The 57,671-nt window shown below is 46.1% G+C and carries 54 protein-coding genes, 6 tRNA genes and 1 pseudogene (2 of these 61 running past the window's edge); 6 read left to right on the forward strand and 55 right to left on the reverse strand.

What is annotated here, in order from left to right; translation table 11 throughout:
• From ACESON_RS01010 to ACESON_RS01045, 8 genes are all read right to left on the reverse strand, one after another.
• Window positions 1-192 (reverse strand): IS3 family transposase gene (locus ACESON_RS01010; RefSeq protein WP_373108050.1); it reaches 1,229 nt to the left of the window's first position. Within the gene, window positions 1-192 belong to an annotated coding region that runs on past the window's edge; the region does not span the whole gene.
• Window positions 193-286: 94 nt separating this feature from the next.
• Window positions 287-1,000, reverse strand: a complete 714-nt coding sequence (locus tag ACESON_RS01015; RefSeq protein WP_373108053.1) for an ABC transporter ATP-binding protein — start codon at window positions 998-1,000, stop codon at window positions 287-289.
• A complete protein-coding gene (locus ACESON_RS01020; RefSeq protein ID WP_373108055.1) occupies window positions 997-1,749 on the reverse strand; it encodes an ABC transporter ATP-binding protein in 753 nt (250 codons plus the stop codon). The genes ACESON_RS01015 and ACESON_RS01020 overlap by 4 nt, the downstream gene beginning before the upstream one ends.
• Window positions 1,746-2,714, reverse strand: coding sequence for a branched-chain amino acid ABC transporter permease (locus ACESON_RS01025; RefSeq protein WP_373108057.1), 969 nt, complete (start codon window positions 2,712-2,714; stop codon window positions 1,746-1,748). The genes ACESON_RS01020 and ACESON_RS01025 overlap by 4 nt, the downstream gene beginning before the upstream one ends.
• Window positions 2,714-3,580 carry a branched-chain amino acid ABC transporter permease gene (locus ACESON_RS01030; RefSeq protein ID WP_373108059.1) on the reverse strand — a complete coding sequence of 289 codons (867 nt, stop codon included), beginning with the start codon at window positions 3,578-3,580 and terminating at the stop codon, window positions 2,714-2,716. The genes ACESON_RS01025 and ACESON_RS01030 overlap by 1 nt, the downstream gene beginning before the upstream one ends.
• Before the next feature lie 67 nt (window positions 3,581-3,647).
• The gene (locus ACESON_RS01035) at window positions 3,648-5,015 is read right to left on the reverse strand and encodes an ABC transporter substrate-binding protein (protein ID WP_373108060.1); all 1,368 of its coding nucleotides are present in this window, start codon (window positions 5,013-5,015) and stop codon (window positions 3,648-3,650) included.
• A 53-nt stretch (window positions 5,016-5,068) separates the two neighbouring features.
• Window positions 5,069-6,109, reverse strand: a complete 1,041-nt coding sequence (locus tag ACESON_RS01040; protein WP_373108062.1) for an oxaloacetate decarboxylase — start codon at window positions 6,107-6,109, stop codon at window positions 5,069-5,071.
• Window positions 6,110-6,121: 12 nt separating this feature from the next.
• A complete protein-coding gene (locus tag ACESON_RS01045; RefSeq protein WP_373108064.1) occupies window positions 6,122-7,105 on the reverse strand; it encodes an isocitrate lyase/phosphoenolpyruvate mutase family protein in 984 nt (327 codons plus the stop codon).
• A gap of 313 nt (window positions 7,106-7,418) precedes the next feature.
• On the opposite strand from ACESON_RS01045, the gene ACESON_RS01050 reads away from it, so the two are divergent.
• Window positions 7,419-7,769, forward strand: a complete 351-nt coding sequence (locus tag ACESON_RS01050) for a cupin domain-containing protein (RefSeq protein ID WP_373108067.1) — start codon at window positions 7,419-7,421, stop codon at window positions 7,767-7,769.
• A gap of 67 nt (window positions 7,770-7,836) precedes the next feature.
• Here the strand turns inward: ACESON_RS01050 and ACESON_RS01055 are convergent, their stop codons facing one another.
• The 6 genes and pseudogenes from ACESON_RS01055 to ACESON_RS01080 all read right to left on the reverse strand — a co-directional run bounded on the left by ACESON_RS01055 (window position 7,837) and on the right by ACESON_RS01080 (window position 12,333).
• On the reverse strand, window positions 7,837-8,862 hold the full coding sequence (locus ACESON_RS01055; protein WP_373108068.1) for a LacI family DNA-binding transcriptional regulator: 1,026 nt from the start codon (window positions 8,860-8,862) through the stop codon (window positions 7,837-7,839).
• Between the two features lie 259 nt (window positions 8,863-9,121).
• Window positions 9,122-9,194, reverse strand: a tRNA-Gln gene (locus ACESON_RS01060).
• A gap of 240 nt (window positions 9,195-9,434) precedes the next feature.
• Entirely contained in the window at window positions 9,435-9,980 is a 546-nt protein-coding gene (locus tag ACESON_RS01065) for a hypothetical protein (RefSeq protein ID WP_373108070.1), read from the reverse strand.
• The gene (locus ACESON_RS01070) at window positions 9,970-10,734 is read right to left on the reverse strand and encodes a Na+/H+ antiporter NhaC family protein (protein WP_373108293.1); all 765 of its coding nucleotides are present in this window, start codon (window positions 10,732-10,734) and stop codon (window positions 9,970-9,972) included. The genes ACESON_RS01065 and ACESON_RS01070 overlap by 11 nt, the downstream gene beginning before the upstream one ends.
• Window positions 10,720-11,315: pseudogene (locus ACESON_RS01075) on the reverse strand (ABC transporter permease); the annotation flags it as partial. The gene ACESON_RS01070 and the pseudogene ACESON_RS01075, both read right to left, overlap by 15 nt.
• Window positions 11,263-12,333: an ABC transporter substrate-binding protein gene (locus tag ACESON_RS01080; protein WP_373108073.1), complete on the reverse strand. Its 1,071-nt coding sequence runs from the start codon at window positions 12,331-12,333 to the stop codon at window positions 11,263-11,265. The gene ACESON_RS01080 and the pseudogene ACESON_RS01075, both read right to left, overlap by 53 nt.
• A gap of 727 nt (window positions 12,334-13,060) precedes the next feature.
• On the opposite strand from ACESON_RS01080, the gene ACESON_RS01085 reads away from it, so the two are divergent.
• A complete protein-coding gene (locus ACESON_RS01085) occupies window positions 13,061-14,335 on the forward strand; it encodes a PucR family transcriptional regulator (RefSeq protein WP_373108075.1) in 1,275 nt (424 codons plus the stop codon).
• A 173-nt stretch (window positions 14,336-14,508) separates the two neighbouring features.
• On the opposite strand, the gene ACESON_RS01090 is transcribed toward ACESON_RS01085, so the two are convergent.
• From ACESON_RS01090 to ACESON_RS01160, 15 genes are all read right to left on the reverse strand, one after another.
• Window positions 14,509-14,587 (reverse strand) — tRNA-Leu (locus ACESON_RS01090).
• 44 nt (window positions 14,588-14,631) lie between these two features.
• A tRNA-His gene (locus ACESON_RS01095) sits at window positions 14,632-14,705 on the reverse strand.
• Window positions 14,706-14,741: 36 nt separating this feature from the next.
• Window positions 14,742-14,815: transfer RNA gene (locus ACESON_RS01100), tRNA-Arg, on the reverse strand.
• A gap of 20 nt (window positions 14,816-14,835) precedes the next feature.
• Window positions 14,836-14,906, reverse strand: a tRNA-Gly gene (locus tag ACESON_RS01105).
• A 36-nt stretch (window positions 14,907-14,942) separates the two neighbouring features.
• Window positions 14,943-15,017, reverse strand: a tRNA-Pro gene (locus ACESON_RS01110).
• Window positions 15,018-15,288: 271 nt separating this feature from the next.
• Window positions 15,289-15,777 carry a YfcE family phosphodiesterase gene (locus ACESON_RS01115; protein ID WP_177958483.1) on the reverse strand — a complete coding sequence of 163 codons (489 nt, stop codon included), beginning with the start codon at window positions 15,775-15,777 and terminating at the stop codon, window positions 15,289-15,291.
• Window positions 15,777-16,385: an RdgB/HAM1 family non-canonical purine NTP pyrophosphatase gene (rdgB, locus tag ACESON_RS01120; protein WP_177958482.1), complete on the reverse strand. Its 609-nt coding sequence runs from the start codon at window positions 16,383-16,385 to the stop codon at window positions 15,777-15,779. The genes ACESON_RS01115 and rdgB overlap by 1 nt, the downstream gene beginning before the upstream one ends.
• A gap of 177 nt (window positions 16,386-16,562) precedes the next feature.
• Window positions 16,563-18,161 carry a lectin like domain-containing protein gene (locus tag ACESON_RS01125; RefSeq protein WP_373108078.1) on the reverse strand — a complete coding sequence of 533 codons (1,599 nt, stop codon included), beginning with the start codon at window positions 18,159-18,161 and terminating at the stop codon, window positions 16,563-16,565.
• Window positions 18,139-19,314 carry a THUMP domain-containing protein gene (locus ACESON_RS01130; protein ID WP_177958481.1) on the reverse strand — a complete coding sequence of 392 codons (1,176 nt, stop codon included), beginning with the start codon at window positions 19,312-19,314 and terminating at the stop codon, window positions 18,139-18,141. Before ACESON_RS01130 ends, ACESON_RS01125 begins: the two co-directional genes overlap by 23 nt.
• A 3-nt stretch (window positions 19,315-19,317) precedes the next feature.
• Complete coding sequence (yfcE, locus tag ACESON_RS01135; protein WP_177958480.1) at window positions 19,318-19,884, reverse strand: phosphodiesterase; 567 nt, start codon at window positions 19,882-19,884, stop codon at window positions 19,318-19,320.
• Window positions 19,885-20,163: 279 nt separating this feature from the next.
• Window positions 20,164-20,535: a rhodanese-like domain-containing protein gene (locus ACESON_RS01140; RefSeq protein WP_373108081.1), complete on the reverse strand. Its 372-nt coding sequence runs from the start codon at window positions 20,533-20,535 to the stop codon at window positions 20,164-20,166.
• A 146-nt stretch (window positions 20,536-20,681) separates the two neighbouring features.
• Window positions 20,682-20,903, reverse strand: a complete 222-nt coding sequence (locus tag ACESON_RS01145) for a hypothetical protein (protein WP_177958478.1) — start codon at window positions 20,901-20,903, stop codon at window positions 20,682-20,684.
• 405 nt (window positions 20,904-21,308) lie between these two features.
• A complete protein-coding gene (locus tag ACESON_RS01150) occupies window positions 21,309-21,923 on the reverse strand; it encodes an NlpC/P60 family protein (protein ID WP_177958477.1) in 615 nt (204 codons plus the stop codon).
• Window positions 21,924-22,227: 304 nt separating this feature from the next.
• Entirely contained in the window at window positions 22,228-22,761 is a 534-nt protein-coding gene (locus ACESON_RS01155; RefSeq protein ID WP_373108083.1) for a DUF1700 domain-containing protein, read from the reverse strand.
• 16 nt (window positions 22,762-22,777) lie between these two features.
• Window positions 22,778-24,715 carry a fructose-1,6-bisphosphatase gene (locus ACESON_RS01160; RefSeq protein WP_373108086.1) on the reverse strand — a complete coding sequence of 646 codons (1,938 nt, stop codon included), beginning with the start codon at window positions 24,713-24,715 and terminating at the stop codon, window positions 22,778-22,780.
• Between the two features lie 95 nt (window positions 24,716-24,810).
• Between ACESON_RS01160 and ACESON_RS01165 the strand changes: the two genes are divergently transcribed.
• Both ACESON_RS01165 and ACESON_RS01170 read left to right on the forward strand, forming a co-directional pair.
• Entirely contained in the window at window positions 24,811-25,614 is an 804-nt protein-coding gene (locus ACESON_RS01165; protein ID WP_177959832.1) for an MBL fold metallo-hydrolase, read from the forward strand.
• Between the two features lie 100 nt (window positions 25,615-25,714).
• Window positions 25,715-26,851 carry a M23 family metallopeptidase gene (locus tag ACESON_RS01170; RefSeq protein ID WP_373108088.1) on the forward strand — a complete coding sequence of 379 codons (1,137 nt, stop codon included), beginning with the start codon at window positions 25,715-25,717 and terminating at the stop codon, window positions 26,849-26,851.
• On the opposite strand, the gene ACESON_RS01175 is transcribed toward ACESON_RS01170, so the two are convergent.
• The 4 genes from ACESON_RS01175 to recA form a co-directional block, all read right to left on the reverse strand.
• Window positions 26,838-27,809, reverse strand: coding sequence for a hypothetical protein (locus ACESON_RS01175; RefSeq protein WP_373108090.1), 972 nt, complete (start codon window positions 27,807-27,809; stop codon window positions 26,838-26,840). The two genes, ACESON_RS01170 and ACESON_RS01175, sit on opposite strands and share 14 nt — an antisense overlap.
• Before the next feature lie 284 nt (window positions 27,810-28,093).
• Window positions 28,094-29,638 carry a ribonuclease Y gene (rny, locus tag ACESON_RS01180; protein ID WP_177959829.1) on the reverse strand — a complete coding sequence of 515 codons (1,545 nt, stop codon included), beginning with the start codon at window positions 29,636-29,638 and terminating at the stop codon, window positions 28,094-28,096.
• Window positions 29,639-29,763: 125 nt separating this feature from the next.
• Entirely contained in the window at window positions 29,764-30,222 is a 459-nt protein-coding gene (locus tag ACESON_RS01185) for a regulatory protein RecX (RefSeq protein WP_373108093.1), read from the reverse strand.
• 2 nt (window positions 30,223-30,224) lie between these two features.
• On the reverse strand, window positions 30,225-31,334 hold the full coding sequence (gene recA / locus ACESON_RS01190; protein ID WP_177959827.1) for a recombinase RecA: 1,110 nt from the start codon (window positions 31,332-31,334) through the stop codon (window positions 30,225-30,227).
• A gap of 613 nt (window positions 31,335-31,947) precedes the next feature.
• Here recA and ACESON_RS01195 point away from each other — a divergent pair.
• Window positions 31,948-32,832: a S8 family peptidase gene (locus tag ACESON_RS01195; protein ID WP_373108095.1), complete on the forward strand. Its 885-nt coding sequence runs from the start codon at window positions 31,948-31,950 to the stop codon at window positions 32,830-32,832.
• Window positions 32,833-32,894: 62 nt separating this feature from the next.
• Here ACESON_RS01195 and ACESON_RS01200 read toward each other — a convergent pair whose 3' ends face one another.
• From ACESON_RS01200 to ACESON_RS01270, 15 genes are all read right to left on the reverse strand, one after another.
• Window positions 32,895-34,136: a DUF1015 domain-containing protein gene (locus tag ACESON_RS01200; RefSeq protein WP_373108098.1), complete on the reverse strand. Its 1,242-nt coding sequence runs from the start codon at window positions 34,134-34,136 to the stop codon at window positions 32,895-32,897.
• A 136-nt stretch (window positions 34,137-34,272) separates the two neighbouring features.
• Entirely contained in the window at window positions 34,273-35,433 is a 1,161-nt protein-coding gene (locus ACESON_RS01205; protein WP_373108100.1) for a phosphoglycerate dehydrogenase, read from the reverse strand.
• On the reverse strand, window positions 35,430-36,515 hold the full coding sequence (gene serC, locus ACESON_RS01210; RefSeq protein ID WP_177959823.1) for a 3-phosphoserine/phosphohydroxythreonine transaminase: 1,086 nt from the start codon (window positions 36,513-36,515) through the stop codon (window positions 35,430-35,432). Before serC ends, ACESON_RS01205 begins: the two co-directional genes overlap by 4 nt.
• A 151-nt stretch (window positions 36,516-36,666) precedes the next feature.
• Window positions 36,667-38,373: a biosynthetic-type acetolactate synthase large subunit gene (ilvB, locus tag ACESON_RS01215; protein ID WP_373108102.1), complete on the reverse strand. Its 1,707-nt coding sequence runs from the start codon at window positions 38,371-38,373 to the stop codon at window positions 36,667-36,669.
• Between the two features lie 42 nt (window positions 38,374-38,415).
• Entirely contained in the window at window positions 38,416-40,077 is a 1,662-nt protein-coding gene (gene ilvD, locus ACESON_RS01220) for a dihydroxy-acid dehydratase (RefSeq protein WP_177959448.1), read from the reverse strand.
• An 84-nt stretch (window positions 40,078-40,161) separates the two neighbouring features.
• Window positions 40,162-41,247, reverse strand: a complete 1,086-nt coding sequence (leuB, locus tag ACESON_RS01225; RefSeq protein WP_373108105.1) for a 3-isopropylmalate dehydrogenase — start codon at window positions 41,245-41,247, stop codon at window positions 40,162-40,164.
• Window positions 41,248-41,667: 420 nt separating this feature from the next.
• Window positions 41,668-42,051, reverse strand: a complete 384-nt coding sequence (locus ACESON_RS01230; RefSeq protein ID WP_177959450.1) for a hypothetical protein — start codon at window positions 42,049-42,051, stop codon at window positions 41,668-41,670.
• A gap of 17 nt (window positions 42,052-42,068) precedes the next feature.
• Complete coding sequence (locus ACESON_RS01235) at window positions 42,069-42,662, reverse strand: hypothetical protein (protein ID WP_177959451.1); 594 nt, start codon at window positions 42,660-42,662, stop codon at window positions 42,069-42,071.
• A 275-nt stretch (window positions 42,663-42,937) separates the two neighbouring features.
• Window positions 42,938-43,261 carry a DUF1292 domain-containing protein gene (locus ACESON_RS01240; RefSeq protein ID WP_177959460.1) on the reverse strand — a complete coding sequence of 108 codons (324 nt, stop codon included), beginning with the start codon at window positions 43,259-43,261 and terminating at the stop codon, window positions 42,938-42,940.
• A gap of 240 nt (window positions 43,262-43,501) precedes the next feature.
• Complete coding sequence (locus tag ACESON_RS01245; protein ID WP_177959452.1) at window positions 43,502-43,834, reverse strand: helix-turn-helix domain-containing protein; 333 nt, start codon at window positions 43,832-43,834, stop codon at window positions 43,502-43,504.
• Between the two features lie 252 nt (window positions 43,835-44,086).
• Window positions 44,087-44,620, reverse strand: a complete 534-nt coding sequence (locus ACESON_RS01250) for a cob(I)yrinic acid a,c-diamide adenosyltransferase (protein WP_177959453.1) — start codon at window positions 44,618-44,620, stop codon at window positions 44,087-44,089.
• On the reverse strand, window positions 44,617-46,518 hold the full coding sequence (locus ACESON_RS01255) for an ATP-dependent helicase (protein WP_373108107.1): 1,902 nt from the start codon (window positions 46,516-46,518) through the stop codon (window positions 44,617-44,619). The genes ACESON_RS01250 and ACESON_RS01255 overlap by 4 nt, the downstream gene beginning before the upstream one ends.
• Before the next feature lie 18 nt (window positions 46,519-46,536).
• Window positions 46,537-47,988 carry a glutamate--tRNA ligase gene (gene gltX, locus ACESON_RS01260; protein ID WP_177959455.1) on the reverse strand — a complete coding sequence of 484 codons (1,452 nt, stop codon included), beginning with the start codon at window positions 47,986-47,988 and terminating at the stop codon, window positions 46,537-46,539.
• Between the two features lie 101 nt (window positions 47,989-48,089).
• A complete protein-coding gene (locus tag ACESON_RS01265) occupies window positions 48,090-49,418 on the reverse strand; it encodes a M18 family aminopeptidase (protein WP_177959456.1) in 1,329 nt (442 codons plus the stop codon).
• A 46-nt stretch (window positions 49,419-49,464) separates the two neighbouring features.
• Complete coding sequence (locus tag ACESON_RS01270; RefSeq protein WP_373108109.1) at window positions 49,465-50,082, reverse strand: HAD family hydrolase; 618 nt, start codon at window positions 50,080-50,082, stop codon at window positions 49,465-49,467.
• A 193-nt stretch (window positions 50,083-50,275) separates the two neighbouring features.
• On the opposite strand from ACESON_RS01270, the gene ACESON_RS01275 reads away from it, so the two are divergent.
• Window positions 50,276-50,875 carry a TetR/AcrR family transcriptional regulator C-terminal domain-containing protein gene (locus ACESON_RS01275; protein WP_177959458.1) on the forward strand — a complete coding sequence of 200 codons (600 nt, stop codon included), beginning with the start codon at window positions 50,276-50,278 and terminating at the stop codon, window positions 50,873-50,875.
• A gap of 22 nt (window positions 50,876-50,897) precedes the next feature.
• Here the strand turns inward: ACESON_RS01275 and ACESON_RS01280 are convergent, their stop codons facing one another.
• From ACESON_RS01280 to ACESON_RS01310, 7 genes are all read right to left on the reverse strand, one after another.
• A complete protein-coding gene (locus ACESON_RS01280) occupies window positions 50,898-51,932 on the reverse strand; it encodes an acyltransferase family protein (protein ID WP_373108110.1) in 1,035 nt (344 codons plus the stop codon).
• A 294-nt stretch (window positions 51,933-52,226) separates the two neighbouring features.
• Window positions 52,227-53,078, reverse strand: a complete 852-nt coding sequence (gene larE, locus ACESON_RS01285; protein ID WP_373108112.1) for an ATP-dependent sacrificial sulfur transferase LarE — start codon at window positions 53,076-53,078, stop codon at window positions 52,227-52,229.
• Window positions 53,079-53,231: 153 nt separating this feature from the next.
• On the reverse strand, window positions 53,232-54,569 hold the full coding sequence (gene larC / locus ACESON_RS01290; RefSeq protein ID WP_373108114.1) for a nickel pincer cofactor biosynthesis protein LarC: 1,338 nt from the start codon (window positions 54,567-54,569) through the stop codon (window positions 53,232-53,234).
• A 2-nt stretch (window positions 54,570-54,571) separates the two neighbouring features.
• Window positions 54,572-55,315: a nickel pincer cofactor biosynthesis protein LarB gene (gene larB / locus ACESON_RS01295; protein ID WP_177959463.1), complete on the reverse strand. Its 744-nt coding sequence runs from the start codon at window positions 55,313-55,315 to the stop codon at window positions 54,572-54,574.
• Complete coding sequence (locus ACESON_RS01300; protein ID WP_177959464.1) at window positions 55,316-55,927, reverse strand: ATP-binding cassette domain-containing protein; 612 nt, start codon at window positions 55,925-55,927, stop codon at window positions 55,316-55,318.
• 103 nt (window positions 55,928-56,030) lie between these two features.
• Window positions 56,031-56,990 carry an ABC transporter ATP-binding protein gene (locus tag ACESON_RS01305; protein WP_373108118.1) on the reverse strand — a complete coding sequence of 320 codons (960 nt, stop codon included), beginning with the start codon at window positions 56,988-56,990 and terminating at the stop codon, window positions 56,031-56,033.
• 27 nt (window positions 56,991-57,017) lie between these two features.
• A protein-coding gene (locus tag ACESON_RS01310; RefSeq protein WP_373108120.1) for an ABC transporter permease crosses the window boundary here: on the reverse strand, window positions 57,018-57,671 show its 3' portion. Its footprint extends 195 nt past the window's final position; 654 of the gene's 849 nt are visible here — the last part of the coding sequence; the start codon falls outside the window, past its right edge; its stop codon occupies window positions 57,018-57,020.

A 57,671-nucleotide genomic window follows, 5' to 3' on the forward strand; every position in this document is an offset into this window, starting at 1 on the left:
GAAAGAATATATATCATTTTTTCGAGAACGCAATAATCCTTCATCTCCCAAAGTTTGATAATTGTGAACCCATTGCTCAATATTTCTTTTAGCAGGGACTCCATACGTTTTAGAAAGATATTTGTACCCGCCTTCTCCGTTTAAATATGACAAAACAACTTTCTTTTTAAATTCAAAAGAATATTTAGCCATAAAAATACCGACCTCCAATCGTTAGATTTTTAGGTCTAACTTTTGGGGGTCGGTACAGTTTCAATCCAACTCGTCTTTTTTATTATTGTCTTTATTATAATCCCAGATATTGTTTCCTAGTTTCCGGAGTCAATTCCTTGGTTGCCTGATGATGAACAATTACACCTCGCTCCAGAATATAGCAGTCTCCGCTGACTTTCATAGCAAATTTTACATTCTGCTCTGCAATTAAAATAGTTACGCCTTCCGCAATCAAGTTTTGCACCATAACCGCCAGCTGATCTACAATAATGGGTGCAAGTCCCTCTGTAATTTCATCCAGAAGCATCATTCTGGGATTCTGCATCAACCCCCTCGCTACTGCCAGCATCTGTTTTTCACCGCCTGATAGCTTATCTCCTTTGGAATCCTTTCTTTCCCAAAGGCGGGGGAAAAATTCATAAACTGATTCCAGATTCCATTTATTATTTCCATCTACCCCCACTCTGGCCGCTACTTTCAGATTTTCCTCCGTTGTCAGGGTTGGGAAAATGTGACGCCCCTGAGGCACATAAGCAATTCCTAACCTGGCGATAGAGTGGCTTTTCATCCCCACTAGCTCTTTTCCTTCAAAGGTAATGCTCCCCTCTGTGCGGCAATGCTCCTTCGGATTCAGCATTCCCATAATCGTCTTCATAGTAGTAGATTTTCCTACACCATTTCTTCCCAGAAGACAAACAGAAGTTCCCTCAGCCACAGAAAGACTGACACCATTTAAAATGTGGCTCTTGTCATAGTAGCTATGAACATCTTTCAATTCCAGAATCATGCTTCGCCACCTCCCAGATATGCTTCCTGTACATATTGATTATTTTTGATCTCCTCTGGCGTTCCGCTGGCAATCAGCTCCCCATCCCGCAATACAGAAATCACATCTGCATAATTAAATACAATATCCATATCATGCTCAATAAAAATAATCGTCATGTTTCTCTGTCGCGCCAAATCCCTGATTAGCTGCATCAAGGTATATGCTTCCTCACGGGCTACACCTGCTGCCGGCTCATCCAGAATCAAAAGTCTCGGATCCATCGCAAGAGCAATCGCTATGTCCAGCCGCCTTTGATCACCATAGGACAGATAGGCTGCCACTTCGTTCATTTTATCATCCAACCCCACCATTGCCAGATAAGATTTCACTTCCTCTTTTAGATAGCGATCCGGCACCGGAAACAGGCTAAATGTCTTTTTATTCATTTCAATACGTGCAATCTGAACATTTTCATAAACAGTCAAATTATTAAATAACTTTGAAATTTGAAAACATTTTGTCATACCGCGATGCACAATTTTATTAGGAGCCATCCCAGTAATATCTTCACCCCGAAAATATACCTTTCCACTGCTGGGCGTTGTCCGGTTGGTAATCAGATCCATCAATGTACTTTTTCCAGCTCCATTGGGTCCTATAATCGCCCGAACCTCTCCCTCCTCCATTTCAAATGATACATTTCTGGTGGCATGAAGCGCTCCGAAATAACGATTTAAATTTTCCACTTTTAAGATCGGTTCACTCATTTTCGTTTTGCCCCCTTCTCTACCGGGTCATCCAGATTCTTTTCTACCTTATCCCGCAGCAAACCGCCCTGCAGGAACAATACGCACAAAACAATGATTGCTCCCAGTACGAACTGATAGTAATTGGTCAGAATAGATAGCTGAGTGGAGATAAATGTTACAATTACCGCTCCCAAGATAGGACCGAAAAAGCTGTACATTCCTCCAATCAGACACATTACCAGGCCTTCCGTGGAGGTATTGGTAGAAAACATAACCGGAAATGCTCCCATATTTCTCATTGCATATAAAATTCCGGCAATAGTAACAAAAAAGCTGGAAACCATGCAAGCGCAAAGTCTGACACGCATGGTATTCATGCCTACAAAGGTCAATCTTTCGATGTTATCTCGGCTTCCCTTCAACACCGTTGCAAATGGGCTGTGGAAAAAAAGATAAATCAGAATAATACAAACCACGCATACAAAAAAGCTCAGGTAGAAATTACCACTGGCACTTCCTGCAAAGGGAAGACGCACATTTCCTGTGAGACCTGTATCAGAACCTACATACGGAATTTTATATACCATGGTAAATAGCAGGGTGTTAATACCCATGCTTACAAACGCAAAGGTCAGATCATCATTTGCACGTAGGCACAATACATTAATAAACAAAGAAATTGCCATAGAAATTGCAATCGCTCCCACAATTGCAAGAGTTCTGTCCAGACCGCCTCTCACGCACAGGATTACATATACATACGATCCCATACCAAAATATGTGGCCATACCAAGTGGTCTTAAACCGCCAAAGCCCAGAATGATATTAAGAGCCGAAGCAAACAGCATCATAATTACCGTACGACTCATAAAATCCAAAACCGCATCTGATGCAAACAGAGAATAAACAAACATTGCAACTACAATGACTCCGCCAGTAATAGCATCCTTTTTCACTTTTGAAAGAGACCTCCACATTTTCATTACCGTCCCTCCCTCTTTGTAAAGATTCCCCGCGGATTAATAAACATACAAATCACCATTAATGCCGCCGGAAGTACATTATAATACTGAGGCAAATACACTGCACCAAATGCGTTTACCAAACCAACTAACAGTGCAGCAGGGAGACATCCGTCCATATTCCTCAACCCGCCAATGCAAAGAATCGGCATAACATTACCAAATACAGACAGTCCCTCCTTAGGACTCATACCAGTAATCGGCGCATTTAAAACACCCCCCAGTCCTGCAATACCAATTCCTATCATAAACAGTACGCTGAACATCTTGTTTACATTTACACCCAGGTTTGCAACCATTGGCCGATCACTAATAATCGCCCGTGTCAGCATCCCCAGCTTGGTCTTATTAATCATGAGCCAAAATGCAAATGCAGTAACTCCGGAAATGACAATTTCAAAAATATAATAAACCGGGAAGGTAATACCGAAGATCTGAATTCCTCCACTAAGGAACGGCGGAAGAGAAAGGAGCCTAATACTGTAACCCCAAATCATAACAATAATGTCACACAACATATAGGCAACACCATAAGTCAGAAGCATAATATAAAGCATATCTTTTCCAAAAAGCGGACGGGTTGCTTTCTCAACAAAATATCCGATTACTGCTACAATCAGAGGAACAATCAAAAGCGACGGAACAAAACCAATTTTTGCAGCAATTGTATAGGTCAGATATGTTCCCAGAACATAAAATGCTCCCTGACCAAAATTTACCATACTCATACCACTGATAATCAGTGATACTCCGGCAATCATCAAATAGGAAACCATGCCATTGCTGATTCCGGATATCAGGGTCTGAAAGAAGAATGATATTGTCATAGAAACCTCCTCTAAGTACAGGAAAAGCGGCAGGCATTACTACAGCCTGCCGCTTACTGGCAGTCATTTACTGAACACTCAGATCTTTAAATGTATATCCCATTTCCTCTGCATATTTCTGGACATCCTCCTTAGACGGAAGCATCTCATTGCCTTCATATACAGCATAAATATCGCCTACCGGGATATTCCATTTTCCACTAGTATCCTCTACTGCAGTTACATAATAGTATGCATGAGCCATTACATGGTCAAAATCACGGAAATAGAGGTCATCACCATACAAGGTGCTGAAATGCACATTACTCAGAGCAGTGGTCATTGCCTCCGGACTCAGGTCATCCGCCGTTGTCTTAGCTGCTTCAATGATTGCTTTAATGCCTACATACCATGTATATCCCATATCAGACGGCCCGATTTCCTTATTGTAGTATTCTTTTCCTATATCAGAATAAGCCTGTACAAATTCTGCATTCCCCTCAATTTCATCCAGCCAGAATGGCCACAGTTGCACACCATGCACCTTGCCGTAAGGATAATTTCCCGCTTCAGCCAAGGCTGATGTGTTGGTAGAATCACAGGTATACCAGCCAAGATAATCACAGTTATTCCAAAGTCCAAACTGAGCGCCCTGGTTGATCAGGGATACAAAATTTGGTCCTGCTACTGCACCAATGATAACATCTGGATTTTTTCCTACTACAGAAGAAATAATAGTAGAAAACTCGGTAGAGTTACTTGATACCTGATTAGAACCCATATTGGTAAATCCATCGCCAAGTTCTCTATAGAAGAAGTCTCGGCTGTCTCCGGAAGCACCGCCATCATTTCCAATAAAAAATGCACTCGTATAGCCCTGATCAGCTGCATACTTTGCATTCATCTTCGCAATGGGCCATGCCACAAATCCACAGGAGAACATATATCTGGAAGCATTTTCCACCGTAACCCGCGTATTCATTGTACAAGGAGTAACCACAGGAAACTTATTTTCCTCTGCCCAGGTCGCGCCGGTAGGTGCTTCTCCATCGGATTTCGGCCCCAGAATTGCAATACAGCCCTCGTTTACCAGTTCAGTAGCCTTCTGCGCTACATTTGCAGAATCACTTGCCGTATCTCTGTAAACCAACTCAACCATCTTTCCATCCACACCGCCTGCATCATTGGCTTCATTTACCGCCAGAATGGCACCTGCCTCTGCCCAGGTAACTGTTGCTGCGGCAGCGGAAGACCGATCCGTTAAAACTCCGATTTTAATGGTATCTCCAGATGTAGCATCATTCTTACCAGATGCAGCTGTAGTTTCAGTTCCTGCTGTGGTTCCTGCTGCCGGTGTTGTTCCTGTATTAGCTGTTTCAGAATCCACAGTACCAGTACAAGCAGTCAACGACACCGCCATAACCGTCGCCAAAGTAACGCTTAACAGTTTCTTCATAAAAAATTCCTCCTCCATTTTTTATATCACGCTTGTTTGCGCATTCCATTCATTTATTTTCTGTCCGGATCATGTACATCATCTTTCCGTACAAAATAATCTGCATTTCGCTGTGCTACAGAATCCTGTGCCTCCCGAACAAAGGCATTTTCTGCTTCCACCCAGCTTCCATCTGTCAACCCGAACATACTCATGGTAGTAAAGGTCTTGTAACCCGTCTCATCAAAATGATAATCCACATAGTCATTGGTCTGTTCCATCATAACATGGCGACCTACGTCCAACATGGCAAGCATTGCTGCATGGGCACTAAAATGAATTCCTACTAATTTATAGACCCCCAGTTCATTTAAATCCTTCATAGAAACCTCTTCCGGGTCATGGGCTTTTCCGCATAAATCCGGATACCACATAGGAAAGTCTTTGTATTTCCCGCCTTTTGCATTCAAGGCATCTCTTAATTTTCGACACATTTCCAGCTTCAGATTTCTATCCGGAATTTTATGCATCCACAAGATACAAAGCATATCCGCTCCAGCATCGATATACGCCGCACAACGTTCCACAGTCTCATCAAACTCGCCTACCAGATCACTATCGCAACGGGCAATCAGGAAGCCATGACGACCGTTTGCATCCAACCCGGCCCTTGCAGCCTGAAACCGCAGGCACGCATCTGGAATAGACAATTGCCCCTTCCTGGCCAGCTCAGAAGTATCCGTAACCAGCACTCCTGCAGCCCCCGCCTGCACGATTCTCATACATCCATACTGTGTATTCAATGCTCTGCCCAGACCAAAACCGTCATCTGCATCTATAATCAGCGGCATCGGTGTCATTCTGGTAATCTGCTCTGTTACCCTCACAAAATCATCAATGGACAAAAGTTGCAGATCCGGAATTCCAGTTACTGCGCATGCCAGATCTCCACTGGAAACCATGATAACTTCAAATCCATTCATCTCTGCTGCCTTTGCAGACATACAGTCATGAAGTTCTGGCACAATCAGAGCCCTGTCTCCTCTTACCAGTTCCCGCAACCGGTCCTCTGCTGGGCGTTTTTCCTCTTTTGTTAAAATATAAGGCAAGCTCATATCATTTCCCCCTTACAGACGTTCTTTGATATCCGGGCGAACGAATCCTTCCGGATAATCCTCCACCTGATGGCCTACAATCGTATATTCCTTATTTCCATGAGTAAAGCTATTTTCCAGGGCAAGATATGCCTGAGGATCAAACATTCCGGAACAGGAGAAACTTTCGATACCGGATGCGGGAGCATTTTCAAAGGAATATGCCACGCTCTGTTTTTTAAAGTTCACAAGGCCATGCTCCAACATACCCTCCATGGCTGCCTTCATAGTATAATGACTGCTGCACATTTTAAATCCTAAGGGAGTCAGTTCCTCCATAGTTACTGCCGGATGATAATGACCATCTTCCCCCTTATAAGCACGGACATCCGCAAAAATCTTCGGCCCTGTTACAATCTTAGCCATTTCTGTGGCCTGTTCAATATTGCCAACCAGAACCATCATAGCAATAACATACTGTCCCATTTCTTTACCAATATCAATCGCTTCCTGAAGACGCTCACAGCCCTCCTTCATCTGTTCCGGATCCGCAGGATCTGCATTACTCCGTGCAATCAATAAGCAATCAGTTCCTTTCAATCCTTCCAATGCAGCTCTAACCTTTGCCATATATTTATCACGAGGAAGAATTTTTGTACTTTCTTCCATATCAGCAGAATCCTCCAGCTGAATAGCTGCAGCTCCTGCTGAAGATAAAATCTTAGCTGCACGATACACAGACAACGGACCGCCAAAACCATCTTCAATATCTGCAATCAACGGGATAGAAGAGGTCTGAGCCACGCGGCTTACCACTCGCTCTAGATCTGACAAATTTGTAAAGCCATAGTCAATGACCCCGTTTAACGAAATAGAAACCTCTCCACCAGAAAGAAGGCTTACCGGAAATCCGCACATTTCCACTGCATGATTTGATGCACAATCATACACACATGGAACTAAGAAACACTCTTTACTCTCATCCAAAATCTGACGCAATGTCTTTTTACTGGCCATAGCCGAATCCCTCCTAAGTATATCTGCAACTTTCATTTCATTTTTTTCGTTTTTGTTGCACCATTAGAATAGCACTTTCGCCATCATATTTCAATATAATAAAATAAGAAATATACATTTTCGTCATTTTTGCCATCATTTTCACTTGTTTTTTGTATTATTTATCCATTTATTTTCTCTTTTCTCCATGTTAAAATAATTTAGCATACACGAAATCGGTTTCATTTTTTTAAAAACATCACACAAAAACACAAACCAAACAAATGCAATTGTACCGTTCAACTTTTATCTTATATCTAATGGAGGAATCGCTATGATACGAAAGAACAACGAAAAAGAAACCGTCCGTAAACCAGCCCCCTTCAACGGCGTTGGCGAGATTACCGTCCGCAGTCTTTTAAATGGACCAGAAGAAATGAGCCAGAAGGGCAGAGTTTTTGGTCATACCACAGTCTATCCCAACTCCGAAATCGGCTATCACATCCACACCGGAGACAGCGAAACCTATTATATTTTAAGCGGAACCGGGCGCTATAACGACAACGGAACTCTCGTTACCGTTTCTGCCGGCGATGTCACATACTGCGCTCCCGGCGAAGGTCACGGTCTTGCATGCATTGGAGACGAACCCATTGAAATGATTGCATTAATCCTGTACGAATAGCTCTGATCAGCAAAGGGGTTGCCGCACAAGCGACAGCCCCTTTGCATTTCATTCTCTTCTGTTTCTACTATATAGTTTCCCGGTTAACCAATTCCATCTCCAATGTGATTTTATGGGTTTGAGAACGCCCCTCCATTACATCCATCAAAATACGGACAGACATCATAGACGAAACAGTTACCATAGTATCCAGTGAAGTCAATCTCGGGCGACAAACTTCACATAATTCGGTATTTCCCTCTCCAATCAGCGAAATATCTTCCGGAATCCTTTTTCCGTGCTTCTGCAGCGCATACATTACTTCAATCGCCAGCCGATCCTGAGTACACAAAATGCCGTCCACCTCCGGCAGTTCCTTTAAAATCCTCTGAACTACTTCTTCGCCGCTCTCTGCCTCAGATGGAACATCCATATACACACGATACTCCAAATCTGAATACTCCTGTACCGCCATCTCAAAATAGGTACGTATCTTTTCCCGGCTAGCCCGTCCATCTTCCACAATTAAGACCAGTTTCTTTCTTCCTCGTTCTACAAGATGCCGGACACAATGACGAAATCCTTTTCTCTCATTTGCTCCGATGCAGTAAACATTTTCACGGTTGAATCGTTCATTCTGATACACCAGAAGCACCGGCACATCTGGCAGCCAGCGTTCAATCACCTTCTCCAACCGTTCATGGTCTGTAAATGTAAGACCAAACAGCAATACGCCCTCCACTCTATGCCGTTTTAATTCCACAATCAACTTTTCTAAACTGTCCGGCTCCGAACCAATACTGCGAGGAATACATTGATACCCGTTCACAATCAATTCATTCTGACATCTGGCAAAAGCCTCATTTTGATGTCTGGAATTTAAATCATCTGTAACAACACCAACCATTCGGGAACGCTGTTTTCCCAACATTCGCGCCGCCTCATCCGGTATATAATCATACTTATCCAAAACCGCCTGAATCAATGCTCTGTTTTTAGCACTTACCCCCGGTTTCCCATTTAACGCGCGAGAAACTGTACTTGGTGACACCCCCGTCAACTCTGCAATATCATATATGGTAATGACAATCGCCTCCTCCCCTATTATTTTCATTATACTTTACTGTTGCATTTTTTGCAATACAAAGTGCAACAAAAGTTGCATTCGATACCCATGAACAATAAGATTCCATTTTCGTCTCATCTGGAAAAACTTTCACATTCATCTCCATAGCAATCACAACAGCCAAACACTAAAACATCCCTAAATTTAAGATGAGACAGCATCCCAAAGAATACTTCACCAACCATTGACACAGCAAAAAAAGAGTCTGCAAAATCAATGATTCTACAAACCCTCCATAGATTTCCAGCTGGGCTAGTTGGATTCGAACCAACGTAATGCAGGAGTCAAAGTCCTGTGCCTTACCGCTTGGCGATAGCCCAATAATAAAATAAACATAATTGGAAATGCGATATACATTGTACCTTATAACAGCAAAAAAATCAAGGGATTTTATTAATGAATAGACTAATTAGAAAAGAATTTCTCCTCATCAAAAAGAACTTTACAAAAAGCATTTCGGCAAATATCTTAGAAAAAGGCACAGCCAAGCTGTCTTGAATCCTATTTTACAAGCTACCTGGCTGCCACCTTTCTCTTCTCACTCTCTTTTTTTCCACAGGCTACATAAAAGCATCCATGCAGGAACCAAGTAAAGATATGATGCATACAACAGGCTCTCTTTTGGCGCTCGGCGCTCCAACTACAGAAAGAGGGAATGCACATGCAATACTCCAGGGAATTAATCCTGCTATCACAATTACAGATGTTTCCAAATTTACCGCCAGCTCGCCCTTATCAGGCACCATTTTCTTTGTCATCTCATAAGTAAGCATCGAAGCCAAAGTCTGATTGCAGCTAATGGCACAGGTTACTACAGAAACGATAACTGTTGCAAAATATACATTGGTGTGATAAGCCATTTCTCTAACCCAGAACTTCAGTTTATGAAGAAGCTTTGTAGAGCTGAATATTCCAAAATATGCAGAAGAGATAGCAACAATAGCCCCTATATCTATCATCGAAATCAAGCCGCCACCATCAATTAGACCAGACAATTCTTCTCGCTGTGTATGATACCCCAAAATCAAAGTTCTGGAAAACTCCTGTAAGGACATTCCCTGCCAGAAAATACTCAAAACTCCCGCTGTTAGTACACTAACCAGCATTGTAACCTCTACTTTTATACGAAAAATGGAAAAAACAATAATTACCAAAGCCGGAATTAATGTAACAATATCCAGACGGAATTCTGACATAAAAACAGTTGCTGTATTTATTGCTTCTTTTACTGATGTTCCTTCTCCTCCAAGCCATAAATATAGTATTGCAGTTCCTATCAATGGCACAATTATTTTTTATCACTTTTGCAATATTCGTATAAATATTTGTTCCTGTCAATTCACATACCAAAAGCGCACTGGACGACATTGGAGAACACTGTTCTCCTAGATAAATTCCAGAAAGAACAGCACCTCCAATATAAAGTTCAGAAACACCTAAGGCACGTCCTACACCAGCACAAATCACCCCCATAGTAGAAACTGTTCCAAAAGAAGTGCCTGTCAGAAGGGACATTCCACAGCAAAGAATAAATGTAAGTACAAGATAATATTGCGCAACCATAGACAACGCCGAATAATAAACAATACAGGGGATTGTTCCTGAAGCCCTCCATGACGCTGTGAGAAAACCAATCAAAACAAACACGAGCAGAATTGTTTTTGAATCTTTCACGCCCTTCCAAATCATTCCCGCCAAATCTCTTAGTGTATATTTGGAATAAAGCGTATAAATGCAGAAACATATCAAACCGCCTGAAAGTGCATAAAGTACAGAGATATCAACTGCAATACCCCCCAAAAGCATCAATGCAAAAAACAGCATAAAATAGTCTCTCTGTTGCACACCAGATACCAACATCTGCCCAATTCCCGGAATATTAAAAACATTTTCTATAATAACCGCCCCAGCCACAATATTTCTCATTTGCAAACTTATGATTGTAATCACTGGAATCAACGCATTTTTAATGTATATTTTAAAATAATTCTACTTTCAGAAAGACCATTCGCTCTAGCCGTTCTCACATAATCCCGATTTATTACTTCCAGTATGTTAGATCTTGTCTGTCGCGCCAGAATGGCAGTCGTGTAGATAGCATTGACTACAACAGGCCAAAATGCTTTATGAACGTATTCTCCAAAATCAACCCACGGAGCCGTATACCCCTGAAGAGGAATCAGTTTCAGCTGCAATCCTAGAATAATTACACCAAAAATAGTAACAAGGAAACGTGGTGCGCCTAAAAAAAAGTTTACAAGCAACGTTAATCCCTGATCAATCCATGTTCCTCGTTTCACAGCAGATAAAATTCCCACACCAATCCCAATTAAAACACCAAATACCAATCCTGGAAGTCCAATAGAAATCGTATTCGGCAATCGTTCATTAATCTTCACTGTAATAATGATTTCCGACGCCAAACTGATTTCTTGTATCACCGTAATCTCCCCAAACAGCCTTTACCAAAGCATCCGCGTCAATCGCATATGAAATAGCCTGCCGAACACGCACATCTCCTGTCGGGTCATTTCCCGCTTCATTTAAAGAGTTAAAGCAAAGCAGATATGAATGAGATTTTACTGAACATGTTTTTATATCATATCCTAAAGCCTTTAAAGAATCTGCGCTTTCCGCAGTAGGTGCAAGAATCGCATCGATTTCACCAGACTGAAGAGCAGCACTGGATACCAGAGGATCTTTATAAATAATATACTCTACACTATCCAGCTTTACATCGCCGCCCCAATAATCATCTCTTTTTACAAACTTTTTGGATACATCATAATTCCATTCTGCCAAATCAAATGGTCCCGTTCCGCATGGGTGTTCTTTACAATATTCCTCTCCATGTTCCTTGAAAAATGTTGGTGAAAACATATATCCGCATTCCCGAGAAAATGCATAAGGAAGAATCGAGCTCCATTTATTTAGATTGAGTTGTACAGTATACTCATCAATCACCTCTACAGAATCAATCGAAGAAAGCAGCGCCTCTACCTTTGCCCCAACCTCTAAGTAATGATCCAGATTCCATTTTACTGCTTCTGCATCCAATACAGTCCCATCCGCAAAGGTTACTCCCTTTCGAACATGAAAAGTATACGTTAAAGCATCTGGATCATAGGAATAATCCTCCAAAAGCCATGGATCCACTGTCCCCTCTTCATTTGGTTTAAATAAGGATTCATAAACCGGCCATGAATAGTAATAATCTGCGCCCGCTCCAGTTAAATCAAAACTAAGCATTGTATGAATACATTCAGTATTAATTGCAATTTTTAAATCTCCTCCACTTTTCTCTGTTTCCGGAGGTGTTGAAGGCTGTCCGGCTCCTTCTGATGTTTTCTCCGAATTTTGTACTACACTTTCCGTTGATGATGTCTGACTATTACCACATCCCATCAGCAAACCAGCTGCTAATGATACTGCCAAAACCAGTGTAATTCCTTTTCTCATGCCGTTCCCTCCCCTATTTTATTTTTCGCTTAACTCGTTATCTGGCACCAACTTATCTGTCGGTCCACAGAATCCTTTCTGCTTTCTAACCGCAAACGCATCTTCAGGTTTGTCTACGTATCTTGACTCCCGCTCTGCCCACTTTCCATCACTAAGGAAGCAGGTCATAGGTGAATAATAGAAGTGGTAGCCAGTATAATCATAATGCTCCATTACATAGTCATTTGTCTTTGTTTCAAATACATGCCGCCCCGTATCCAGCATTGCATACATGGCAGCCCGAAAAGAATAATGAATATTGTCATAAATCTACATTTAAAACTATCCTGTTTTGATATATTTTTCTGTTTCTAAATTGGGTATAATAAGAAATGGTCTGCAAATTAACTTATAAATGTTTGATTTTTCGATATTTCAAACAACAAAATATATAACTCACCTAAAGGAGACAACTCATTGATTTTTTCCATTATTCCTTATACTGCAAAGGAATTATTTTCCAATTCCACTATACAGATATCTCTTGATACTGTACATTCTGCATCAAAACATTTTTGTCAAATATGTATACTTAAAAAAATGGCGTTTTTCCTGATTCCATTTCAGATATCTCGTCCTGTTTATTCCTTTTATACGAGCTTTCAGAATCTTCATTCATCTCAAAGCATCAAACAACACCATCTATTCCTGATGGTATCTCCTATGTGGATGTTGGCAGCAACAGTTTATGCCATATTCTGGCTATGCTTACGAGTTCTTGTCCAGATCTATATCCCATTCTGGAAGCTCAATATCAATTATTTCTGACCCAGCAATTTCTGGAGGCTCTCCAAAACGGATATCACAGCCGAATGCGAGATCTAATCCAAGCCTTGACCGATGGACTGGAAAAAAAGTATTAATCCTGGAACCAACTGATAATCAAAAAGCATTTATCGGATCTAATGATTTTTTTCATCAGCTTCCGGAACACTCTACCATTATACATCACCTGGATCAAACCCCCGTTTATTCTGGAAAAATTTTTCGAAAGGATATGGGAATATGTTTAATCCTCCCCATTTATCGTTTTGGTGAAATCATTGAGTTTTTTATTGTTGGGAACTGCAGTGAACTGCCTCATTCGTTATTTTACGCAGCATTAAAAACCGCAATTTCTATCCTATCCATTGAATATGAAATGCGCCAATCTGTCTTTACCGTAGTAAATCGTTCGCGTAATGGTTTAATGGATGCTATTACCAATTCCGGACGTCTTACTCCCTCTACCATAAGCGAATGGGCTGGCCTTTTAGGATTTAAATCAAAACGTCTTTATATTGTAATTTACCTGGACTTCATTCCAGCAGAACGACAAAAAGATATGGAATTCTCCGCATATTACGCAGTACTGGAATTTATGATTCATTATTACCATCCAGATGATTACTATTTTCTTCGAGCTCTGTCCAATGGTCTCTATATGGTTGGGCAATTCCCACCCGAGTCATCAGAGCAGGCTCAAAAAAAATCAAAAGCCACCTGTCAGCAAATTGAACACTATTTAAAAACGAAAAACCTTATCAAACAGATGTTCTCCGGTATTGGAACTACGGAACAAAACTTCACCGATATCAGCAAAAGCTACCAAACGGCTTTAAAAGCCTTAAAAATCTCTCACACCACAGGAGAATCCATCATATCCTATGAAACTCTGGGTATTTTAAAGCTTCTCGGCAACATTCCTTCCGAGGAATCTGTCGATGCCTATATTCCGGAATGTTTAAAGCAGCTTTGTGCATATGATCAAAAAAACCACACAAGTCTTGTACACACGCTTTCAACTTATTACGCATCCAACTGCAACGCTGCACATGCCGCGAAAAAACTATTCATCCATTATAAAACTATGCTGAATCGACTGGAAAGAATTTCTCAGATTCTTGACTGTAATTATAATGACAGCCACATGAGACTGGAAATGGAAATGGGACTGCAAATTATGCAGCTTTATCAGAATTAAACGCGTTTTGCAATTATCTGTTAAAAATATGTCTTAGAACATTCTCGCGCCAGAGACAGTTATGTCATCAGACATTTTTCTCTGGCGCATAGTGCATATCTCCAAAAAACCTTTATTTAATAAAACAAACTTTTTCTAAAATAAAAAATCCCTTGATTACAAGGGATTTTCCATGCGGGCGACAGGACTTGAACCTGCACGGTCACCCGCCAGCTCCTAAGGCTGGTGCGTCTGCCATTCCGCCACGCCCGCATTTTTAAAGATAGGTAAAAAAAAATTCCCGAAGGAATTTTGAGGGTGGATAAAGGGATTCGAACCCTTGGCCTCCAGAGCCACAATCTGGCGCGCTAACCAGCTGCGCTATACCCACCATAATTATAAAACTTTTTCCTTATATTCAAGGAAATGAGCCTGAAGGGATTCGAACCCCCGACCCACGGCTTAGAAGGCCGTTGCTCTATCCAGCTGAGCTACAGACTCACGGTAATTATCATTACCAAAGCGGGTGATGGGAATCGAACCCACGTATCCAGCTTGGAAGGCTGGTGTTCTACCATTGAACTACACCCGCGTAATAAAATTTTGTTCACTCCCAATGGGATAGACATCGGGGTGACAGGATTCGAACCTGCGACTTCCTGGTCCCAAACCAGGCGCTCTAGCCAAGCTGAGCCACACCCCGGATCTCTGAAAACCTTTTGCTTGTGTTGCTTTTGTGTTTTGTGTTCATCAGCAACGCGAGTATCATTATATAATAGCTTTTTACATTTGTCAACTATATTTTCAAATTTTTTTTAAAACTTTTTTCACCTCATTTTTCCAGGTTCCAGTCCTCTGTTTTTGGCTTTTCCAAAAGTCAGAAGAGGAGCTTTTTCTCAGCTCCCCCTCCACAGCTTCTTCAGAATTTCTGAAAAGAATCTTGCCCTGCAGCTTTTCTGATATCCTTTTCATTTTCAGTCCAGATAGCAGGTGTGATATGACGGCGTTCCATCTTTATCCAGCTCCATAATCATATAGGAAGGCCTGTGGCCTTCCTGGCGGGGATAGGACAGGCTTCCTGGATTAAGAATGGTTACTTTTCCTCCCTGCTCTAAATAAGGCCTGTGAGTGTGACCATACATGGCAATATCACAGCCACGTTCTATAGCCTCCTCCCGGAGTCCTTCCACCCCCAGAGAAACATTGTAATAATGACCATGAGTCAGCAAAATCCGATGGTTTCCCAGCTCCAGCTCAATTTCCCTCTCCAGAACAGAGAAAAAATCATTGTTTCCTTTTACCATTTCCAGCTGACAGTCTTTATCTACCCAATCCTCAATCAAATATTCGCTGCCCTCAGCATCTCCCAAATGAATCAGCATATCAAAAGGGGCTTCCTCTTCGATGATCCGCTCCAGGTTATCATCTTTCCTGTGCGTATCGCTTACAATCAGTACTTTCATCAGAATTCCTCCTCCAGAACCTTCTTCAGCTGGGCTTTCATAGCCTCCAGGGCTTTTCCTCTATGGCTGATTTTATTTTTTTCTTCTATTGTCAGCTCTGCAGAGGTTTTCCCAAATTCCGGAAGGTAGAGAATCGGGTCATAACCAAATCCGCCGTTTCCTGCCGGCTTCTCAGCAATAAGCCCTTCCATAGCGGCTTCTGTATGCAGTACCCTTCCATCTGGAAGCACTGCTGCAATATTACAGACAAAACGGGCCGAGCGCTGCTCCCCCTCTGCGCCTGCCAGACGATCAATAATATTCTGATTTTTAATATCGTAGGAGGTATCCTCACCAAGATAACGGGCGGAATAAATTCCAGGCTCTCCGCCAATATAATCCACCACAAGGCCGGAATCATCCGCCAGAACAATATCTCCTGTACAGGCCCATACAGCTCGCGCCTTGATTTCTGCATTCTCTCCGAAGGTTACGCCATTTTCCACAATCTCCGGATCTGCCTGTGCCTCTTTCATTGAGAGTACAGGACATCCCAAATCCTCCAGTATCAGTCGGATTTCCTTCATCTTCCCGGCATTGCCGGTAGCAAATATAATTCTGTGTTTCATCATTTCTCACCTGCTTTTCTGTGATGTATAGTAACAGTTCAGCCTTGCGGGGATTCGGTCAGAAAACCTTGTTGAAAGCTTACTTTCATAAGAATTTTTCTGACCAAATCCACATAAGGCAAACGCCTAAAGCTTCTTGTCCGCTGTAAGCGGGCAAGAAGATGCAAGGCTGAACTGTTACGATGTATAAGCCTTCAAGCACAAATTGCACGCCTGGGTCTCTTCAGCCCGTTCCCACTGTTTTCCATCAGGGCTGAGATATCCCTCACCATCTGTCAGATCAATCCGGCATTTATCGTCTCCTGCATCGTATTCGACAGCAACCGGATGAACCGCCCCTGGCGTTGTTATTTTTATCATAATTCCAAATCGTTCCCCTGGTTTCAGCGTCTCTGGCTTCTTCAGGGGAATTGTATAATATCCGGCATATTCCAGATGCCCGGATGCATATTTTTCTCTCTGCTGAAAACAGGAATCCTTCAAAAGCTCCGGCTCCTCTGGAACATCCCTTACCAGATAAATCTCATAGTCACTGTTTTTATCAGTAGCATAAAATCCGGCTGCCTCCAGAGCTTCCTCGCTTCCGGCTGTATATACATTAACAGCCCAGGCTGTTTCCGCGCCATACCCGGCCTGTCCTACCCAGCCGCACAAATCACTCTGATAAATCTTGTCGTAGTTATCAGCATTCTCTGTCTTTTTGTACTGAATCGCCGTTTTTCCCAAATTGGCGTCATAATAAGATACATAAAAAAATCCATCTAAGCCAAATCCAGTTCCCCAACTGTTTTCACAAAGAAATGCCCCATCACCAGGAACCTCTGACGTAAAATTTTCCGCCGGATAATGATCATCCCAGCCAATAATCACAATATCGTGATTCGCTGTCTTTTCTTCCAGACAGCAGTATGCGCCGGTTTCTCTGTTATAGTATCCAGAAAGGCTGTCCCTGCCTTGAAGACTGGTATACAGGGCACTCTGCACTCCTCCGCTCTCGTATACCGCCTGTTTGATTGCCTGACGATCTCCCGGAGGAAGCAGCCGGATTTCCTGAACATGCTTTGCCGGCTTCAGTCCCCGGGGAGATATTCCGTCCCCGTAGGGATCCTCTGTTTCTAAAACAGGTCCCTGCCAGGAAAGAAGATAGGCCATGGACATAATATAGTCTCCGCCAGACTCCTGCCCCAGATTAAAGTTGGGATTCTTTGACATGTGATCTTCGGAAAAATCAAATATTTCATCCGGAAGCAGACTGTTTTCCAGCGACTGAAGGGATGCAAAAGCCCAACAGGTTCCAAGCTCTCCCTGATCCTCTACCGGTGCTGCCCGCCCCATTTCTCTGGCATCATAGCGTTCTGGAAGCATTTCATCCTCTGAGCTGTTATTTTTCTTTTTCTCGGGTTTTTCGTCCTGTTCCGGTCTGCTTTGCTCCTTCCCTGCATTTCCGCCTTTTACAGCCTTTTCTGAGCCTTCTGACGGCATTTTCTCTGTCTTCTCACGCCGGTTTTCTCCGCTGGCTGGCTCTCCTGCCTTTCCACCCCGGTTTTCTCCGCTGGCCGGCTCTCCTGCCTTCTCGCCCCGGTTTTCTCCGCTGGCCGGCAAACTTTTCTCCCATCCGGAACGTATTTCCAACCTGCCTCCTGAACAGCCGCCTGTCCAGGCCCCAGCCAAAAGAGCTGCGGCTGCAAGGGCTGCCATCCGTCCAAATCGGAAATGTTTTTTCTCACCCTCCGAATCGCTCACCTTCAGCGCCTCAGACTTCCTTTTTCTCATCATCCATTTTCCGTTTCGGAGGCTTTGGCCCCAGGAACTGATAATAATAGGTTTTCATCATACCATTATAAATTTTTCTGTTTCGATCTGCCTTTCGTCCCATATATTTCTCCACATCTTCATAAGATGTAATCAAAAATGCAGACCAGGAATCCAGAGCTGCAAACCGCTCGCCTAACTGCGTATAAAGTGCCGGAAGATTTTTCTTTTCCTCAATCCGCTCGCCGTAAGGCGGGTTTGTAACCAGAAATCCGTACTTTTTTGGATGACTGAGCTGACCTACAGGGCGCTGCTGAAAATGAATCATGTGACCTACTCCCGCCAGCTCTGCATTCGCTCTTGCTGCTTTGATAATATCGCCGTCAATATCGTAGCCCTGAATATCCACCTGAACCGTATCATCTACCAGTTCCTGAGCCTCATCCATTGCCTCATACCAGCACTTTCTTGGAATCACCTGCTTCCAGTCTTCAGAAAGGAAGGAACGGTTCATTCCCGGCGCCATATTAGCCGCTATCATAGCTGCCTCAATGGGGAAGGTTCCGCTTCCGCAGAAGGGATCCACAAATATCCGATCCTTCCGCCACGGAGTCAGCATAATCAAAGCAGCTGCCAGTGTTTCCTCAATCGGCGCTTTACTGGTCAGCTTCCGGTATCCTCTCTTATGAAGAGAGTCCCCGGTAGTATCCAGCGCCACTGTCACAATATCCTTATACAGAGAAACCCGCACCGGATAGCTGGCTCCTGTCTCTGGAATCAGCTCTGCCCCATATGCCTTCTTCATCCGCTCTACCATAGCTTTTTTCATAATAGACTGAATATCTGAAGGACTGAATAATTTACTTTTAATAGAATTGGCCTTTTTCACCCAGAATTTTCCATCCAGAGGAATAAAATCCTCCCATGGCAAAGCCTTTGTTCCCTGAAACAGTTCTTCAAAAGTCACTGCCCGGAAGCTTCCTACCTTCAGCAGAATCCGTTCCGTAGTTCTCAGAAAAATATTGGCGCGGCAGATAGCCTCTGCATCTCCGTAGAACGTCACCTTGCCGTCCTCTACCCTTGCAATCTCATATCCCAGATCCAGAATTTCTTTTTTCAGAACTGCCTCCAGCCCGAAATGGCAGGGGGCAATCAGCTCGTATACTTTTGTCGCCATATTTTATACCGTCTCTTCCGGCTTTCCGTCCAGCCGAATCTCCTTCACTGTATTTCCTTCAAAATCCAGAATCCGGAAAGAAGTCTCCTCCAGAATTCCGTAGGTTGCCGGATTTCCTCCCTTGGGAATGGAAACGGAACCGGGATTTAAAATATAATTTTCCCCCACTTTCTCTGCTTTCAGAAGATGGGTGTGACCATGAACAAGAATATCTCCGGCCTTTAACGGCGGCATATGATCCTGGTGGAACACATGACCGTGCGTTGCAAAAAAGGTCAGACCGTTCAAAACAAGCACAGCATAATCTGCCAGAACCGGAAAATCCAAAACCATCTGATCCACCTCTGCCTCACAGTTTCCTCTGACAGCCAGAAGCTCCTGCTTCATGGGATTAAGCATGGAAATTACTTCCTTTGGAGCATACTCCCTGGGCAAATCATTTCTGGGGCCGTGATACAAAATATCTCCCAGAAGAATCAAGCGCTCTGCGCCGGACTGGCGGTAAGCCTCCAAAAGCTTTCTGCAGTAGTATGCAGAACCGTGAATGTCTGATGCAAACATATATTTCATAGCTGCTGTCTCCTCTTATCTTCTGCCTTTTGGGGCAATTTTCATGGGGCGCTGCCCCAAACCCTTTCAGGCTTTTTTACAGTTATAACTGTTATCTGCAACTGTTCAGGACGGGCCATCTTCTTGTCCGGCAAAGCCGAACAAGAAGCATCGGAGATTCCTCCGATGTGAGAACTGGCGGCAAAATCCGCTTACAAGCAAGCTTGACACGGTTTTTTCTGCCAGATCTCCCGCCGTCCTGAATGGTTACTGTTATTTTATAGCCTGGATATAGGGTTGTCAACGAGTTCGCACCATATATTTTCCCCGGTAAGCTAAAATGCCTCCGTACACATCAGCCACCTCATACCCCAACTGTGCCAGCTGCCTTGCTGCCCTCATACTGTTTGGTCCATGATAACAATACAGAACAATCAGCCGATTCCTCGGAAGCTCTTCCAGACGGCTCATCAGTTCCTCTCCCGGAATATGAACTGCCCCGCATATATGACCTTTTTCATAGGACTGCCTGTCGCGCATATCGACCAGCACCATATCCTTTTCCTGTTCCAGCAATTCCTCCAGATCCGCTCCGCTTATCAGATACCACATGATATCCCTTTCTATTCTTTTCTTTACTATATCATATACAAAATCAGGGATGCTTGTCATAGCGGCGCAATTTCCTATGACCTACAAAAAAAGAACAGGGTACATATCTCTATATACTCTGTTCTTTCCGTCATTCTTCCAATGACATTTCTTTCCCAGTTCTTCTTAACAAATGCCTGCGGCTGTTCTCTTACAAAAGAAAGGCTTTATCTGTGGCTGTTGTTCTGACTGGAATTTCTGCTGGAATTCTGGCTGTCATTTCTGCCGGAATTTTTGCTGGAATTCTGACTGTCGTTTCTGCTGGAATTTTTGCTGGAATTCTGACTGTCATTTCTGCTAGAATTTTTGCTGGAATTTCTGTCACAATTCTGGCTGTCGTTTCTGCTGGAATTTCTGCTGTTTTCCATATCTTTGTAATAGTCTTTCATGGTTTAACCTCCTGATTCGGCGATCCCTGAACTTGGTTACAGGAGTAGTATGTCTGATCTGCGCAATATTATTCAAAAATATAGATTGATTTTTTTGCGAAAAAACATTATAATCTATTTTGAAGAAATGTGATTTCCCTTAAAGTCCGTTTCTTCAGCCTTATTAATTATTTATACTCCCCTCAAAAACAGCCGATCAGCTCCCCTGGTCGGCTGTTTTCCTGTATGCCTTTTCCATTTCTTTTCCAGATTCGTTAGATTTTTGTTAAAGAATTGTTCCCTCTCTTCCCCAAAACGCTTCACACCGCATGGACTTCTTTCCTATAACAGAAAAAGGCAGCGCCGCCCCTCACCTTCTGGTGTCTTTACGGTACTGCCTTTTCTATCTATAATATCCTGTTCTTTTTAAAACATCGTAATGATCTTTACCGGATCCCGATAATCCCATTCTGATGTTTTGATTCCTGTTTTATAAGTGGAAGCGTGAACAATCTGTCCATCTCCTATGTACATAGCAACATGATTGATGCGGGAACCATTTCCGTAAAAAATCAAATCCCCCGGCTGCATCTGACTGGCATCAATAGCCTGTCCCTGTGTAGACTGAGAAGTAGAAGAGCGATTCATGGAAATTCCTGCGCCGTACTGCATCACATATTTCACAAATCCGGAACAGTCAGCGCCCGTATGGGGATCGCTTCCGCCGGCTTTATAAGCGCCGCCTACAAACTGCAATGCATAATCCACCAGGCTCTGACGGGCATTCTGTTCTGCCTCTGCCTCTTCAGCCGCCTGAGCTGCTGCCTCCTCAGCTGCCTTTGCTTCTGCGAGGGCTTTCTGAATTTCCGCATCCGGTCCGCTCTGTGCCAGAACCTCTTCTTCTGACGGAACCAGCAATACTTCCGATATCTGAACTGCTTCCTCCTGTACAGGTTCTGCATGGGAAATCATAGGATTGTGCCACATCATTACTCCGGTTACTGCCATCATTGCTGCTGCGTATAATACGGACCGCTTCATTTTCTTCTCCAATCATGAATGCTTTATTTCAAATGTTACATAATTGTTAAATATGTTACAGGCTTATTATACACATAACCAGGATATCCGTCAAGAGATCCTGGTTATTGTTTACATATTGTTAATAATTATTTTAAGATTTTATAACATCCCGACAATTGGCATGAAAAAGAAGCTCGCTCGCGAGCTTCTCCGCCTGCGGCGGGTCGCTTCTGCGACAAAATTCTCTTCTGCCGCATGGCGATCCTCGCGGAGCGTTTTTATGTCATAGAACGCAATTTCCTATGACACAAAAACAGGAATATCATCTGCGCCGGCCGCCTACAAACCACATAATTACTGCAATCAGTCCCAATACTGGCAGCATGGGAATCACCAGGCTTAAAAAGCCGGTAATCAGTGTAAAGAGCAGCATCAAAAACAGAACGACCACGACCACGGCCAACAGCTTCCAGTACCACTTATTCAGATTATAATAATGGACATGTCCACGGGAACCGCTTCCCTGAGTATAGCCGTCATTCTGGCTGTAGGAACTGTCCTGACCATATCCGCTTCCCTGGCTGTAGCTGCCCGTCTGACTGCCTTCGCCAAAAAAACCACGGAAGTGATAAGGCTCAAATGCCCCCTCCTCAGCTCCCGGCGTTGTATCCATAATCGTTCGGGCAATCAGTCTGGGATCTCCCAGTTCATCCATAATATCCTGCTCTGTTCTGCCTTTTTCCAGCTCTGTCCGGATATAATCCCGATAATAAATCAGGTTTTCCCGAACTGTTTCCGGCGGTACATTGCCGGACAGGGCTGCTTCCAGTCCCTGGATAAATTCGTTTTTACTCATTCATTCTCCTTCTGTTTCAATCTGCCTGTTCTTTAATATCGCCCCGGCGGTAGGCTGCTGAAAGCTCTTTTAAATCCTCAATCTGAGCCATCAGCTCCTTTCCCTTATCTGTGTCGCTTACCATGATTCTGTTTTTCATTTTTTCTACAATCGCAACTCTGGGCGTATTTTCCTGCTCTGGATTAAAGGGCTTATGTTCCGCCAGAGCCAGGTGATGGGAATTATAAATCAGCGTGTAGCCTGCGATTCCCGTGTATTTCTGATAAGCCTTGGAGAGTCCTCCGTCAATAACAAACAGCTTGCCGTTAGCCTTAACGGGCATTTCTCCATCCTTGATCTTTACAGGCACATGACCATTAATAATGTGGGAACCTTCGCCGTACAGTCCGAACTCCTGAAGAATCCGATCACAGACATCTTCCTGCTGACTCAGATTATAATAAGGATTGAGCCGCTCTCTGTGTGTTGCCTTATCCGCTACAAAATAATGCTCAAAGGTTGTCATCTTATCTTTTCCGAATACAGGCGACTTGGCTCCGCACCACAGATACCACATAAAATCTCTGGCTCCATTCTTCTCCGGATCATCCTCCGACAAAAAATATGCCTTGTGGATCTGTTCTCCAATATAATCCATAAGTGCTCTTCCTGTCAACTCCTCCCCATTGCAGATCATTCCCTCAAAGCTTCCGTCCGGCCGCATGGGAATGCAGCCGTGGTAAAGCAGATTTCCATTATGGCACTGGTACAGGGCGCCGTTGGTGTAGAGGAAACGGATGTGCTTGTGGAGAAGTCCGCTGTGTCGGAAGGACATAATCAGAGTGTGCAAAAGCTCGTCCTCTTCTTTTGTCAGCCGCAGAGGATGCTTGGGATCAATGGTGGGAAACATCGTATCCAGCATGGGATATTCTGTTCCCTCAATCGTAACCACACCTCTGCTGTAATCCACCGCCTCCAGCAAAATCCGATCATCCATCTTGTAGCCGGGATGACGCTTAATAATCTGTCCTTCCACCTTAAACTGAATCACAGCAATCGCTTTATGCATTTTAGCTGCCAGCCCCGGATCTACTGCATCATATATATTTTCATCAAGAATTTTCGGCGTAAACTGGCTGCAGGGGTCATCCCGGTACACCTTTGAAGCAAACATAGACAGCGGGCGCAGATTAATTCCATAGCCGTCCTCCAGAACATCGAAGCTGTTGTAGCTGATAGCAATCCGCAGCACATTACATACACACGCAGGGTTTCCCGTCGCCGCTCCCATCCAGGATATATCATGATTCCCCCACTGAATATCCACATCATGGAAATGCATCAGCTCATTCATAATAATGTCCGCCCGCGGCCCTCGATCGAAAATGTCTCCGATAATATGAAGACTGTCAATAGCCAGATTCTGAATCAGCTCACACAAAGCCACAATAAATTTATCAGCAATTCCTGTATCAATAATGGAACGGATAATTTCTTCATAGTATACCCGCTTATTTTCATCATTGTAATCCACATGAAGAAGCTCGTCGATTACATAGCCAAATTCTCTGGGCATTTTTTTACGAACCTTGGAACGAGTATATTTGGAAGATACCTCCTTGCAGATCTGAACCAGTCTGTTTACCGTAATCCTCTGCCAGTCCTCCGTACCTCGCCCCTGCTGAATAATCTTGTTCAAATTCCGATCCGGATAATAAATCAGGTTTGCCAGCTCCATCTGCTCCTCCTCCGGAATAATATAGCCGTAGGTTGCCCGGATCTTCTCCCTGATAATTCCAGACGCGCTGCGCAGCAGATAAATAAATGCCTCATATTCACCATGCAGATCACTGAAAAAATATTCCGTGCCCTTGGGCAGGCCGCAGATCGCTATCAGATTGATAATTTCACTGGATGCTGCCTTCAGACTTGGATATTCCTTTGCCAGCAGCTTCAGATATGCCAAATCTCTCATTTTCAATCCTCCCCAGGTTGATTTTCTCTAACAAATATAGTAACATAATCTGAAGTAAATGAAAAGTTCTAATCAAAAGATAAGGAGCCCATCCTATGGAACAATTATACGTATTCGGCACGGGAAATGCCGCTGTTATTCATTATTACAATACCTGCTTTGCCATTCGCAATGAAGATCGCTTTTTCATGGTGGACGCCGGCGGCGGCAACGGTATTCTGCAGATTCTTGACAAAATGAACGTCCAGTATTCCCAGATCCATGATCTCTTTGTCACCCATGAGCATACGGATCACCTTCTTGGCGTAGTCTGGATGGTACGCTTTATTGCTACCCGTATGTTAAATGGCACCTACGACGGCGATCTGAACATTTACTGCCACGATCAGTTGACCTCTACGATTGACACATTCTGCCGTCTGACTCTTCAGGGCAAATTTTACCGACTCATTGGTGACCGGATTCATCTGATTCCTGTTCATGACGGGGAAACGCTTTCCATCATGGACTACGAGGTTACTTTTTTTGATATTCACTCTACCAAAGCGCGGCAATTCGGCTTTACTACCACTTTAAAAAATGGGAAAAAGCTGACCTGTGTCGGCGACGAGCCCTACAATCCCATCTGTGCTCCCTATGTTGAGGGAAGCGACTGGCTGCTTCACGAGGCCTTCTGTCTTTACGGTGAACGGGAGCGATTCAAGCCTTATGAAAAGCACCACAGCACGGTTATGGACGCTGCCCGTCTGGCGGAGGAGCTCCACATCGGCAATCTGGTACTCTGGCATACGGAGGACAAGTCTGTAGGACGCAGAAAAGAGCTTTACCTGAATGAAGGAAAACAGTATTATCATGGAAATCTGTTCGTTCCTGATGACGGAGAGATTCTGGAGCTGTAATTTTTGTTTTCATCCGGGGATTTCTTTTTGGAACCCTGTCATATTTTTTTAAACCTCCCCATACACTGTGAAGAATTACGGTCGTACAGGGAGGTTTTTTATGTCATTAAAACATCAGAATCAGCCTTTTCGGATTTTCAAAAACTGTTTTTTTCCGATTCTGGCTGCAGTGGCCCTTTTTCTTGCCCTTCTGTTTTCCAGTCTGCCCGCTTCCCCATTCCAGCCTGAACCGCCCCGCTCTGTCTCAGCTCCTGTTTCCAACCAGAATCCTGATTCCTCTAAACAGAAAAACTTCATTCAATGGGTTGATTTTGATGTAACCGCAGAAGCCATGAATCAGGCGCTTCATTACGATATTACCAGCTATCTTTCCCCCTGTCATTGGGACTGGATTTCCCTTCTCGCCTTTCTTGGTGCCAGATACGGCGGCGATTTTTCCCAATATCAGAAGGCCGATCTGGAACAACTTATTCAAAAGCTCCAGAATGGCTCCTCTATGGAGGAAGTGACAAGGGGTATGAAATATTATCCTTACTATCTGGAAGCCTACACAGCCGTTTTAGGAGGGCTTGTGGGGGAATATCAAATTCAGGAACCGGGGAAACCAGATGACAGCGGATATTCTGAACCTGTCTGGCAGTCCAGATACGGACTAAAGGCATTCAGTCCCATTGCCCGATATTTTCCTTATGAGGATTACGACGATTTCGGTGCTTCACGCAGTTACGGATTTCAGCGCCGTCATCTGGGACATGATTTCATGGGACAGGTGGGGACTCCCATTATCTGTGTGGAATCTGGGCAGGTCGAGGCCATCGGCTGGAACCAGTACGGAGGCTGGAGGCTGGGAATCCGAAGCTTCGACAAAAAACGTTACTATTACTATGCACACTTGAGAAAAAATTATCCCTATCACAAATCTCTGAAACAAGGCAGCATTGTACAGGCCGGAGATGTCATCGGATATCTTGGGCGCACCGGCTACAGCACTGAGGAAAACACCAATAATATTGACACTCCCCATCTTCACTTTGGTCTCCAGCTGATTTTTGATGAATCTCAAAAGGACGGAAACAACCAAATCTGGATTGACTGCTACGAGCTTGCCCGCTTCCTCTCCATGAACCGTTCAGAAACCATAAAAAATCAGGAAACCAAGGAATATTATCGTTTGTGGCAAATAAAAGACCCCGCCGTACCCGGCGGGGCCAAAGAGCAGAATATTAATCATTCTTAAGTGTTCCGTTTTCATCCAGAATATAGCCGTCAGGAGTGGTGGTATTCTTCTGCATCACTCCTGCTTTATTGCAGTAGTACTTCTTTCCATTCCATTCAATCCATCCTGTTTTCATATAACCATTTTCATCAAAGAAATACCATTGTCCTTCCAGCTCCATCCACTGGTTCATCGGGTAGGAACCATCCTCCAGCTCATACCAGCTTCCCTGAGCGTTGGACTTCCACGCGCCCCGCAGAGGACGGCTGCCTGCCTCTCCATTCCGGATAGCGGCTGCCTGCTCTTTGGAGAGATTTACAATATTGGATTCCATCCACTCGCCCTTATTGGACACATTCAGGCCATTGACCGGACGAATCTTTATCTGGTAGCTTCCGGGGCGATCCATAATATCCTTGAAATTGTAATCGGTTCCTGTTGTACTTAACATGGTAACGCCGATTCCTTCCCCGTTCCGATAAAGACGGAACTCATAGGTAGCTGCCCCCGGAACTGCGTCCCACATGCCATATCCATTGTCTGTAAGGACTACCTCTGTAAGATCCCCTACACTCTCCGCCAAAGGAGGAAGCTTCACTGTCAGCTTCAAAATCTCAGAGGAGTCCTGTTTGGATGCCTTAATATAAGTAGCGCCGCTCAGCTTTACTGAACTGGCCTTGCTTACCGAGAAATAATATCCCTCATCTGCTCTGAGATAAATCACAATCTGAGGAATATCTTCTCTGGTCCACTCAAAACCGGTATTTTCAATCTCATAATAATCAAAGGAGTACTTCCCGCCCTTTGTGTCAACCTCTATCGTTTCCTCACCGTAACGGGTATCCGGCTGAATGTCCGCTTCTATCTCCAGATTAACAGAACTGATCTTCTTTCTGCTGGCTGCCATCGCCGGCATCGCCATCAATGCTGCCATCAAAACAGTCATAGCCGCCGCTGCTAACTTTTTTCTGTGTTTCATGTTTCTTTCCCCCATTCTGTGCCCGTACAAACCTCTATCTCCAAAGAGGCTGCATCTAATCTGCTTTCACTCTATTACATTGTTTCTCTCCTGTCAATACAGGAACTGAATTCTTAAGTTTCCACCGGAAATTGTAAGAAACAACTCAGAAACAGACTGAAAAAAAGACGCGGAACGTTTTCTGTCATAGGACGAACTTTCCCATGAAAGAAAACAAAAACAGGCCGGTGTTCTATCTCTTCTGATAGAATACCGACCTGCTCCATTCTTATTACATTGAATTTTTATTTTGCATAATCTGTAGCCCGGGATTCGCGGATCACATTTACCTTAATCTGTCCCGGATATTCCAGCTCATCCTCGATACGCTTGGAAATCTCGCGGGCCATCAGTACCATGTCATCATCGCTTACCTGCTCCGGAACTACCATGATACGAACCTCTCGGCCTGCCTGAATCGCAAAGGACTTATCCACACCCTTAAAGGAATTGGTAATATCCTCTAACTGCTTCAATCGGTTGGTATATGTTTCCAGAGTCTCGCGTCTTGCACCAGGTCTTGCTGCAGATATTGTATCAGCAGCCTGAACCAGACATGCGATCAGACTCTGCGGCTCAACATCGCCATGATGGGACTCAACAGCATTAATTACAATTGCAGACTCCTTATATTTTCTACAGAGTTCTGCACCAAGCTGTACATGAGATCCTTCCATCTCATGGTCAATGGATTTACCAATGTCATGTAATAAACCGGCGCGTTTTGCCATACGAACATCCACGCCTACCTCAGATGCCAGAAGGCCGGCCAGCTGCGCAACCTCCATGGAATGCTTCAGTGCATTCTGACCATAACTGGTTCTGAACTTCATCTTGCCAAGAAGCTTCACAAGCTCTGGATGAATGCCGTGGATACCTACCTCAAGGGTAGCTGCCTCGCCATCCTCACGCATATTTGATTCCACTTCCCGCTGTGCCTTTTCTACCATCTCTTCGATTCTGGCCGGATGAATCCGTCCGTCCACAATCAAACGCTCCAGAGCAATTCTGGCCACCTCACGACGGATGGGATCAAATCCTGATAATACTACCGCTTCCGGAGTATCATCAATAATCAGCTCTACACCAGTCATGGTTTCCAGGGTACGAATATTGCGTCCCTCACGTCCAATGATGCGTCCCTTCATCTCATCGTTCGGAAGCTGAACTACCGATACTGTAGTTTCAGCCACATGATCTGCCGCACATCGCTGAATGGCAGTCACAACATAGTCCTTAGCTTTTTTATCCGCTTCTTCCTTGGCCTTGTTTTCCAGCTCCTTGATCATTTTGGCAGTGTCATGCTTGACCTCTGCCTCAACAGAACGGAGAAGATATTCCTTGGCCTGCTCGGAGGTAAGGCCGGAGATTCTCTCCAGTTCCTGTATCCCTTTCTCGTACAGACTTTCCACTTCTGCATTCCGCCTGTTCAGGGCTTCTTCACGGGATGCAATACCAGCTTCCCGCCGTTCCATGGTTTCCGCTTTTTTGTCTAAGTTCTCTTCTTTGCTCAGTACACGTCTTTCATAGCGTTGAAGCTCAGCTCTTCTCTCTTTTGTCTCTTTATCCAGCTCATTCTTAGTCTTTAAAGACTCTTCCTTCGCCTCCAGGAGAGCTTCTCGCTTCTTTGTCTCTGCCGTCTTTAACGCTTCATCTATTATCTCTCTGGCTTTTATTTCTGCTGTACCAACCTTACTTTCGTAAGTTTTTTTCCGGTGATTCACAGCAGATATCCAGGTAATAGGCGCCACAACAACCAGTGTTATAACAACTGCTATTATCGTTGACACAGGAGCACCTCCTTATTTAGTTTTCATTGTACACCAATACAACACTTCAATTTTAAACTGTTTTATGCATTATGTCAAGTATCTTACATCCCCAACTGGGAATACTGGACAAAATTTATGCTGCGTCAAAGAACGGTGTCTGTCAATTCCTCCATCACTCGGCGAATTGTCTCAAAGGAAAATCCCCGGCGTCCCAAAGCTGCTGCCAGCTTTCTGGTCTTCTCTGGATCTTCTCCGGCTCCGTCAGTGTATCCTTTTTTCTTCAAAAAACGCCGGACAGCCTCTTCCTCATCTACTGTCTCCTCTTCAAAGCAAAGATCCAGTATCTCTCTGGAAATCCCCTTACTCAGCAGACTCTGACGCAGCTGCCGGATGCTCTTTCCCGCTCCGGCAGTCCGCACATATTTTCTGGCGTACTCCTGATCATCAAGATAATGGTATTCTTTTAAAAAATAAATTGTTTCCTCTACCGCCTCCGGAGCATACTCCCGCTCCTTCAGCTTTCTGCGCATCTCTGCCTCTGTCCTGTCCCGGTATTCCAGAAGGGAAAGCGCACAGTCTCTGGCAGTCCGCACCTGTCTCATCTCTACAGAAGTCCTTCTTCAGCAGAATTTGCGACCTTTCCGGATGCAGGCGCTCCATTTGCCTTTCCAGAAGCATTCTTCATTTCCTCATCAGACAGCTCCGGAATCACTACGTCTCCCGGAAGTCCGTGAAGCTCTCTCACCTTCAGCTCAATCTCTGCACAAATTCTGGGATTATCCTTTAAATATCCCTTTGCATTTTCGCGTCCCTGCCCAATCTTAGCTCCATTATACGCATACCAAGCTCCGCTCTTCTCCACAATGTTGTCCTTCACTGCCAAATCCAGAATGTCTCCTTCTCTGGAGATACCTTGTCCAAACATAATGTCAAATTCTGCCTCACGGAAAGGCGGCGCAATCTTGTTCTTTACAACCTTTACCCGGACATGGTTTCCCACTACCTCACCGCCGACCTTAATCGACTCTGTCCGGCGCACATCCATCCGGACAGATGCATAGAACTTCAGGGCCCGCCCGCCGGTCGTAGTCTCCGGATTGCCAAACATAACGCCAACCTTTTCACGAAGCTGGTTGATAAAGATAACAGAGCAGTTGGACTTGCTGATCACACCGGTCAGCTTTCGAAGCGCCTGCGACATCAGGCGAGCCTGCAGTCCTACATGGGAATCTCCCATCTCACCGTCAATCTCTGCCTTCGGCACCAGTGCTGCTACAGAGTCTACAATCACAATATCCACAGCGCCGGAGCGAACCATGGTTTCTGTGATCTCCAGTGCCTGCTCACCGTTGTCCGGCTGAGAGATATATAAATTGTCAATATCTACACCAATATTCCGAGCATAAACCGGATCCAGGGCATGCTCTGCATCGATAAATCCCGCAATTCCGCCCCGCTTCTGTACTTCTGCCACCATATGAAGAGCAACCGTTGTCTTACCGCTGGACTCCGGGCCATAGATCTCAATCACCCGCCCCTTGGGTACTCCTCCCAGTCCAAGGGCCAAATCCAGGCTAAGCGCGCCGGTAGGAACCGTCTCAATATTCATATTCGCGCCGGAATCGCCAAGCTTCATAATCGAGCCCTTTCCATAGGACTTTTCAATCTGGGTAATGGCTGCATCAAGCGCCTTTAATTTATCATCTCTAGTCATATTATCCTCCAAGCGAACAGACGTTCTTTTTCTCTGTCCTAATCATAGTATACTTCCCTAAAAAAGTCAATATTAACTTATGCCCAAAGGCACCACTTCTTTCTTTCAAAAATCAGATAATAACAATAGGAAATCTGGCGATATGCCGGACAGAAAGGCACAGCTGCCTTTCCAGGATCTGCTGTCTTATGAATACTATAACACAGGAATTTTTTTCCTGTCAAACCTCTTCCATCGCAAAAAATGACACCTTTCGACAATTCCGTAACAATTCAGCCGTGCGAAGATTCAGGCAGAAAAAAAGTTGAAAGTTCTCCTGTATGCACCTGTGTAAATCAAATTTACGGCCATGGAGAACTTTTTTATGGAAAAGAAAAAGCCCTGTACCGTGATGGATGGGTACAGGGTGCATTTTTCTTTCGGAATTAGGATTTCAAAAAAGGATTAAGGATTTATCTGTTTTTCTCTTTCTATGGTTAAAGTATATCACAGATGCCCGGAAAATGTGTGTATATTGTTTAAATAGATTCTTAGGAAATTATTAAGATCCTCCTGTCAACCTTCAGACCTGCCTGGAATACCATAATAGTAAAAAAATAACAGGTATCTTTTGGTGTGTCGGACAAATAGAAATGCCTGGAAAACAGAGCCGCACCGGCTTACCGGCCGCGGCATCGGTGTTGCCGTACTGGACACCGGCTGCTTTCTCCATGAAGATCTTCAAAACAGAATCGCCGCTTTCCGGGACATAGTCGGACGGAAACGGCTTCCCTATGATGACAACGGACATGGCACTCATGTATGCGGAATTATCGGCGGAAATGGATATGCCTCCTCCGGCTCCTGCTGCGGTCTTGCGCCGGAATGCCATCTGATTCCAGTTAAGGTCCTGGATCGGCGCGGAAACGGATATGCCTCTGATGTTCTCTCCGGCCTTCGGTGGATTCGGGAAAACAGAGAGCTTTACCAGATCCGTATTGTCAATATCTCTGTCGGCTCCTTTTCCAGAAAAAACATGAACGAAAATTCAGCCCTCGTCCGGGGCGTCAACGCCGCCTGGGACGAAGGGCTGATTGTAGTCGTTGCCGCGGGCAATATGGGACCCCGCAGCGGAACCATCACAACTCCCGGCATCAGCCGAAAGGTAATCACCGTAGGCTGTTCTGACGATAACCAGGAGGTCAATGTTATGGGCAGCCGGATGGTTGACTATTCCGGTCGAGGCCCCACCTGTTCCTGTATCTGCAAGCCAGATGTAGTAGCTCCCGGAGCCTCTGTTTTAAGCTGTGCCAACTTCCCCGGACGCTATACCTGCAAAAGCGGAACCAGTATGGCCACACCCTATGTATCCGGCGCCCTGGCTCTTCTTCTGGAAAAATGTCCAGAACTCAGCAACCGTGATGTCAAGCTCCTTCTCCGGGAACGAGCCGTAGATCTGGGGCTTCCCCGCAATCAGCAGGGCTGGGGTCTGGTCGATATTGGGGAACTGCTTCGATAATCCGCCGCTTTCCTTCCGCTTTGCCAGAACCGTTCTTACAAAAGTCCTCCACATCTGCATTCTCATTTCTCTATTGCATGAATAAACAGGCCGCTGCGCAGCTTTGGTTCAAACCAGGTAGATTTCGGAGGCATGAGAAGCCCTGCATCTGCCACTTCAAACAGCTCTCTGATCGAGGTCGGGTACATGGAAAAGGCCACAGCTGCACCGCTGTCCACCAGCCGTTCCAGCTCTGAAAGTCCGCGGATTCCGCCTACAAAACGAATTCTGCTGTCAGTCCGGGGATCTCCAATTCCCAGAAGAGGACCTAATATTCTGTCTTGGAGAATGGATACATCCAGCCCCTTTACCGGATCATCGGTGCAAATCTCCGGTCTGGCATCCAGCTGATACCAGCTCCCATCCAGATACATTCCCACCTGTCCCTTCTGTTCTGGAGAAAAGGCCTTCCTTCCTCTTTCTGTTACAACAAAATATCTTTCTGTTTTTTTCAGAAACTCTTCCCGGCTAAGGCCATTCAAATCCTGCACTACCCGATTATAGGGCATAATCATCAGCTGATCATCCGGAAACAGCACTGAAAGAAAATAATTAAACTCCTCGTTTCCTGTCCAGGATGGATTCGCTTCCCGGCGCATAGCTGCAACCTTTACTGCAGAAGCTGCACGGTGATGGCCGTCTGCTATATAAACTCTTGGAATTCCTGAAAAAATACGGTGAATCTCTTCTGCCTTCTGCGGATCCTCGATTTTCCAGACTCTGTGACAGATTCCATCCTCTGAAATAAAATCATACAAAGGCGTTTTTTTCTTTTCCAGGGCTACCAGACTGTTCAATTCCTCCTGAGAACGATATGCCAGAAAAATCGGTCCCGTATGGGCATTTGTCACATCCACATGGCGGATCCGATCCTGTTCCTTTTCTTCTCTTGTATTTTCATGACGTGCAATCACGCCGCTGCTGTAATCATCCACCGATGCGCAGGCCACAATTCCTGTCTGGGCACGTCCCTCCATCACCAGCTCATACAGATAATAAAACGGCGACTCATCCTCTGTCAAAATCCCCTCCTGCTGCCATCTCTTTAGGGTCCTGGCCGCCTGTTCATAAACCTCCGGGGCATAGGGATTCTTTCCATCCTCAAACTGAGTTTCCGCCCGATCCACTGCCAAAAATGACAGCGGATTTTTCTTCACAATTTCCTTTGCTTCTTTCCGGTCATAAACATCATAAGGAAGCGCCGCCACTGCTGACGCCGCTTCCTTACTGGGACGGATACACCGGAATGGTCTGATCTCCGCCATAAAATTCCTCTTTCTTTTCCTAATTTTCCGGTAACTATTCAGGACGGTGGGAGATCTGGCAGAAAAATTCTTATGAAAGCAAGCTTTCAACGAGTTGTTCTGACCGAATCCACGCAAGGCTGAACTGTTACAAATATTAAATCACGCGGACTCTCAGAACTCCGTCAATCTCATTCAGCTTCCGAATCACATCCTCAGACGGACTGTGATCCAGATCCATCAGGGTATAAGCGTATTTATCCTTACTCTTATTGGTCATATCAGAAATGTTGATTCCGCCGGATGCCAGAGCTCCTGTAATCTGTCCAATCATGTTCGGAACATTTTTATGAAGCACGCTGATTCTGCATACTGTTTTCTTCACGCCCATATCGCAGGCCGGGAAATTGACAGAATTTCTGATATTTCCGTTCTCCAGATACTCCATCAGCTGCTCCACTGCCATCTTGGCACAGTTATCCTCAGACTCCTCTGTAGATGCGCCCAGATGCGGAATCACAATGGTATTTTCCATGTTGGCAGACTTGGGATTGGGGAAGTCTGTTACATACTTCTTTACCTTTCCAGACTTTAATGCCTCTGCCATATCGTCATCATTCACCAGCACATCGCGGGCAAAGTTCAGAACCACCACGCCGTCCTTCATCTGATCCAGAGCTTCCTTGTTAATCATGCCCTTTGTGCTGTCTATAGCCGGCACATGAACGGTAATGTAATCGCACTCCTGGAAAATCACATCCAGACTTGTGGTGTGCTTCACTTCACGAGAAAGCATCCAGGCAGCGTGAACGGAAATATATGGGTCATATCCATAAACCTCCATGCCCAGTCCTGCTGCCGCATTCGCAACCAGAACGCCAATGGCTCCCAGGCCAATGACGCCCAGCTTCTTGCCCTTGATTTCACAGCCTGCAAATGCCTTTTTGCTCTTCTCTGTGGTTTTTGCAATATTAGCATCGTCTTTATTGTCCTTGCACCATCCGATTCCGCCGATAACATCACGGGAAGCCAGAAGCAGTCCTGCCAGAACCAGCTCCTTTACACCATTGGCATTGGCGCCCGGAGTATTAAACACTACGATACCCTTTTCTGCGCAGGCATCCAGCGGAATGTTGTTTACACCGGCTCCTGCACGGGCAATTGCCAGCAGAGAATCAGAAAATTCCATTTCATGCATGGAGGCGCTGCGAACCAGAATGCCGTCTGCTTCCTGGATCTCACCGGTCAGTGCATAATTGTCATTCAAAAGATCAGTACCATATTTGGAAATGGCGTTTAAACAGTGAATTTTTCTCATGCCTGATGCTCCTCCTCAAACTTTTTCATAAATTCTACCAGCTTCTGCACACCTTCTATCGGCATTGCATTGTAAATGCTGGCTCTCATACCGCCTACACTTCTGTGGCCCTTCAGATTTACAAAGCCGGCTGCTGTCGCTGCCTTGATAAATTCTGCATCGAGATCTGCATCACCGGTAACAAAGGGTACGTTCATCAAAGAACGATCCTCTTTTACAACAGTGCCCTTAAACAGCTTGCTCTCGTCCAGAAAATCGTAAAGAATTTTAGCCTTCTTTTCGTTGTATTCCTTCATAGCCTGCAGACCGCCGCGCTTCTTCAGCCACTTAAATACCTTGCCGCAGATGTAAATGCCATATGCCGGCGGCGTATTATACAGGGACTTGGCATCTGCGTGAGTCTTATACTGACACATGGTAGGAGTACCCGGAAGCACATCCTCTGTAATCAGGTCTTCACGGATAATCACAATAACCACTCCTGCCGGTCCGATGTTCTTCTGAACACCGCCGTAAATTACGCCGTATTTACTTACATCTACCGGTTCCGATAAGAAACAGGAAGAAACATCCGCTACCAGTGTTTTGCCCTTTGTATTGGGCAGTGTTTTGAACTTCGTACCGTAAATCGTATTGTTCTCGCAAATATATACATAATCTGCATCATCATCGATGGGCAGATCGGAACAGTCCGGAATATAGCTGAAGGTCTTGTCTTCACTGGACGCAACCGCTACTGCCTTTCCGTATTTCTGTGCCTCCTTAAATGCCTTCTTCGCCCACTGGCCGGTGATAATGTAGTCAGCCACACCATTTTTCATCAGGTTCTGCGGTATCATGGAGAACTGTAAATGGGCTCCTCCCTGCAGGAACAGTACTTTGTAATTGTCCGGGATATTCATCAGATCCCTGAGATCCTGTTCTGCTTCCTGGATAATCGTCTCAAATGCCTTAGATCGATGACTCATCTCCATCACTGACATTCCGGTGCCTCTGTAATCAAGCATTTCATCAGCGGCTTCTTTCAGGACTTCCTCCGGCAGAACAGCCGGGCCTGCAGAAAAATTGTAGACTCTTCCCATTGTTTCTTCCTCCCTCTTTTTCTTTTTCTTTTCCTGCCCGGAAACTGGGCCTTCCGCTCCCGGAAAACATTCTTTCCCGGGAACAATATAGAAACAAAACGGATTTTTCCGTTTGTTTTCCCCTCTCGCCGGATTCTTTTTGAATCCTTTCTTAACGGATCTTTAAATCTGTATCGTCAAAAGCATCCTGAATCGGAGCTCCCGGAGATACCATCGGATAAACCTTATCATCGCAGTTAATCTGGCAGTCAATAACCACCGGAGCGCCTAAAGCCATGGCCTCCTGAAGCACTGGCCTCAGCTCCTCCTTTTTCGTTATCCGATAGGCCTTTGCTCCCATTGCCTCTGCCAGCTTGACAAAATCAACGGAGTCATTTAATACCGTATGTGAATAACGCTTGCCGTAGAACAAAGTCTGCCACTGGCGAACCATTCCCAGAACATGGTTATTGATAACCACCTGAATCACAGGGATGCCGTAGCGGGTTGCTGTTGCAATCTCGTTCATATTCATGCGGAAGCATCCGTCCCCGGCAATGTTAAATACCGGCTTGTCGGGACATCCCATATCGCCACATCCCATCTTGGCTCCCAAGGCTGCTCCCAGGCCGTAGCCCATGGTTCCCAGACCGCCGGAGGTAAGAAAGGTTCTCGGCTTTTTATACTTGTAATACTGCGCTGCCCACATCTGATGCTGCCCTACCTCTGTAACAATCAGCGCATCTCCGTGGGTCAGTTCATCAATGGTTTCCATAATAAACGGGCCGGTCAGCTGTGTTTTATCGTATCTCAGCGGATACATATCCTTCAGCCGCTCAATATGGGCCACCCATTCCTCATGATTCATCGGATCCAGACGGGCATTCAGCCGTCTGAGTACCAGCTTCAGATCTCCAATCACACTGGCATGGGTACGAATATTTTTGTTAATCTCCGCTGGATCCACATCAATGTGCAGAATTTTTGCATTTTTCGCAAATTTAGAAGCATTTCCCGTTACTCGATCACTGAAACGTGCTCCGGCTACAATCAGCAAATCACATTCGGAAATACCAAAGTTGGAGGTCTTCGTTCCATGCATACCCACCATTCCGGTATACAGCTCATCCTCTCCGTCAAAGGCTCCTTTTCCCATCAGGGTGTCTGCCACCGGAGCCTGGATTCTGTGCGCCAGGGTCCGCAGCTCTTCGCTGGCATTGGACAGCACAGCGCCCCCTCCTACCAGAATAAAAGGTTTCTGCGCATTGCGGATCATTTCCAGAGCCACTTCCATATCTTCATCCCGGATTGTATCCTTCTGACGGACAATCGGTTCCGGCTCCTGCGGTGTGTATTCGTACTCTGCCGCAGTCACATCCTTTGTAATATCAATAAGAACCGGGCCCGGGCGGCCGCTCTGGGCAATAGTAAAAGCTCTGCGCACCGTATAGGCCAGCTTTTTAATATCTTTTACGATAAAATTGTATTTGGTAATAGGCATGGTCACACCGGCAATATCAATCTCCTGGAAGCTGTCTCGTCCCAGAAGGCTCACGCCTACATTACAGGTAATGGCTACTACCGGTATGGAATCCATACAGGCAGTTGCAATTCCAGTTACCAGATTGGTGGCTCCCGGACCGGATGTGGCCAGACACACGCCTACCTTTCCGGTTGCCCTTGCATAACCGTCTGCCGCATGAGCAGCTCCCTGCTCGTGGGAAGTCAGAATATGGGTAATCTCATCCTGATGCTTGTAAAGAGCGTCGTATATATTCAAAATTGCGCCGCCCGGATATCCAAATACAGTTTTTACTCCCTGTTCCTTCAGACATTCAATCAGAATCTCCGAGCCGTTCAATACTCTGGTTTCGGCCATGTTAAAAACTCCTTATCTATTAAGCTATCTCTTCTGTTTGCATTAATTTCCCATCAATACAGCGCCTTTATCTGCGCTGGTAACCAGCTGGGCATACCGTTTCAGATATCCTGTCGCCTCTGTCTTCTTTGGCGTCCAGTTTGCCCGCCGTCTCTCCAGCTCCTCATCCGATACCTTCATGTTAATGGTATTGGCATTGATATCTATTGCGATAATATCTCCCTCCTGTACCAGGCCAATAGGGCCGCCTGCTGCAGCCTCCGGACACACATGTCCGATGGATGCGCCTCGGGATGCGCCGCTGAACCGTCCGTCTGTCACCAGAGCCACAGAGGAACCAAGTCCCATACCGGCAATAGCTGAGGTGGGATTCAGCATTTCTCTCATACCCGGACCTCCCTTAGGACCTTCGTAGCGGATTACCACCACATCTCCGGCCACAATCTTTCCGCCCTTGATTGCTGCAATAGCATCGTCCTCACAGTCAAAGACACGGGCAGGCCCTTCGTGAACCAGCATCTCCGGTACTACGGCAGAGCGCTTTACCACGCAGGAATCCGGAGCCAGATTTCCTCTCAAAACAGCAATACCGCCGGTTGCGGAGTAAGGATTTTCTACTGTTCGGATGACCTCCGGATTCTTATTGAAACAGTTTTTGATATTCTCCCCTACGGTCTTTCCTGTAACAGTCATACAGTCCAGATTAAGCAATCCCAGCTTGCTGATCTCATTCATCACTGCATAAATACCGCCTGCCTCATTGAGATCCTCCATATAGGTAGGACCTGCCGGAGCCAGATGACAGAGGTTTGGGGTTTTTGCACTGATTTCATTGGCAATATCTACGTTCAGCTCTACGCCTGCCTCGTGGGCAATCGCCGGAAGATGAAGCATACTGTTGGTGCTGCAGCCAAGAGCCATATCCATCGTCAGAGCATTTCGAAAAGCCGCTTCTGTCATAATATCCCGGGGGCAGATATTCTTCTTCAGCATTTCCATTACTGCCATGCCGGCATGCTTTGCCAGAACAAGACGTTCTGAATATACGGCAGGAATGGTTCCGTTGCCCTGAAGACCCATACCCAGAACCTCTGTGAGACAGTTCATGCTGTTGGCCGTATACATACCGGAGCAGGAACCACAGGTAGGACAAACCTTACACTCAAATTCCTTCACATCCTCCTCAGTCATGGTTCCTGCCGCATAGGAGCCTACTGCCTCAAACATACTGGAAAGGCTTCTCTTCTGCCCTTTTACATGACCTGCCAGCATAGGACCGCCGCTGACAAACACAGTGGGAATATTCAGTCTTGCCGCTGCCATTAAAAGTCCGGGAACATTCTTGTCACAGTTCGGCACCATTACCAGTGCGTCAAACTGATGAGCCATTGCCATACATTCTGTAGAATCGGCAATCAAGTCTCTGGTAACCAGAGAGTATTTCATACCCACATGGCCCATGGCAATTCCGTCGCAGACTGCAATAGCCGGAAACACAATCGGAGTGCCTCCTGCCATAGCCACACCCTGCTTCACTGCATCTACTATTTTATCCAGGTTCATATGTCCCGGAACAATCTCATTATAAGAGCTTACAATACCAACCAGGGGACGCTCCATCTCCTCATCTGTCAGTCCCAGGGCCCGAAAGAGTGAGCGGGCCGGCGCCTGCTGCATCCCTGATTTCGCATTATCACTTCTCATTGCTGCATATCCTCCTTCTGTCTTGCGCTTGATCCGCTGTATTTTCTATGCTACTAAAGTATCTGTTTTTCTGAATAGCTGCACTTACTCAATATATCCGGCAATCAGCTCGCCCATCCGGGTAGTTCCTACCAGGGTACAGCCCTCTGCCATAATATCGCTGGTTCGATAGCCCTCTGTAAGCGCCTTCTGCACAGCCGCCTCAATAGCATCTGCCTCCCGATCCAAGTCAAAGGAGTAACGAAGCATCATGGCTGCTGAAAGTATCGTTGCAATCGGATTGGCAATGTCCTTTCCTGCAATATCCGGTGCTGAGCCGTGACTGGGCTCATACATGCCAAATTTTGTCTCATTTAAGCTGGCTGAAGAAAGCATTCCAATAGATCCGGTAATCATGCTGGCCTCATCTGATAGAATATCGCCAAACATATTCTCTGTCAGAACTACATCAAACTGCCCCGGATTCATCACCAGCTGCATTGCACAGTTATCAACCAGCATATGCTCCAGCTTCACCTCCGGATAATCCGCTGCAACTTCTTCCACAACCTTTCTCCACAGACGGGAAGAATCCAGCACATTCGCCTTATCCACACTGATCACATGCTTTTTCCGCTTCATGGCAATATCAAAAGCCTTAACTGCAATCCGGCGAATCTCATTCTCATTGTAGGTAAGGGTATCTGTTGCCTGCAGAACTCCGTCTACCTCCTCTGTATGACGTTCTCCGAAATACAGACCGCCAGTCAGCTCTCTCATAATCACCATATCAAAGCCATCTCCGATAATCTCCTTTTTCAGGGGACAGGCATCGGCCAGCTCCTGATATAAGTAGGCCGGACGGATATTGGCAAAAAGATTCAGCCCCTTTCGAATAGCCAGAAGTCCTGCCTCTGGTCTTAAATTAGGAGCCACATCATACCATCTGGAATTTCCCACATTTCCGCCTACTGCTCCAAGGAGAACCGCATCGCTGTTTTTCGCTGTCTCCAGGGCTTCCTCTGTCAGAGGCACTCCATATTTGTCAATAGAACATCCGCCCATCAGCACCTCTGTGTAAGTAAAGGTATGACCAAAAACCTGGCCTGCCTTGTCCAGAACCCTGCACGCCTCCCGTACAATCTCCGGTCCGATCCCATCACCCGGAATGGTTGTAATCTTACAATTCATTGCCATTCTCCCCTTTTTATCCCTGTTATTTTCTTCTTTCTGGTGTTTCTTTTCATATTATCGCATTTGACAGCATTTTTCAACTAATCAACGTGAATTTATTCACGAAATCCATACATGAATGGAATTTTTCCCATAACTACAGGTTATTATAAAAAGCCCTGCTCCCTTCTTCCAACCCATGGCGATCCCCGCGGAGCGTTTTTATGTCATAGGACGTAATTTCCTATGACTAAGAAAGAAGCTCGCTCGCGAGCTTCTCCGCCTGCGGCGGGTCGCTTCTGCGACAAAATTCTCTTCCGCCCCATGGCGATCCCCGCGGAACGTTTTTATGTCATAGGACGTAATTTCCTATGACATAAAAACAGGCAGAGTGACCGCCTTTGCTGCCTCTCTGCCTCATTCTGCACATTATAAAGGTTACTTTCCTACTACCCATGCTCCATCCTTGCCTACATAGTAGCTGTCAATGGTCATGTCAGTAGCCATCGTATTATCTTCCTGAAAATAATACCACTTTCCATCAATCTCCTGCCAGCCGGTCACTGCCGCGCCGCTTCCATCAAGCCAGTACTTTTCATCTCCCGACTCCAGCCAGGTATTGACTGCCATGGTTCCATCCTCCTGAATCCAGAACAGAACATCTCCGCTCTTAATCCACTGATTGGAAGCCATCGTGCCGTCTGATTTGTAATAATTCCATGATTCTCCGCTGCGCACCCATCCGGTCTGCGCCAGTACGGGAAATGCAGAAGCCAGAACCATCAGTACTGTCAGTATCAGTGCCGTTCCTGTTCTTCTCATCTTGCCATCCGCTCCTTTTAATGAATGATCTTCCGACCGGAAGCATCCACACGATACCCGCCGGGCACCAGCGCATCCACAGCCAGAACACCGCTCTTTAAGAAATAATACTCTTCACCGTCAATAACCTTCCAGCCATTCTTAAGCGCTACGCCATTTTCCTGGAAAAAATACCACTTTCCATCTTCTGTCTGTCTCCAGTCATTAGAAACCATCTTTCCATCCGGATCCAGCCAGTACAGATCAGAATTCAGCTTTAAAAGCTGATCCTTCATGGTCAGACCGCTGCCGTCTACGTAATACCAGGATTCTCCATCATAGAGCCACTCAGTTACAGCCATCTTGCCATTACTCTTGACCCAGTAGGAAGCAGTGACAGTTCCATCTTCTGCAGTTGTGTTTACCCACATATTTTTTGCCACCGTACCGTCGTCCAGATAATAAAACCAGTCTTTTCCAACGGTTCCCCAGTGTGCCGCAAAGGCTGCCGTGGTGGACAGTGATGCGAATACTGCTGTCAGGGCCATCACCCGGAATATATTTTTCTTCATTGCAAATCCATCTCCTTTTCCAACAGCGGTTATCGCTGTAACCTCTTTCTCATTTTTCATTTCTTCTCTTCTATGGATTAATCATACGTTTTGGGGTCTTGTTTGTCAATAAATTTTTCCTTACAATTCCCTGTCTCTGTTACGACATACAGCCATACCAGCCCAGGAAAGAAAGTACCCTGGCACATTCTCGAACCAAAGCACAGCTGCGTCAGCAGACCTTTTTCTCTGGCACACAGTGCATATTCTTCGCGAAGCATTTTGCATTATAAAACACACTTCCCTATAATATGGAAAAACGGCAGAGAATTTTCTCTGCCGCCGTTCAAATAGCATTAATCCAGATCCTCTTCGCCTACCAGCTCATCAAACTCCTGATCATCCAGAAGCTCGTCAAATGCGTCTGCTACGATCTCATACTCATCATCATCCATGATGTTGTCCAGGCTGGGATTTCCGTCTGCATCCTCTGTATAACGATACAGATATACCTCGCCCTCTTCAGCCTCAGCGCCTTCCATCGGAAGCAGCGCAATGTAATCTCTGTCGCCTGCTTCGAAAATCGTCAGCACCACACACTCCAGCTCACTTCCGTCATCCAGAGTCAGTGTGACAGTCATCTCTTCCTGTTCCAGTTCTTCATTGGGATTCTGTGCCATGTAAGTTGTCCCTCTCTTTCTCGTCTGGCTTGCCGCCATAGTCTCACAGTTACACTTTATCAAACTTTCCCTATGAAATCAAGATTTTTTGTAACTATTCAGGACGGCGGGAGAACTGGCAGAAAAAATTCTTGTAGAGTTCGCTTGTAAAGGGATTTTTCTGCCAGTTCTCACATCGGAGGAATCTCCGATGCTTCTTGTCCGGCTTTGCCGAACAAGAAGATGCCCCGTCCTGAACAGTTACGATTTTTTCAGATAATTACGAAACAGCTGCATAATTCCCACCAGTACCTGCTTGTGCTCTGAGGGAAGCGGTTCCCATTCTGCTACCGGAAAGTCTGTCAATCCGTCCTGTTCGCGGTTTTCCTCAATCATAGCAAAAAATTCTGAAAGCTGCAGTCCAAAGGCTCTGCATATTTTATCCAGGCTGCTGATACTGATTACGCTGCGCTTATTTAACATCGTAGTCAAAGTAGACTGCTTGATTCCGCTCATTTTAGAAAGCCGATACCGGGTCATCCCTCTCAGCTCCATTAATTCCTCTATTTTCCTGAGAATCCGCTCGTTATCCATGTTCTTTCTCCTTCTCATCCGTATGTCTCATCTGCGCAAGCCTGATATATATCTGTTGTTTTTCGGGTACTGTATCCTTAACAGTGTCCGTCTTAATCTTATTGGATTTTATAACCAGAACATAGATTTAATATTTTGATATTATATGACGTATATTTGACATATTTTTCCAATTTTTCCAAAAAAATGTTTCTTCCACCAAAAAGAAAAAGCGCAGGCATACCGGCCTTTCACCGCCATGCCTGACGCTTTTTAATACTCAATTCCCTTTCGTGCCCCAATTCCCTTTTCAAAGGGATGCTTTTCCGCGTGGATTTCTGAAATATAATCTGCCATTTTTTTCATGCAGTCCGAAGGATTTCTCCCGGTAAGTACAACCTCCATTCCCTCCGGCCTGGTTTTTAAAAATTCCGCCACTCTCTCTTCCTTCGTCAGTCCAGTATTGCAGGCGGCCATAATCTCATCAAAAATAACCAGATCAAATTTTTCCTTCACTGCCCTGGCACATGCCGTTTCCAGCATCTGTCCATACCACTCTGACGCCTCCCGCCGCTCCTCTTCTGTCATACGAAATGTAAAGCCGAAGGTTTTTTCACAGGGAACCACCTCTATCCCCGGAATCCGGCGCAGAACGGAAACCTCTCCGGAATCCTCTGTTTTCAGAAACCGGACTATCAGAACTCTCATTCCACGTCCGGCGGCCCGAACCGCCAGCCCTACCGCTGCCGTGGTCTTTCCCTTTCCGTCTCCGCAGTATATGTGAACATATCCTTTTTGCTGTTTCACTGCTTTCCTCTGCCTTTCTCCCAGTTGACGTTTCCCGGCACAGAGCCAGGTGCTTCCAGATATTCATCAATAAAACGGGATCTTTCCTGAGGACGTCCATACCGCTCTCTGGCATAATATACATGAAGCCGATCTTTGGCCCTTGTCATGGCCACATAAAACATCCGCCGTTCTTCTTCCAGATCTGCCTCCAGAACAGCCTTATGATGAGGAGTCACGCCTTCATTCGCATCTAAAATATAGACAATCGGAAATTCCAATCCCTTAGAGCTGTGCATAGTCATCAGAGAAACACAGTCTGTATTCAGGCTGTCCCGATTAGCAAGCTGCTGTCGGAGCTGTTCTCCATATTCCCTCATATGCTCCTGCCACGCATCCATTGTTTTGTAGGAGGAAGCGCTCTCCTGAAGCTGATCTGCAATCTGCAGCAGATCCTCTGCCTTCATTCTCCTGTTCTCAGCGTATTCCCGAAGATAGTCGTCGTAGCCTACTGCCTTGCGGATATAATTCACCGCCGCCACGGGAGCCATTCTGCCAATCATCTTTAAGTCATACTCCAGCTGTTCAATCCGCTCTACCATCCATCCTCTGTCCTGATACCAGGACTTCAGACTATCCCAGGAGATAATCTGTCCCTCCAGAGCATCCCGGCTGACAAATCTTTTCGGACGATTGATCACCCGCAGCACATCTGCTCTCCGAGCCTGTCTGTGCTTTGCCAGTTCATCGCCTGCTATGCGGATATAAGCCAGGATATCCTGGGTAATCCAGTGCTCATACAGGTTGGGAAGAGAATCCTTCATCCGGAAGGGAAGGTTCCATTCCATCATCCGCTCCATTAAAAGCCGCGGCTCCATGCTGGTCCGGTAAAGCACTGCAATATCCGACAGATGATATCCCATCCGCACATAATCCTGAATTTCCTCCACAATCGTTCTGGTTTCTGTATGGGCATCCGCAAAGCCCATAACAGCCACAGGCCGGCCCGCTCCCCGAAACGCCTGGATTTCTTTGTCAAACCGCATTTTATTGTGGCGAATCAGACGGCCCGCCGCATCCACAATAGAGGAGGAGGAACGGTAGTTAATCCCCAAAAGGGTTCTCTTTGCTGTTGGATAATCCTTTTCAAAGCCCAGCATAATCTCCGGTTTTGCTCCCCGGAACCGGTAAATAGACTGATCATCATCTCCTACAATGAACAGATTGTTCTCCGGTGCAGCCAGCATTTTTACGATTTCATACTGAACCCGGTTAATATCCTGAAATTCGTCAATCAAAATAAACCGGTACCTGCGCTGCCATGCCGCCAGAATATCCTTTCTCTGATCAAACAGCTGGTAGCACATCACCAGCATATCATCAAAGTCAAGAAGTCCCTTTGACTCCAGGCCCCGGTTATAGCCCTCGTAGAGCTTTTTAAATATTTCTTCTGAACAGTTTTTGGAATAATAGTGCTCCAGACTCATCATCTCGCCTTTGACCATGCTGATTTCCGATAAAATGGAGCTGATAAATTCACCCTCATCCTCCACATCAATCCGGTATCGATCCACCAGCTCCCGCATCAGCTGAATCCGCTGCTCCTCCCGGACAATGTTGGAGGCATCATAGCGGTATGCATGTTTGAGAATACTGAAAAATACCGCGTGAAAGGTACCAAAGCTGACGGGGAGACTCCGTCCCTCCATCAGCTTCTGGAAACGCTGCCTCATCTCTGAGGCAGCAGCTTTTGTAAATGTAATAACCAGGATACTTCCCGGATCCACCCCGTAGCCCTCCACCAGACATCTGACCCGGTGGGTGATTACCGTGGTTTTTCCGGAGCCCGGTCCTGCAAGAACCATCATGGGCCCCTTCAGATGGCGGATGGCTTGCAGCTGTGATTTATGAAATGCCATGAAGCTTCTGTCTCTCCTCTACTGGCTTAAAAGCTCAATTCCCCGGCGGATTCTGGCCAGAGATTCCTCCTTGCCCAGTACCTCCATAATCTCTGTTGCACCAGCCGGAGTCATCTGCTTTCCGGATACGGCAGTACGGATAGGCCACATTACAAAGCCAGTCTTAAATCCATTGTCAGATACATACTGCGCCAGAGATGCATAAAGAGCATCGTTGGTAAAGTCTTCCTGGGCCTCCAGAATCGGAAGCACATCCTTCAATACCTGAAGGGAATTTTCCCCGTTGGTTTTCATTTTCTTGTGTGTGTACATTGCTACATCATATTCCGGAAGCTCCTGGAAAAAGTCAATGTGATCCGCAATATCCGGGAAAATCTCAATTCTTGTCTTCACCATAGCTGCGATCTTTTTCAGATCCAGATCCTTTTTGATCACCTGACGGATATACGGCTCAGCCATCTCATAGAAACGATCAAAATCCATAGCCTTTAAATACTCGCCGTTCATCCATTTTAATTTGACAATATCAAAAACTGCCGGGGACTTGCTGATATTACGGTAGTCAAATGACTTAACCAGCTCATCCAGAGAGAAAATCTCCTGATTGTCTACCGGAGACCAGCCCAGCAGAGCCACATAATTTACAACAGCCTCTGCCACAAAGCCCTGCTCGATCAGATCCTCAAAGGAAGAATGTCCGCTTCTCTTGGACAGCTTTTTGTGGAACTCATCTGTAATCAACGGGCAGTGTACATAAACCGGAACTTCCCAGCCAAAAGCGTCATAAAGACGGTTGTACTTAGGAGAAGAGGATAAGTATTCATTGCCCCGAACTACATGGGTAATTCCCATCAGATGGTCATCCACTACGTTTGCAAAGTTGTAAGTAGGATAGCCGTCGGATTTAATCAGAACCATATCATCCAGCTCAGAGTTGTCTACCGTAATATCGCCGTAAATCTCATCATTAAAGGTAGTCGTTCCCTCAGTCGGATTGTTCTGGCGGATTACATAAGGCATTCCTGCTGCCAGATTGGCTTCTATCTCTTCCTTAGACAGATGCAGGCAATGCTTATCATAGGTCATGATCTCTTCGCCGTTGACTGTAGTTTTCAGGGAATCCAGACGCTCCTGAGTACAGAAGCAATAATATGCCTCTCCTTTTTCAATCAGCTTTTTTGCATATTCCAGGTAAATTCCCGCTTTCTGCCGCTCACTCTGAATATAGGGACCGCAACCGCCGTCCTTATCCGGTCCTTCATCATGAATCAGGCCGGTCTGAGCCAGAGTTCTGTAAATAATCTCCGTAGCGCCTTCTACATAGCGCTCCTGATCCGTATCCTCAATACGCAGCAGAAAATCTCCGCCTTCATGCTTGGCAATCAGATAGGCATACAGCGCTGTTCTCAGATTGCCCACATGCATCCGGCCGGTAGGGCTGGGTGCGTATCTTGTTCTAATCTTTGTCATGTCTAAACACTCCTTATCTTCTTATGGGCAGCTTCGACCCTTTTCCTCTGGTCTTTCGCCCTTTTTGTACCTCTTCAGGCAACATTATATACCACTGTCACTTAAAAGGAAAGACGGTAATTGCCATTTCCTGTTCCATATACGGAAGAGGAGAACAGAACCCTTGCTGCTTCTACCAGATATGCAGTATCCTTGCTTCCCGCAGTTTCAAAACAGGAATGCATAGCCAGCTGGGGCAGACCGATATCTACGGTGTTAAAGGCCACCTGGTTGCCGGAAATGTTGCCCAGAGTAGAGCCGCCCAGCATATCAGACCGGTTATGGAAGGTCTGGAAGGGAACCTCTGCCTGCTGACACAGAGCCTTAAAGAGAGCTCCTGAAATTGCGTCTGTGGTGTATTTCTGATTAGCGCTGTATTTAATTACAATACCCTCATTTAAATACGGACGGTTGGTGGGGTCTGCCTTGTCTGCCTGATTGGGATGAATTCCATGAGCATTGTCTGCAGAAACCATAAAGCTGGAAGCAACTGCCGTCAAAAATTCCTCCTCGGTCCGTCCCATAGCGCTGTTGATCCGGTGAAGCACATCCTTTAAGAAGGTAGATGCCGCTCCCTGCTTGGTGCCGCTGCCTACCTCTTCATTGTCCAGAACACAGTGAACGGCAACGCTGTCCTTAGGCTCTGCTGCCAGAAATCCCTTTAAGGATGAAAATGCACACTGAAGATCATCCAAATGCGGGCTGGCAATATACTCGCCGTTTAAGCCAAAGGTGGTTCCCTTATCCCGGTTGTACAGGAAAAGATCTGTATCCAGAATATCTTCCTGCTTAACGCCTGCCTCTGCAGCAATCATAGCAAGGAAGCAGCCCTTCTCCTGTCCGCCGCCGCAGAACAGAGGAAGCATATCCTTCTGGGCATTAAACTCATATCCATCGTTTACGCTCCGGTTCATATGAATGGCAAGATTAGGGATAATCAGCAGATCCCGATCCACCTTCACCAGTCTCGTTTCCACTCCATTCTCTGTTTTTACCACAATCCGTCCTGCCACAGAAAGGGGGCGATCCAGCCACGGAGAGCAGATCATGCCGCCGTATTTTTCTACATTCAGCTTTACATAATGCTTCTCTACTTCGATCTCTGCATTTGCCTTTACTTTAAATACAGGGGAATCGCTGTGGCTTGCCATAACCTGAAATCCGGTAAAATCCTTTTTGGGAATCCGGAATGCAATCAGAGCAGAGTCATTGCGGGTTACATAGTAGCCCTTTCCCGGCTCCAGCTGCCACTTTTCTCCCTCCAGAAGACAGCTGCAGCCGGCCTCCTCCAGCATAGCCTTCATATTGGCAACTGCATGGAAGCTGCTGGGGCTGTTGTCCAGAAATTCCATCAGCTCCTGATTTGTTTTTTCAAAATTAAATTCTTTCATTCTGACTACCTCTTTCTATCCTTTCCTTTCGGTATCCTGTAATTGCTCAGAAAGACCCAAGAGCCTTCTCCAGGGCTTTTTTCAATGTCGCCGCGCTTCCGCCACGGTGGCAGAAGCCATCCATTCCGCAGTTTCGGGCGCCTTCAATATTCAACGGCTGATCATCAATAAAATAACATTCCTCCGGCCTCAGCCCAAACCGCTCAAACAGATGAAGATACATCTCCTTCTGCGGCTTCATGCATTTTACCTCTGCAGAAAACAGCACTCCGTCAAAACAATCAATGGCCGGAATCACCTGTCGGTAGCAGTCCAGGAGACGGAGAGATGCATTGGAGCAAAGATAAATCCCATAGCCCTTTTCCTTGTACTCTCTCACCACATCGCCTGCTCCTTCTATGGGCCACATACAATATCTGTGCCAGTTTTCCATACAGAGGGCCGCCGGCTGCCGAAGCCTTTCAGGAAGCCGGGAACACATCTGTGCCAGAGCCTGTTCCTCAGGAATCACGCCCATATCCAGCTGAACCCATTCGGGAGATACAAACACAGCCGTATGCACCTGCTGCTGATCAGACGGATCCTGCAGGAAATGCTCGCAGACACGCATTCCGTCATATCCCACAAGAACCTTTCCCATATCAAAAACAATGTTTTTTATCATCCTGTTCCTCCTGCTATATCGCCTCTGCATCAAAATCCAAAAGCCATGCTAAGATTGTAGCATATTTACTGACAAAAAGAAACCCACTGAAAAAAGGAAACCGCGTTGACTTCTCAACATTCGTACTTTATAATACAATTATTCGTTAATCAACATTTTTTTATATTTCGTTCATATTTAGATAAGGAGTATTATGCAGGAAAGCAAACAGGATCGCCGCATCCGCCGGACTCGCAGACTTTTGAAAGAAAGTCTTATCCAACTGATGCAGGAAAAAGAATTTATGAATATTTCTGTCCGGGAAGTGACAGAGAGGGCCGATTTAAACAGAGGAACCTTTTATCTCCACTATCAGGACACCCGCCATCTTCTGCAGGATATTGAAAATGAAACCCTGCTGGAGTTTCAGCAAATGCTGGATCAGTACCGGGAAGCGCCTCAGAAGCGCTCTCTCATGCCCATGCTGAATCCCCTGATTGATTATGTCAGCGAGAATGCCGGCATTTGCCGGGTCCTTTTCGAAAACAGTGCTGCTATTGATTTTCTCAGCCGCCTTCGCCAGGGAATCCACGAAAACGGCCAGGAAATCATTCAGGAGCTTTTTCCTGATACAGAAGGCGCAGTTGTAGATTATTTTTTTGAATTTATTACCTGCGGGCTCATTGGCCTGATGAAGCATTGGCTGGACTCCGGTCAGGCTCTTCCCAGGGAACAGCTGGCTGAAATTGCCGATCAGGCAGTTCTGGGCACTGCCCTTCAGCTTCTGAAAAAGGACAGTTCCGCTGCCAGTTAAAGCTGTCCTTTTTTCCGCAGCTCTATCGAAAGCCGTTCAGCAGCTTCCAGCATGAGGGCAGATACCGGCGCAGCCACTTCCCTACCAAATAGCTGATCGCCAGCACCAGAACCGGCATAACCAGAAACAGCGCAAACGGCTCCCATTTAACCGGATTCCAGAGCCGGGCCGCTGTTTTGTTGATCAGACGCACAAGCGCAAAATGCGTAGAATAAAGAAAAAAGCTGTAATTCATAAAATCCCTTGGCTTTGGAAGTCTTTCTCCCGGCAGTATCAGCCACAGACCGGCTGCCGCCAGCAGACGGCACAGAACAAAGCCCGGAATGATCGCCCGAGACAGCCCCCAGAAATACGCCCAGCCAGAAAAGAGCACAAAAGCTGCCCCGACAAAAGCCCTGCAGGGGCTCCAGGACGCCTCTGGACTCCAGATCCTTTTGTTTTTTACCATAGCCAGGGAAGCTGCTGTCCCATAATAAATCAAAGCATCCACATTGACTGCCGGAAGCTGGATGTCCTTCCACGCCATCCACCACAACACCGCCATAAGTCCGATTCTTGTCTGCCATCTTTTCAGAAGCGGGTAAAGCACAGGGGCCAGAAGTGTCAGAGCAATCAGCTGATAAAGATACCAGAACACATAATTATAAGTATAATTGATCACTGCATCTATGGCAGCTCCCAGAGTAAAGGGTATCGTTCCCTTTCCTACTACATCTGTCACCCAGGGAAGACGGCTTCCAATCACATATCCTATATAATACAGAAAATTCCACAAAATAAACGGCACAAGAAGACTGCGAATCCTACGGTTCCATTTGCCCCACAGCATTTCCCAGCGAAAGCCACGGTAAAACAGATACCCGGAAATCATAAAAAACCCCGGTACTGCAACCTGCCCCAGAAAATCTCCTATCAGATGCTCTGCCCAGTACACGTCTGCCGCATCCTCTGACCATCCCAGAAACAGCTCCGCATTATAAGAATGAACCCATACTACAAGAAGGCTGAACAAAAATGTGAACCAAATCACCTTTTTTCGGAACTCTGATTCTGTCACCGCGTCCGCCTCCCTCCCATGAACTGTTACTTTTTATTATTTCCACTGTAACTGTTCAAGACGGGGCATCTTCTTGTCCGGCAAAGCCGAACAAGAAGCATCGGAGATTCCTCTCATGTGAGAACTGGCAGGAAAATCCCTTTACAAGCGAGCTTGACAAGAATTTTTCTGCCAGTTCTCCCGCCGTCCTGAATAGTTACCATCTATTTTATCATGAGGCGAAAGGATTGTGAACTCCCATTCTCAAAAGCTGGAAAAATCAGAAACGGTTCAGCCAAGGCTCTTCTTGCCCACTTACAACACAGCAGAGCTGTCGGGTGTCTGCTTTTCTATAAACAAATCCATACTTCCAGAACGGAACCCCTCCAAATCCAGAGTCACATAAGGAAAGCCCAGTTCCTTTAACCGGCGAATCACCAACTCCCGTTTTATCAGCACCTGCTCCAGACATTCCGGATCCAGCTCTATGCGGGCTACATTTCCGTGAAGACGAAGCCGGACATTGCCGGAAAACAATTCCCGCAAAAAGGCCTCTCCCTCTCCAATCCGGGTAAGAATCTCATAGTTTAATTCCATTCCGTAAGGAATTCTGGTAGCCATACAGGGCGTGGAGGGCCTGGAGGCCACAGAAATTCCGTATAGGGACGCCAGAGCCTTTACCTCTGCCTTTGTTATGTGAAGCTCTGCCAGAGGACTGATAATTCCCAGTTCGCCAAGAGCCTGAATCCCCGGCCGATACACATGCATATCATCTTCATTGGTTCCGTCCAGAATACAGGAGCTTTTCTTTTCCTCTGCAAATTCCTTTAAGCTGGAAAACAGCCTTCGCTTACACAGATAGCATCTGTTTTTCGGATTCATCCGTATATCCGCCTGTTCCAGCTCGTCAATCGAAATCACCTGGTGAATTCCGCCCAGCTCTTTTGCCACCTGACCTGCAATTTCCAGATCACAGGCCGGATGAAGGCGGCTGTCAAAGGTTACGGCATAAACCTTTTTTCCTGTTTCTGCCACAGCATCTACTGCCGCCTTCAAAAGAAGGCTGGAATCTACTCCTCCGGAAAAGGCCAGACAGATATCTCCGGCAGCCAGCTCTCTCATTCTCTTTTCCAGGCGGGCTTTCTGCTCTGATATTTGATTCTGCATTATGTTCTCTTGTTGTTCCCTCATCATTTCTGCCCTTTCTCCGTATCGTTCTTTTCCGTTACCCTTTTTCCTGCTGCTTCTTTTTGGGATTCTTTTCGGTTATCCCTTTTTCGGCTGTTCTTTATTGCGTCTTTCCGGCTGTCCTCTTTCCGGTCATTCTTCTTCCTGGCTATTTTGTTTTCTTGCCGCCTGCTCTGCTTCTCCATACACTCTTCGGTAATTCTGTCCCATTTCCTGGCATACTGCTTTTACACTTTCATACTCCGGATAGCAATAGGTATTTCCCTTGTGGGTACAGAGTTTTACTTCTACTGGTCCAAATTTTGTATCCACTGTGGTTTTTCTCCGCTCCAGAACAGTCCGTTCTGCTGGACTGCGTCGAATTCCTATGGTTGTGGTGTTGGCAAAAATAAGCTCCTCCAGCTGCTCCCGTCTCTGGCTGTCACACAGTACAGACAGCATATATGCCGGACGGTTCTTTTTCATATAAATCGGCGTATACCATACATCTGCCGCTCCTGCCTCAAACAGAAGTTCCATCACAAAGCCCAGCATTTCCCCTGTACAGTCGTCCAGATTTGTTTCCAGCACCCACATTCCGGACGGCTTCTCTATCAATCTCGGCTCAGGTGTCTCCTCTTCTTCCAAAAGCATAGCACGCAGAACATTTGCCTGACGAAACTCCTTATTGCCTGCTCCCATTCCTGTTTTGCGGATTCTGCAGCCGGTTGGAAGCTTCTTTCCTGTTGACAGGGCTGCTGCAATGGCAGCTCCCGTTGGCGTTACCATCTCACCGTCATTTTCCGTAAAACGAAACTCCAGATCATATGCCGCTGCAATATTGGCCGTAGCCGGTACCGGTACTGGAATTACTCCATGCTGGCAGCGTACATATCCGCGGCCTTCTGCCAGCGGAGATACAACAACCTCATCTACTCCCAGATTATCTACACAGACAGCAGTGCTGACAATATCGATAATGGAGTCAATTGCACCTACCTCATGAAAATGCACCTGTTCAATGGGAAGGCCGTGAGCCTTAGACTCTGCCTCCGCAACAATCAGAAACATTTTTCTGGCCAGATTTTTTACATGTTCATTGGTATCCAGTCGATCAATAATGGCATAGACATCATGCAGATTGCGATGTTCATGACCGTGCGTATGAGCATGGCTGTGCTCGTAGGCATGACTGTGTGTATGATCGTGAACGTGCTCATGATCGTGGCTGTGCTCATGATCGTGGCTGTGCTCATGATCGTGGTCATGTTCATGATCATGGCTGTGTTCGTGCTCCAGATGCACATCAAAGTCAAAGGCATCCAGTCCGCAGGTCACTTTTCTTCCAAAGTGCAGATGATATCCATCCACCTTCATACTGTCAAGCACCCGTTCCAGCTCTTTCTGATCCGCCCCCAGATCCAGCAAAGCTCCTACCGTCATATCGCCGCTGATTCCTGAATTACATTCCAGATAAAGTATTTTTTTCATTTTTATCTCACCGCCAGTCTGTTTATTTGTGTCGCCAGATATCCGGCGCCATATCCATTATCTATGTTTACTACAGAAATTCCATTTGCACAGGAATTAATCATAGTCAAAAGAGCGGACAGCCCATGAAAGCTTGCCCCATATCCTACAGATGTGGGAACTGCTATCACAGGGCAGTCTGCCAGTCCTGCAATCACCGTCCCCAAAGCGCCCTCCATTCCAGCTGCTGCAATAATGCAGTTGGCCTGTTCCAGTCTGTGGCGCTGCGCAAGAAGCCGATGAATTCCTGCCACTCCTACATCATAAATCCGATCTACCCGACATCCGAAATACTCAGCTGTCTGAGCTGCCTCTTCTGCTACCGGAATGTCAGCCGTTCCCCCAGTACAGACAGCAATCAGTCCCTGCTTCTGCTTTTCTTTTTTCTCTGCCTTTAAAATTCTGGAAATCGGATCATAAACCACCTCTGGAAGGATCCTGTGAACCAGCTCATACTGCTCTGGTGTTGCCCTGGTTCCCAGTACCTCTCCGTCCCGTTCCCACAGCTTCCGAAATATTTCCGCCAGATAAGCATCTGGCTTGCCCTGACAAAATACTGTTTCCCCAAAGCCGGAACGCAGCTTCCTGTGATGATCCAGCTTCGCATAGCCCAGCTCCTCATAAGGCAGATCTTTCAGCAGGCGCTCTGCCTCATCTATTGTTATCTGTCCGTTTTTTACCTGCAAAAGCAATGCTCCTACATCCATTTATCCTTCCTCCCATAGGTTTATGATTCTGCTGCACAGTCGTTCCAGTAAAGGTTCCGAATGACTTACAACCAGCAGACCGATTTCCCTCTCTGAAACCTCTTTTATCAAAAAATTCCATATCTGGCTCTGGGTAATCAGATCCAGCATCGTACTGATTTCATCTGCCAGAAGAAATTTCGTTTTTTCTCCCAGGGCCCGGGCAATGCAGAATCGCTGCAGCTCTCCGCCGGACAATTCTGCCGGATATCGGTTCAGCCAATCCCGTTCAATTCCAAGTCCCTCCACAATCCGTTCCGGAATCCGATCCCCTTCACAAAGAACCTCTCTCATTTTCAGCCGGGGATTCACAGACAGCTCCGGATGCTGCCAGATCATCTGCACCGGGCAGTAGCCCTGAAAGGTTTCCAGCGGCCTGCCGTCCAAAAACACACTTCCCTGATCCGGTCTCTGATATCCTGCCAGAATCTTACAAAAGGTGGTCTTTCCAAAACCGCTGGGAGCAATCAGCCCCACTCGCTCCTTACTGTCAATTTCCAGACTCACATTATTTAAAATTTCCCGGTTTCCCTTTTGATACCGGAAAGAAATACCGCTGGCCTCTAGCTTCATACTCTGTCTCCTTTTCCCTGTTCGCCATTCTCTTCTGCTCTTTTCTTCAGCCTTCCTGTTTCCCCCTCTTTTTTCTGCTCCGCCCTTCTGGTTTTATCTTCCTTTACTGAGCCTTCCTGCACCGTACCTTTCCCTTCCTCAGGTTTCGGTAAGGCACCTCCTGTCTGCAGGCTTCCTCAAACCAGGGGCATCTGGGACCATAGGGACAGCCCTCCGGCATAGCTTCCACATAGGGCTGAGTTCCTGGAGAAGCAGAAAATCCATGATCTGGCATAGCCCGATAAAGTGCCTTGCTGTAAGGGTGACGCAAACATTCCTCTGACGAAAAATCTCCGGCTGTCGCCTCCTCCAGATTCGTTCCCGCATAAAATACTACAATCCGATCTGCTGTCTCTGCCGCCAGCTCCAGATCATGAGTAATCACCAGCACTCCGGCTCCCCCATCGGCAATTTCCCGAAAATGTCCCATAACCCGCCGCGCTGCATCCATATGGAGCCCTGGTGTCGGCTCATCTGCAATCACCAGCCGCGGTTCCTCCTGCACAGCTGTGGCAATGAGAACGCGCCGCGTCATTCCTCCGGACAGTTCAAAGGGATATCTCTCCTCTGTCTCTGGCCCCAGACCGTACCGTCCCAGCACACGACGACATTTTTCACGGCTTTCTGAATCTCTTTTCCCCTTTCTCACCTGCTCTCCCGCCCTCATCAGAGGATCCAGGTAAGACACACTCTGGGGAACCAGCACAATCTCCCTGCCCCTCAGCTTTTTCAAACGCTTTTCCGTCAGCGCCTCTCCCCTATAACGAATATCGCCCTTCCAGCTTCCATTGTAAGGCAAAAGCCCCATGACCGCATGAGCCAGGAGACTTTTTCCGGAACCGCTGGAACCAACCACAGCTACCATTTCTCCGGAATGAACACTCAGACTTAAATCCCGGATCGGCACGATGTTTTTTTGACGCCAGCCCCGTTCATACTGAAGAAAGGAAACCTCCAGATGTTCCACCTCCAGCAGAGGACTGCTCCCTGCCTTCTCCATGTCATTTTCCCTGTTTTCCATCATTTTCCTTCCTCCCTTCTCATCACTCCGTTACTTCTGCGCCTGTCCCGGATCCAGCAGACCAGATACTGCCTGCCCCACTGCATGAAACATCAGAACCACTGCCACAAGCAAAAGCCCCGGAAACAGCGCCAGCCACCAGCGTCCCATAGACAGATATTTCATGCTTTCCGAGAGAATCACGCCGATTGCCGGCTGTTCTGGAGGAAGACCAAAGCCCAGAAAGGTAATGCTGGCTTCGTGAAGAATGGCGTGAGGAAATAAAAGTACCGTTCCCACCAGCATCTGTGGAATCAGGTGGGGCATCAAATGCTTTCCGGCCAGATACCAAGGTCCCTTTCCCAGCCTGCGGGCAATCTGTACATACTGGCTGGAAACAACCTGCAGAGCCTCTGCCCGCAGAAGACGGGCAAGGGAGGTCCAGTGCGTCAGAGAAATTCCAATAATGACACCGCGAAAGCCTTTTCCGGCTCCATAAGAAATCAGCACCAGCAAAAGAATATGAGGAATTCCCAGAACCAGATCAATCAGTCCGCCAATCACGCTGTCTGCTGCCTTTCCAAGAACCGCTGCACCCAGTCCCAGGGCCAGGGCTATAAGCGAGCTGATTCCCGCCGTTACCGCCCCGAGGCGGATACTTAAAGACAGGCCTGCTATTGTTCTTACAAACATATCCCGCCCCAT

Origin of the sequence: Lachnoclostridium sp. Marseille-P6806, from assembly GCF_964238185.1 — a bacterium.
In the GTDB taxonomy this organism is placed as follows: Bacteria; Bacillota; Clostridia; order Lachnospirales; family Lachnospiraceae; genus Brotaphodocola.

Coding starts and splice junctions, on each gene's coding strand:
- ACESON_RS01115 (WP_177958483.1), bottom strand. CDS start 15,777: ATGAAAGTACTGATTGTAAGCGATACGCACAGGAAAGATGATAACCTG.
- ACESON_RS01255 (WP_373108107.1), bottom strand. CDS start 46,518: ATGGCATTTCATAAATCACAGCTGCAAGCCATCCGCCATCTGAAGGGG.
- ACESON_RS01050 (WP_373108067.1), top strand. CDS start 7,419: ATGATACGAAAGAACAACGAAAAAGAAACCGTCCGTAAACCAGCCCCC.
- ACESON_RS01085 (WP_373108075.1), top strand. CDS start 13,061: ATGCCATATTCTGGCTATGCTTACGAGTTCTTGTCCAGATCTATATCC.
- ACESON_RS01080 (WP_373108073.1), bottom strand. CDS start 12,333: ATGAGAAAAGGAATTACACTGGTTTTGGCAGTATCATTAGCAGCTGGT.
- ACESON_RS01160 (WP_373108086.1), bottom strand. CDS start 24,715: ATGAGAGATTTGGCATATCTGAAGCTGCTGGCAAAGGAATATCCAAGT.
- ACESON_RS01045 (WP_373108064.1), bottom strand. CDS start 7,105: ATGGCCAGTAAAAAGACATTGCGTCAGATTTTGGATGAGAGTAAAGAG.
- ACESON_RS01020 (WP_373108055.1), bottom strand. CDS start 1,749: ATGAGTGAACCGATCTTAAAAGTGGAAAATTTAAATCGTTATTTCGGA.
- ACESON_RS01275 (WP_177959458.1), top strand. CDS start 50,276: ATGCAGGAAAGCAAACAGGATCGCCGCATCCGCCGGACTCGCAGACTT.
- rdgB (WP_177958482.1), bottom strand. CDS start 16,385: ATGAAACACAGAATTATATTTGCTACCGGCAATGCCGGGAAGATGAAG.
- ACESON_RS01145 (WP_177958478.1), bottom strand. CDS start 20,903: ATGAAAGACTATTACAAAGATATGGAAAACAGCAGAAATTCCAGCAGA.
- ACESON_RS01200 (WP_373108098.1), bottom strand. CDS start 34,136: ATGGCGGAGATCAGACCATTCCGGTGTATCCGTCCCAGTAAGGAAGCG.
- ACESON_RS01125 (WP_373108078.1), bottom strand. CDS start 18,161: ATGATGAGAAAAAGGAAGTCTGAGGCGCTGAAGGTGAGCGATTCGGAG.
- ACESON_RS01230 (WP_177959450.1), bottom strand. CDS start 42,051: ATGAGAAGAACAGGAACGGCACTGATACTGACAGTACTGATGGTTCTG.
- ACESON_RS01245 (WP_177959452.1), bottom strand. CDS start 43,834: ATGGATAACGAGCGGATTCTCAGGAAAATAGAGGAATTAATGGAGCTG.
- ACESON_RS01015 (WP_373108053.1), bottom strand. CDS start 1,000: ATGATTCTGGAATTGAAAGATGTTCATAGCTACTATGACAAGAGCCAC.
- ACESON_RS01155 (WP_373108083.1), bottom strand. CDS start 22,761: ATGAGTAAAAACGAATTTATCCAGGGACTGGAAGCAGCCCTGTCCGGC.
- ACESON_RS01265 (WP_177959456.1), bottom strand. CDS start 49,418: ATGAAAGAATTTAATTTTGAAAAAACAAATCAGGAGCTGATGGAATTT.
- ACESON_RS01130 (WP_177958481.1), bottom strand. CDS start 19,314: ATGGCGACAAAAGTATACGAGCTGATTGCCCCCTGCCATTTCGGGCTG.
- larE (WP_373108112.1), bottom strand. CDS start 53,078: ATGCAGAATCAAATATCAGAGCAGAAAGCCCGCCTGGAAAAGAGAATG.
- ilvD (WP_177959448.1), bottom strand. CDS start 40,077: ATGAGAAGTGATAATGCGAAATCAGGGATGCAGCAGGCGCCGGCCCGC.
- ACESON_RS01040 (WP_373108062.1), bottom strand. CDS start 6,109: ATGAGCTTGCCTTATATTTTAACAAAAGAGGAAAAACGCCCAGCAGAG.
- ACESON_RS01240 (WP_177959460.1), bottom strand. CDS start 43,261: ATGGCACAGAATCCCAATGAAGAACTGGAACAGGAAGAGATGACTGTC.
- recA (WP_177959827.1), bottom strand. CDS start 31,334: ATGACTAGAGATGATAAATTAAAGGCGCTTGATGCAGCCATTACCCAG.
- gltX (WP_177959455.1), bottom strand. CDS start 47,988: ATGACAAAGATTAGAACAAGATACGCACCCAGCCCTACCGGCCGGATG.
- larB (WP_177959463.1), bottom strand. CDS start 55,315: ATGGATGTAGGAGCATTGCTTTTGCAGGTAAAAAACGGACAGATAACA.
- ACESON_RS01185 (WP_373108093.1), bottom strand. CDS start 30,222: ATGAGACAGGTGCGGACTGCCAGAGACTGTGCGCTTTCCCTTCTGGAA.
- ilvB (WP_373108102.1), bottom strand. CDS start 38,373: ATGGCCGAAACCAGAGTATTGAACGGCTCGGAGATTCTGATTGAATGT.
- ACESON_RS01270 (WP_373108109.1), bottom strand. CDS start 50,082: ATGATAAAAAACATTGTTTTTGATATGGGAAAGGTTCTTGTGGGATAT.
- ACESON_RS01170 (WP_373108088.1), top strand. CDS start 25,715: ATGTCATTAAAACATCAGAATCAGCCTTTTCGGATTTTCAAAAACTGT.
- ACESON_RS01140 (WP_373108081.1), bottom strand. CDS start 20,535: ATGACAAGCATCCCTGATTTTGTATATGATATAGTAAAGAAAAGAATA.
- ACESON_RS01150 (WP_177958477.1), bottom strand. CDS start 21,923: ATGAAGCGGTCCGTATTATACGCAGCAGCAATGATGGCAGTAACCGGA.
- yfcE (WP_177958480.1), bottom strand. CDS start 19,884: ATGAAATATATGTTTGCATCAGACATTCACGGTTCTGCATACTACTGC.
- ACESON_RS01305 (WP_373108118.1), bottom strand. CDS start 56,990: ATGATGGAAAACAGGGAAAATGACATGGAGAAGGCAGGGAGCAGTCCT.
- ACESON_RS01025 (WP_373108057.1), bottom strand. CDS start 2,714: ATGAAAATGTGGAGGTCTCTTTCAAAAGTGAAAAAGGATGCTATTACT.
- ACESON_RS01165 (WP_177959832.1), top strand. CDS start 24,811: ATGGAACAATTATACGTATTCGGCACGGGAAATGCCGCTGTTATTCAT.
- ACESON_RS01030 (WP_373108059.1), bottom strand. CDS start 3,580: ATGACAATATCATTCTTCTTTCAGACCCTGATATCCGGAATCAGCAAT.
- ACESON_RS01235 (WP_177959451.1), bottom strand. CDS start 42,662: ATGAAAAATGAGAAAGAGGTTACAGCGATAACCGCTGTTGGAAAAGGA.
- ACESON_RS01065 (WP_373108070.1), bottom strand. CDS start 9,980: ATGCTGGTTAGTGTACTAACAGCGGGAGTTTTGAGTATTTTCTGGCAG.
- leuB (WP_373108105.1), bottom strand. CDS start 41,247: ATGAATTGTAAGATTACAACCATTCCGGGTGATGGGATCGGACCGGAG.
- serC (WP_177959823.1), bottom strand. CDS start 36,515: ATGGGAAGAGTCTACAATTTTTCTGCAGGCCCGGCTGTTCTGCCGGAG.
- ACESON_RS01055 (WP_373108068.1), bottom strand. CDS start 8,862: ATGAAAATAATAGGGGAGGAGGCGATTGTCATTACCATATATGATATT.
- ACESON_RS01070 (WP_373108293.1), bottom strand. CDS start 10,734: ATGTTGGTATCTGGTGTGCAACAGAGAGACTATTTTATGCTGTTTTTT.
- ACESON_RS01175 (WP_373108090.1), bottom strand. CDS start 27,809: ATGAAACACAGAAAAAAGTTAGCAGCGGCGGCTATGACTGTTTTGATG.
- ACESON_RS01300 (WP_177959464.1), bottom strand. CDS start 55,927: ATGAAGCTAGAGGCCAGCGGTATTTCTTTCCGGTATCAAAAGGGAAAC.
- ACESON_RS01205 (WP_373108100.1), bottom strand. CDS start 35,433: ATGAGAAAAATTCACTGTTTAAACGCCATTTCCAAATATGGTACTGAT.
- larC (WP_373108114.1), bottom strand. CDS start 54,569: ATGAAAAAAATACTTTATCTGGAATGTAATTCAGGAATCAGCGGCGAT.
- ACESON_RS01035 (WP_373108060.1), bottom strand. CDS start 5,015: ATGAAGAAACTGTTAAGCGTTACTTTGGCGACGGTTATGGCGGTGTCG.